This window comes from Segatella sinensis (genome assembly GCF_040095255.1).
Taxonomy (GTDB): domain Bacteria; phylum Bacteroidota; class Bacteroidia; order Bacteroidales; family Bacteroidaceae; genus Prevotella; species Prevotella sinensis.
On the sequence record NZ_JBBNGE010000025.1, the window covers coordinates 1 to 49,979 of the forward strand.

The 49,979-nt window shown below is 49.1% G+C and carries 44 protein-coding genes; 19 read left to right on the forward strand and 25 right to left on the reverse strand.

Annotated features, from left to right (window positions below):
- Positions 1 to 235: 235 nt before the first annotated feature.
- Positions 236 to 460 (reverse strand): hypothetical protein, encoded by a 225-nt coding sequence (locus tag AAAT87_RS08390; protein ID WP_487250786.1) that lies wholly within the window; start codon positions 458 to 460, stop codon positions 236 to 238.
- 634 nt (positions 461 to 1,094) lie between these two features.
- Between AAAT87_RS08390 and AAAT87_RS08395 the strand changes: the two genes are divergently transcribed.
- The gene (locus tag AAAT87_RS08395) at positions 1,095 to 3,122 is read left to right on the forward strand and encodes an alpha-amylase family glycosyl hydrolase (RefSeq protein WP_349226189.1); all 2,028 of its coding nucleotides are present in this window, start codon (positions 1,095 to 1,097) and stop codon (positions 3,120 to 3,122) included.
- Positions 3,123 to 3,442: 320 nt separating this feature from the next.
- On the opposite strand, the gene AAAT87_RS08400 is transcribed toward AAAT87_RS08395, so the two are convergent.
- Positions 3,443 to 4,333, reverse strand: coding sequence for an NAD kinase (locus AAAT87_RS08400; RefSeq protein WP_295025454.1), 891 nt, complete (start codon positions 4,331 to 4,333; stop codon positions 3,443 to 3,445).
- 87 nt (positions 4,334 to 4,420) lie between these two features.
- On the opposite strand from AAAT87_RS08400, the gene AAAT87_RS08405 reads away from it, so the two are divergent.
- The 5 genes from AAAT87_RS08405 (at position 4,421) to AAAT87_RS08425 (ending at position 9,580) form a co-directional block, all read left to right on the forward strand.
- A complete protein-coding gene (locus tag AAAT87_RS08405) occupies positions 4,421 to 4,993 on the forward strand; it encodes a DJ-1 family glyoxalase III (RefSeq protein WP_295025452.1) in 573 nt (190 codons plus the stop codon).
- Between the two features lie 19 nt (positions 4,994 to 5,012).
- Positions 5,013 to 5,684, forward strand: coding sequence for a 2-C-methyl-D-erythritol 4-phosphate cytidylyltransferase (locus AAAT87_RS08410; protein WP_117662232.1), 672 nt, complete (start codon positions 5,013 to 5,015; stop codon positions 5,682 to 5,684).
- 148 nt (positions 5,685 to 5,832) lie between these two features.
- On the forward strand, positions 5,833 to 7,929 hold the full coding sequence (gene recG, locus AAAT87_RS08415; RefSeq protein WP_349226190.1) for an ATP-dependent DNA helicase RecG: 2,097 nt from the start codon (positions 5,833 to 5,835) through the stop codon (positions 7,927 to 7,929).
- A 79-nt stretch (positions 7,930 to 8,008) separates the two neighbouring features.
- Positions 8,009 to 8,362 (forward strand): hypothetical protein, encoded by a 354-nt coding sequence (locus tag AAAT87_RS08420; protein ID WP_153097626.1) that lies wholly within the window; start codon positions 8,009 to 8,011, stop codon positions 8,360 to 8,362.
- Positions 8,363 to 8,632: 270 nt separating this feature from the next.
- Entirely contained in the window at positions 8,633 to 9,580 is a 948-nt protein-coding gene (locus AAAT87_RS08425; protein WP_089544389.1) for a M23 family metallopeptidase, read from the forward strand.
- A 99-nt stretch (positions 9,581 to 9,679) separates the two neighbouring features.
- On the opposite strand, the gene rseP is transcribed toward AAAT87_RS08425, so the two are convergent.
- From rseP to tsaB, 6 genes are all read right to left on the reverse strand, one after another.
- Positions 9,680 to 11,062 (reverse strand): RIP metalloprotease RseP, encoded by a 1,383-nt coding sequence (gene rseP, locus AAAT87_RS08430; protein WP_295024611.1) that lies wholly within the window; start codon positions 11,060 to 11,062, stop codon positions 9,680 to 9,682.
- A 75-nt stretch (positions 11,063 to 11,137) separates the two neighbouring features.
- Complete coding sequence (locus AAAT87_RS08435) at positions 11,138 to 12,301, reverse strand: 1-deoxy-D-xylulose-5-phosphate reductoisomerase (RefSeq protein ID WP_218419472.1); 1,164 nt, start codon at positions 12,299 to 12,301, stop codon at positions 11,138 to 11,140.
- Positions 12,302 to 12,384: 83 nt separating this feature from the next.
- On the reverse strand, positions 12,385 to 12,906 hold the full coding sequence (gene rimM / locus AAAT87_RS08440) for a ribosome maturation factor RimM (protein WP_117662242.1): 522 nt from the start codon (positions 12,904 to 12,906) through the stop codon (positions 12,385 to 12,387).
- A gap of 31 nt (positions 12,907 to 12,937) precedes the next feature.
- Positions 12,938 to 14,248 carry a UDP-N-acetylglucosamine 1-carboxyvinyltransferase gene (gene murA / locus AAAT87_RS08445; protein WP_296974103.1) on the reverse strand — a complete coding sequence of 437 codons (1,311 nt, stop codon included), beginning with the start codon at positions 14,246 to 14,248 and terminating at the stop codon, positions 12,938 to 12,940.
- 48 nt (positions 14,249 to 14,296) lie between these two features.
- Positions 14,297 to 14,902, reverse strand: a complete 606-nt coding sequence (locus AAAT87_RS08450) for a DUF4290 domain-containing protein (RefSeq protein ID WP_349226191.1) — start codon at positions 14,900 to 14,902, stop codon at positions 14,297 to 14,299.
- 80 nt (positions 14,903 to 14,982) lie between these two features.
- On the reverse strand, positions 14,983 to 15,675 hold the full coding sequence (gene tsaB / locus AAAT87_RS08455; protein ID WP_089544395.1) for a tRNA (adenosine(37)-N6)-threonylcarbamoyltransferase complex dimerization subunit type 1 TsaB: 693 nt from the start codon (positions 15,673 to 15,675) through the stop codon (positions 14,983 to 14,985).
- A 91-nt stretch (positions 15,676 to 15,766) separates the two neighbouring features.
- Here tsaB and AAAT87_RS08460 point away from each other — a divergent pair, with 91 nt between their 5' ends.
- From AAAT87_RS08460 to AAAT87_RS08510, 11 genes are all read left to right on the forward strand, one after another.
- Complete coding sequence (locus AAAT87_RS08460; RefSeq protein ID WP_295024608.1) at positions 15,767 to 16,645, forward strand: YicC/YloC family endoribonuclease; 879 nt, start codon at positions 15,767 to 15,769, stop codon at positions 16,643 to 16,645.
- Between the two features lie 82 nt (positions 16,646 to 16,727).
- The gene (gene gmk / locus AAAT87_RS08465; RefSeq protein WP_089544397.1) at positions 16,728 to 17,300 is read left to right on the forward strand and encodes a guanylate kinase; all 573 of its coding nucleotides are present in this window, start codon (positions 16,728 to 16,730) and stop codon (positions 17,298 to 17,300) included.
- A 5-nt stretch (positions 17,301 to 17,305) separates the two neighbouring features.
- A complete protein-coding gene (nadD, locus tag AAAT87_RS08470; RefSeq protein ID WP_298532788.1) occupies positions 17,306 to 17,884 on the forward strand; it encodes a nicotinate (nicotinamide) nucleotide adenylyltransferase in 579 nt (192 codons plus the stop codon).
- A 55-nt stretch (positions 17,885 to 17,939) separates the two neighbouring features.
- Positions 17,940 to 19,883: a phosphoethanolamine transferase family protein gene (locus tag AAAT87_RS08475; RefSeq protein WP_295024604.1), complete on the forward strand. Its 1,944-nt coding sequence runs from the start codon at positions 17,940 to 17,942 to the stop codon at positions 19,881 to 19,883.
- Positions 19,880 to 21,025, forward strand: coding sequence for an acyltransferase family protein (locus AAAT87_RS08480; RefSeq protein ID WP_298532784.1), 1,146 nt, complete (start codon positions 19,880 to 19,882; stop codon positions 21,023 to 21,025). Before AAAT87_RS08475 ends, AAAT87_RS08480 begins: the two co-directional genes overlap by 4 nt.
- A 147-nt stretch (positions 21,026 to 21,172) precedes the next feature.
- Positions 21,173 to 22,183: an acyltransferase family protein gene (locus tag AAAT87_RS08485; RefSeq protein ID WP_349226192.1), complete on the forward strand. Its 1,011-nt coding sequence runs from the start codon at positions 21,173 to 21,175 to the stop codon at positions 22,181 to 22,183.
- 35 nt (positions 22,184 to 22,218) lie between these two features.
- Positions 22,219 to 23,124, forward strand: a complete 906-nt coding sequence (locus AAAT87_RS08490) for a decaprenyl-phosphate phosphoribosyltransferase (protein WP_295024599.1) — start codon at positions 22,219 to 22,221, stop codon at positions 23,122 to 23,124.
- Between the two features lie 65 nt (positions 23,125 to 23,189).
- Complete coding sequence (locus AAAT87_RS08495) at positions 23,190 to 23,831, forward strand: HAD family hydrolase (RefSeq protein WP_349226193.1); 642 nt, start codon at positions 23,190 to 23,192, stop codon at positions 23,829 to 23,831.
- 102 nt (positions 23,832 to 23,933) lie between these two features.
- Positions 23,934 to 24,944 (forward strand): acyltransferase family protein, encoded by a 1,011-nt coding sequence (locus AAAT87_RS08500; RefSeq protein WP_296974117.1) that lies wholly within the window; start codon positions 23,934 to 23,936, stop codon positions 24,942 to 24,944.
- A gap of 86 nt (positions 24,945 to 25,030) precedes the next feature.
- Entirely contained in the window at positions 25,031 to 25,468 is a 438-nt protein-coding gene (locus AAAT87_RS08505) for a GtrA family protein (protein ID WP_153097615.1), read from the forward strand.
- 73 nt (positions 25,469 to 25,541) lie between these two features.
- Positions 25,542 to 27,050 (forward strand): DUF6080 domain-containing protein, encoded by a 1,509-nt coding sequence (locus AAAT87_RS08510; RefSeq protein WP_295025398.1) that lies wholly within the window; start codon positions 25,542 to 25,544, stop codon positions 27,048 to 27,050.
- Positions 27,051 to 27,057: 7 nt separating this feature from the next.
- Here the strand turns inward: AAAT87_RS08510 and AAAT87_RS08515 are convergent, their stop codons facing one another.
- Positions 27,058 to 28,083, reverse strand: coding sequence for a hemolysin activation protein (locus tag AAAT87_RS08515; protein WP_295025396.1), 1,026 nt, complete (start codon positions 28,081 to 28,083; stop codon positions 27,058 to 27,060).
- 319 nt (positions 28,084 to 28,402) lie between these two features.
- Between AAAT87_RS08515 and AAAT87_RS08520 the strand changes: the two genes are divergently transcribed.
- Together AAAT87_RS08520 and AAAT87_RS08525 are read left to right on the forward strand one after the other, a co-directional pair.
- Entirely contained in the window at positions 28,403 to 29,740 is a 1,338-nt protein-coding gene (locus tag AAAT87_RS08520) for a DUF6080 domain-containing protein (protein WP_349226194.1), read from the forward strand.
- Between the two features lie 48 nt (positions 29,741 to 29,788).
- The gene (locus tag AAAT87_RS08525) at positions 29,789 to 30,598 is read left to right on the forward strand and encodes a LicD family protein (protein ID WP_153090619.1); all 810 of its coding nucleotides are present in this window, start codon (positions 29,789 to 29,791) and stop codon (positions 30,596 to 30,598) included.
- A gap of 157 nt (positions 30,599 to 30,755) precedes the next feature.
- Here AAAT87_RS08525 and AAAT87_RS08530 read toward each other — a convergent pair whose 3' ends face one another.
- From AAAT87_RS08530 to AAAT87_RS08605, 16 genes are all read right to left on the reverse strand, one after another.
- A complete protein-coding gene (locus AAAT87_RS08530) occupies positions 30,756 to 31,784 on the reverse strand; it encodes an NAD-dependent epimerase/dehydratase family protein (RefSeq protein WP_153127847.1) in 1,029 nt (342 codons plus the stop codon).
- Positions 31,785 to 31,841: 57 nt separating this feature from the next.
- A complete protein-coding gene (locus tag AAAT87_RS08535) occupies positions 31,842 to 32,561 on the reverse strand; it encodes an IspD/TarI family cytidylyltransferase (RefSeq protein WP_296972080.1) in 720 nt (239 codons plus the stop codon).
- 12 nt (positions 32,562 to 32,573) lie between these two features.
- Entirely contained in the window at positions 32,574 to 33,533 is a 960-nt protein-coding gene (locus tag AAAT87_RS08540; RefSeq protein ID WP_349226195.1) for a glycosyltransferase, read from the reverse strand.
- Positions 33,534 to 33,618: 85 nt separating this feature from the next.
- Positions 33,619 to 35,064, reverse strand: coding sequence for a lipopolysaccharide biosynthesis protein (locus AAAT87_RS08545; protein ID WP_153090615.1), 1,446 nt, complete (start codon positions 35,062 to 35,064; stop codon positions 33,619 to 33,621).
- A gap of 34 nt (positions 35,065 to 35,098) precedes the next feature.
- A complete protein-coding gene (locus AAAT87_RS08550) occupies positions 35,099 to 35,875 on the reverse strand; it encodes a glycosyltransferase family 2 protein (protein WP_349226196.1) in 777 nt (258 codons plus the stop codon).
- On the reverse strand, positions 35,872 to 37,146 hold the full coding sequence (locus AAAT87_RS08555; protein WP_349226197.1) for a glycosyltransferase family 4 protein: 1,275 nt from the start codon (positions 37,144 to 37,146) through the stop codon (positions 35,872 to 35,874). The genes AAAT87_RS08550 and AAAT87_RS08555 overlap by 4 nt, the downstream gene beginning before the upstream one ends.
- Before the next feature lie 427 nt (positions 37,147 to 37,573).
- Positions 37,574 to 38,053, reverse strand: a complete 480-nt coding sequence (gene ispF / locus AAAT87_RS08560; RefSeq protein ID WP_153097606.1) for a 2-C-methyl-D-erythritol 2,4-cyclodiphosphate synthase — start codon at positions 38,051 to 38,053, stop codon at positions 37,574 to 37,576.
- Between the two features lie 88 nt (positions 38,054 to 38,141).
- Positions 38,142 to 39,332 (reverse strand): type IX secretion system outer membrane channel protein PorV, encoded by a 1,191-nt coding sequence (porV, locus tag AAAT87_RS08565; RefSeq protein ID WP_298531854.1) that lies wholly within the window; start codon positions 39,330 to 39,332, stop codon positions 38,142 to 38,144.
- A 28-nt stretch (positions 39,333 to 39,360) separates the two neighbouring features.
- Positions 39,361 to 42,975 (reverse strand): type IX secretion system sortase PorU, encoded by a 3,615-nt coding sequence (gene porU / locus AAAT87_RS08570; protein ID WP_349226198.1) that lies wholly within the window; start codon positions 42,973 to 42,975, stop codon positions 39,361 to 39,363.
- A 9-nt stretch (positions 42,976 to 42,984) separates the two neighbouring features.
- Positions 42,985 to 43,602 carry a fumarylacetoacetate hydrolase family protein gene (locus AAAT87_RS08575; protein ID WP_295024759.1) on the reverse strand — a complete coding sequence of 206 codons (618 nt, stop codon included), beginning with the start codon at positions 43,600 to 43,602 and terminating at the stop codon, positions 42,985 to 42,987.
- A 121-nt stretch (positions 43,603 to 43,723) separates the two neighbouring features.
- Positions 43,724 to 44,719, reverse strand: coding sequence for a translation elongation factor Ts (gene tsf, locus AAAT87_RS08580; protein ID WP_349226199.1), 996 nt, complete (start codon positions 44,717 to 44,719; stop codon positions 43,724 to 43,726).
- A 108-nt stretch (positions 44,720 to 44,827) separates the two neighbouring features.
- Positions 44,828 to 45,598 (reverse strand): 30S ribosomal protein S2, encoded by a 771-nt coding sequence (gene rpsB / locus AAAT87_RS08585; RefSeq protein WP_089544420.1) that lies wholly within the window; start codon positions 45,596 to 45,598, stop codon positions 44,828 to 44,830.
- A 151-nt stretch (positions 45,599 to 45,749) separates the two neighbouring features.
- Entirely contained in the window at positions 45,750 to 46,136 is a 387-nt protein-coding gene (rpsI, locus tag AAAT87_RS08590; RefSeq protein ID WP_089544421.1) for a 30S ribosomal protein S9, read from the reverse strand.
- A gap of 10 nt (positions 46,137 to 46,146) precedes the next feature.
- Entirely contained in the window at positions 46,147 to 46,608 is a 462-nt protein-coding gene (rplM, locus tag AAAT87_RS08595) for a 50S ribosomal protein L13 (protein WP_089544422.1), read from the reverse strand.
- Between the two features lie 877 nt (positions 46,609 to 47,485).
- Entirely contained in the window at positions 47,486 to 48,046 is a 561-nt protein-coding gene (locus tag AAAT87_RS08600; protein WP_296972099.1) for a DUF5675 family protein, read from the reverse strand.
- Positions 48,047 to 48,077: 31 nt separating this feature from the next.
- Positions 48,078 to 49,979 (reverse strand): hypothetical protein (locus AAAT87_RS08605; protein WP_349226200.1); only part of this gene is annotated, 1,902 nt, incomplete at its 5' end.

Here is a 49,979-nt window from a genome sequence, read left to right on the forward strand (position 1 = left end):
TTTACTGAAAGCTGCTACTAACGACTCATAAATCTACCCTTAATCGTGTATTGGATGATAGTTGCGGATTTTAGGTTAAGGAAAAAAGCATTTTCCCTTAAGGAAAAAAATAAATATCCTTAAGGGAAAATTTTCAATCTCTTCTTTCCCCATTTTCCGGGAGTTTCTCCTTAATTGTCTTTTTCCAGAATATTATTTACATAGCATAATATATGCCGGCAGAATGATGAAAGGACTATAATGTGATTCCCCCTTTCACCAGCCACTTCGCAAAGAAGCGGTCGCTTACTAAATAGCCGTTTGGGGTCTTGCTTACCAGCTGCTTATCCACCAATGCCGTCAATGCCGTCTTCACGCTGCTCATGGCAGGAAGATGGTGGGTGCTGATAAACTGCTGGCTCAATGGCGAAGATACCAGGTTACACTGCCCGACTGCTGATAGATATAAGAAAAGACGGATTCGTCTATCACCCTATGCTGGGATGATAACAGACGATTGGCAAACTTACGATAAACCGGTTCTTCGATGCAAGGCAAAGACAACACCAGCGAACTCTGGAAGAAAAGATAGAAATCATCTTTCAGTTGATGTAAGTATTTATATCCATATTTTGTCTATTGATCAGTGGGTAATCTAGAAGCGAAAAAATGACTTCAACATACATCACTCCCCTATTTTATAAATAAAAACTGCTGTTGTACAACAAAAACACCTATAGTTGTACGACTATAAAGTTACAGTTGTACGACTATATAGGCTATAGTTGTACAACCATAGAGCTATAGTCGTACAACTATAGGGGTTATAGTCGTACAACTATAGAAATCTCAAAAAACGCCCTTGAAGAGCAAAAACATAACCGTCTGATTTTCAACGTATTCACATTACACCTCATATTTTCAATATTCATAAACAAATAAGAATCAGATAAAAATACGAAAATCTCAGCAAAGGAAAGATAAAGAAAAATCATCACAGATGCAAACGTTTGCGCATTTCTTTTGCTCAATTTACACCAGTTGGAGAAACAACTCACCGATTTTCATCGTAACTTTGCAACAGTTATCAAAGCAACAACTCTAACTGAATAAATATGAAGAAAATCTACTTAACACTCGTTGCCCTACTGGCAACCATCAATATGTTCGCACAAGGTTGGCCTGCCAACTATAGCGGCGTGATGCTGCAGGGATTCTACTGGGATTCCTTCAGCGAATCCAAATGGACCAAACTCGAAGCGCAGGCTCCGGAACTGGGACAGTACTTCAACCTCGTATGGATTCCACAGAGCGCCTACTGCGGCAACAAGTCAATGGGTTACGACGACCTCTACTGGTTTTCCAACTACGAAAGTTCTTTCGGAAGTGAAAGCGAACTCCGCTCTCTCATCAAGACCTTCAAGAATAACGGCATCGGAACCATCGCCGACGTAGTAATCAACCATCGCAAGAACGTATCCACCTGGTTTGACTTCCCGGTAGAAACCTACAAGGGAGTAACCTACGAGATGAAATCTACCGATATCTGCGCCAACGATGATGGCGGTAAGACCAAGAAAGAGGCAGATAAGCAGGGCGTAAAGCTCAGCAGCAACAATGATACCGGAACAGACTGGGACGGCATGCGCGACCTCGACCACAGCAGCGAGAATGTGCAGACCATCGTAAAGGCTTATCTCGATATGCTCCTCAACGACTTCGGCTATGCCGGATTCCGCTATGATATGGTAAAGGGATACAGCGGCAAGTTTACAGGTATCTACAATACTGCTATCAAACCAACTTATTCTATCGGAGAATATTGGGATGGAAACGTATCTGTCATCAAGAACTGGCTCAACGCCACCAAGGTGAACGAAGAGATTACCAGTGCTGCCTTCGACTTCCCTATCCGCTACGTGGTGCGCGATGCCATCAATGGCAAATGGTCAAACGTAAAGACAGATGGTCTGGCCAACGATCCAGCTTACAAGCAGTATGCCATCACCTTCGTAGAGAATCATGATACAGAATACCGCTCAGCCAGCGAACAGCAGGATCCTATCCGCAAGGATACCCTGGCAGCCAATGCATACATTCTGGCATCTTGCGGTACCCCATGCGTATTCTACAAGCACTGGATTGACTGCAAGCAGGATATCAAGGCGATGATCAACGCCCGTCAGATGGCTGGCATCACCAATACCAGCAATACCACCTTCAATGCCTACAAGGGCGATGGATTTAATGGTATCTTGACCACCGGCACAAAGACTTCGCTCCTTGCCATCGTGGGCCCTAACGCCAACAAGTTTGAAGTGTCTAACGCATACGCTGAAATCCTCAACGGCTATCACTATCGCTATTTCATGTCCAAGAAGGCAAACGTGGCTTGGGTAAATCTGGCATCAGGCGAATACGAGGGTGCACAGAAGGCAAAGCTCGTGGCAGTAAGCAACGCAGACGATGCACAGTTGGTTTATACAACTGATGGTACCGAACCTACTGCCAGCAGCAAGAAGGCAAAGAGCGGCGAGGAAATCGAACTCCCTATCGGAGAGACAACGCTCAAGGTAGGTTTGCTGGTAGATGGTGCTGTTAGCAGCGTGATTACCCGTACTTATCAGATTACAAAGCCAGCTGACTTCGAACCATACGACATCACAGTATATGCCAACGCAGACCAGGTAGGATGGAAAGATGGCTTCAACTTCTGGGCTTGGTGCGAGAAACCAGATGAGAATCTGACCGCCACTAATAAATGGCCTGGCGACAAGGTTACCCAGTGCAAGGAGATTGAAGGCAAGAAATGGTATTATCAGACTTACAAGATCAAGAGCAAGGACTATAAGGTTTCATTCGTATTCAGTACAGGAACAGGAACTCCACAGACCGTAGATTTTACGGATATCAACAAGAATACCTATCTGGAGGTTCTGAATGAGAAGAATAATGAAGGTCACTATAAGATCAAGGATGTAACAGCCGATATGCCAACAACAGGCATCACCGATGCACCGGTCATCGATAAGACAACAAGTACCAACAATGCCTGGTACACCCTGGATGGAATGAAGATGAATCAGAAGCCACAGCAAACTGGCATCTATATTCATCAGGGCAAGAAGATCGTTATCAGATAAAGTCGTTCAAGACTTTGTAAAATATAAGATATAGGTTTCAAAAAGGTTTAGATTTATTTTAAAAAAGGTTTAAGATTGTTGATAAAAGATGTAGGTTCTAGTTTGAATAAGGTTTAAAGATTGTAGGGTATAGTTTTGGTTTGAATAATGTTTAAGATTGTTGATAACAAGGTTTAGATTATTTAAAAACTAGGTTTAGTTTTCAGGGTAAACATCAAAAAGAAACGCCTGGCGTAGCAATTCTGAAAAAGCTACACCAGGCGTTATTTTATATCAGCCAGCCCCGTTCCAGGCGATTCCATCGCCTGTCCAAGTCCTCCTTATCTCTGCCTCTGATCAGCTCCCCACATCAGCTTTTCTCTCAGCGTGGAGAAATATCGCTGGTTGCGCTGCTTCACAATCTTGATAGAGTGAGGCGCCTTGCGGATAATCAGGCGGGTCTGCTCGGTCATGCGTTCGCTTCTGCCATCAATCGCCACGAGATAATTATGGCTGCGGCTCTCCACATCCAGCACGATCTCTGCCGTATCATTGATTACGATAGGGCGGATGTTCAAGCTATGAGGTGCCACAGGAGTAAGACAGAGGCTGCCACTCTGCGGAATGATGATAGGTCCGCCATTAGAGAGATTATAAGCCGTAGAACCCGTAGGTGTGGTCACGATAAGACCATCCGCCTGATAGGTAACCAGAAACTCGCCATCCACCTGCGTACGGATGGATATCATCGAAGCATCATCACGTTTCAGCACGGCGATGTCATTCAGGGCAAAAGGATAGCCCGCCAGAATGCCGCCCTCTGCCTTCACCTCGATAATGGCATGCTCCTCTATCTTGCATTCGCCGGCATAGAGGCTGTCAAGCGCCGGCTCTATCTCGCCAGGCAGCACATCGGCAAGGAATCCCAATCGGCCCATATTCACGCCGAGGATAGGCGTTCCCTTGGCTCCCACACGGCTCGCCGCCTTGAGGAAGGTACCGTCACCACCCATCGAAATAACATAATCTACATCAAAATTGTAATCCTCGAATACACCTGCTGCCTGCACTTCAAGGTGCTCCACCTTGGTAAGAAAGTCGTAGAAGAGACTTTCGATATACACTTCTGCCTCTCTTTTCTCCAGATAAGAGAGGATTTGCATGATGGAAGCACTCTTCTTGGCCTGATATTCATTGCCAAATATAGCAAATTTCAAATGTTGTTGTGCCATTATTTTGTTATTTCAATTATTATTCTTACATTTGCAGTTGCAAAAATAGCATTAATTATTGAATTACGCAATAAAAAAGATAAAATTATGGCTAAGGTATATGAATTTCTTGCCAACGGCTTCGAAGAAATCGAAGGATTGGCTCCTGTTGACATCCTGCGCAGAGGTGGCGTGGATATCAAGACTGTAAGCATCACCGGAACTGAATGGGTAGAGACTTCCCACGGCATCACCATCAAGGCAGACCTCAAGTTTGAGGACATCCAGAGTTTCGAGGATGCCGATATGCTCCTCCTGCCTGGAGGAATGCCTGGCAGCAGTCATCTCAACGAGCACGAGGGTGTACGCCAGGCTCTCATCGCCCAGCACAAGGCAGGCAAGCGAATCGGTGCCATCTGCGCTGCCCCTATGATTCTGGCAAGCACCGGTATCCTGGATGGCAAGAAGGCAACCTGCTATCCAGGATTCGAGCAGTATTTCAGCGACAGCACCGAATATACCGCTACCCTCTTCCAGGAGGATGGCAACGTGATAACAGGCGAAGGTCCTGCAGCTACCCTCCCATACGCCTACAAGATATTGAGCTACTTCGCAGGCGATGGCATCACTGGCGAATTGCAGAAGGGCATGATGTACACCCACCTGATGGAAAGCAAGTAAAAGAACAAAAAAAAGAAATATGGATTATGTAATCATAGTAGCCGGAGGCAAAGGCCTCCGCATGGGAAGCGAGATTCCCAAGCAGTTTCTGCCAGTAGCAGGCAAGCCTATCCTGATGCGCACCATCGAGCGCTTCCACGAGTACAGCCCAGAGTTGAACATCATCCTGGTGCTCCCGGAAAGCCAGCAGGAATACTGGCACCAGCTCTGCCAGGAGCATCATTTCAGCATCAAGCATCAGATTGCCAATGGCGGCGATACCCGCTTCCAGTCATCCAAGAATGGACTGGCGCTGGTTCCTGATACCGAAGACGGCGTGGTAGGTTTCCACGATGGCGTGCGCCCTTTCGTATCTACAGAGGTAATCGATGAATGCTACGAAACGGCACGCGAGGAGTATGCAGCCATCCCGGTATATGCCGTTACCGATACCCTGCGCTACATCGACCAGCACGGAGGCGGAAAGAATGTACTCCGCAGCGACTACCGTGTGGTCCAGACTCCCCAGGCCTTCGACATCGGTCTAGCCAAGCAGGCATTCAACCAGGAGTACAAGGAGCAGTTCACCGATGATGCATCGGTAGTAGAGAGCCTCGGCTGCCAGGTGGCAATGGTAGATGGCAATCGTGAGAACATCAAGATTACCACCCCCTTCGATATCAAGATTGCCGAAGCCCTCCTGAATCAATAGCCCCGCAGCCCCCTGCCCGGCTGCGCCCGCCAGCGCAAGCACGCTATCAGCAAGCCAGCCCCCGCCAGCGCAGCCCCGCCATCAGCGAGCCCTACCCCCGTTCCAGGCGATTCCATCGCCTGTCCCCCATATCAAAACCATCACAAACATGAGCAGTATTCTAGATCAAGACATCCAATTCCTACCTAGCGTAGGCACCAAGACGAAAGAGATTCTGAGCAAAGAGCTCAGCATCCGCTCGTATGGTGACCTGCTGGAATACTACCCCTACAAATACGTAGATCGCTCAAAGATCTTTCATATCAGCGAGTTAACCTCAGATATGCCCTTCGTACAGCTTAAGGGAAAGATCCTGAGCTACGAGGAAGTCGATATCGGCAAGCGCAACAAGATGCTCGTGGCGCATTTCTCCGATGGCTATGGCGTGGTAGATCTGGTATGGTTCCGCAGCGCCCAGTACATCATCAAGAGCTATAAGGTAGGAACCGAATACATCGTCTTCGGTAAGCCGTCCGCCTATAACGGCAGATTCCGGTTTGCCCATCCCGACATAGATGATGCCAGCAAGCTGCAGATTTCAGAGATGGGAATGCAGCCCTTCTACGGGTTGACAGAAAATATGAAGAAGCGCGGTTATACCTCACGAAGCATCGAAAGGATAACCCGCAACCTGGTCAGCATTCTCCCTCCACTGCCCGAAACACTCCCCGACTTCATCGTCAACCGCCTGCATCTCGTATCCCGCGATGCCGCCCTCCGGATGATCCACTATCCCCATTCCCACCAGGAAATGCAGAAGGCGCAGGTAAGACTGAAGTTCGAGGAGCTGTTCTACGTGCAGCTTAATATATTAAGGTACGCAAGCGACCAGCGACGCAAATACCGCGGCTACATCTTCAACCGCATCGGAGACATCTTCAACGGTTTCTACGCCCATCATCTTCCGTTCGAACTCACGGGTGCCCAGAAACGGGTGATGCACGAGATCAGGGCAGATATGTGCAGCGGCAGGCAGATGAACCGGCTCCTTCAGGGCGACGTAGGCTCGGGCAAGACGCTCGTAGCCCTGATGACTATGCTCATCGCTCTGGACAACGGCTATCAAGCCTGTCTGATGGCACCTACCGAAATCCTCGCAGAGCAGCATCTGCAGACCATCCGCGATTTTCTGCAGGGCATGGACATCCGGGTGGAACTCCTCACCGGCATCGTCAAGGGCAAGAAACGGAAGGAGATACTCGACGGACTTGCCACCGGCGATATCCAGATACTGATAGGCACGCATGCCGTGATAGAAGACCCTGTGGCTTTCCATCGCCTTGGCGTAGCGGTAAGCGACGAGCAGCACCGGTTTGGAGTGGCGCAGAGAGCCAAGCTCTGGGCGAAGAGCGAGAATCCGCCCCATGTGCTGGTGATGACCGCCACCCCTATCCCCCGCACGCTGGCGATGACCATCTATGGCGATCTGGACGTGAGCGTAATAGACGAGTTGCCGCCTGGCAGAAAACCGATTCAGACACTGCATAAGTTTGATAATCAGCTCACCAGTCTCTATCAGAGCATCCGCCGGCAGATTAATCTGGGCAGACAGGTCTATATCGTCTTCCCGCTGATCAAGGAGAACGAAAAGATAGACCTGAAGAATCTGGAAGAAGGTTATGAGACGCTGAAGCAGGCTTTTCCGGAGTTCCGCCTGAGCAAGATTCACGGCAGGATGAAATCTGCCGAAAAAGAGGCTGAGATGGAGCAGTTTGTAAAGGGAAAGACCCAGATCCTCGTTGCCACCACCGTGATAGAGGTAGGCGTGAATGTGCCGAATGCCTCGGTGATGGTAATCCTGGATGCCCAACGCTTCGGTCTCTCGCAGCTGCATCAGCTCAGAGGACGAGTGGGACGTGGCTGCGACCAAAGCTACTGCATCCTGGTAACCGGCTACAAGCTTTCAGAAGAAACCCGCAAGCGAATAGACATCATGTGTGATACCAACGATGGATTCCGCATAGCCGAAGCCGACCTGAAGCTCCGTGGTCCGGGCGACCTGGAGGGCACCCAGCAGAGCGGAATGGCCTTCGACCTGAAAATAGCGAATATAGCCCGAGACGGCCAGCTGGTGCAGCTAGCCCGTACCGAGGCCCAGGCCATCATCGATGCCGATCCGCAATGCGAGCATCCTCTGAACTCTCTTCTCTGGAACCGCCTCCGGGAGCTCAAGAAAACCCATATCAATTGGGCAGCCATCAGCTAGCAGAAAGCCCAGCCCCCGTTCCAGGCGATTCCATCGCCTGTTCCCACTCCCCTCTTATCAAAAATAAAAAAGCAAAGAAATGGATAAAAGACGCAAACCAGCCATCCGGGAGCCTCGTCCCCACCTCACTATGGAGGAGATGAGATCCTATCTCACATCCCTAAGGGAAATAGAAAGCGTAACGGGCATCCGTTACATCAAGCTCCACGTTACAGCCAAGATGATTATAGGTATCCGCGAAGCATCGGGCAAGGAATTCACCATCAATCTTGATGATCTCTTCCGTGCCTACAACGAGTGCCTGCGCTTCACAAGTCCCGAAGTAAAAAAGTACATCTTCATGGGCCATTCACCCGCCGTGGCGCTGCTCAGAAGACTGCAAAACCGGCAACCATTTGATACAGAATCTTTCCACGAAGAAGAAAAGAAATGAAAAAATACCCTGTAAAGCCCTATTTGTCAAGAATACGAAAAAGAAGTTGCTAATAAAAGTTAAAAACAAAAAGACAGCGTTAAATATCAAGCAGATAGCGTTAACAGCCTTGGTTTTTTGGAATATTCTTGTTATATTTGCAACGTCTATATAACAAAATCACATCTTAAGGCACTTGCTTTAGTGGTTTTGGCAGGATTTTTTGCTATATTACGTTCTGCACTTATTGACACAATGGACCTAAAAAAGAAAATAGAATTTAAAAGTAGTATGAGTTTTAGAAAGCAAATAAAGAAAATTTCGGTCGTGGCGTTGTTGGCGTTAACAACTGTACCCGTTTGCGGTCAGGACTTATTAGCCAGACAAGCTCCAGTTGACCATCGAATGAAATCATTGGATACTCTCGCAGTATCGCATTATCGACTGATGGAAGATCGAGAAAACCCTTCTGCAGAACTGTATGAGGATTTCTCCAACAAGTATGCCCACAAGGCAACCACATTGCCTGAGCGCTACCGTATCGACCTCCGTCACTTCTGTATGCCAACTTCTAGTCGTGTTGTCACAAGTAACTTCGGTTACCGTGCTAGCTTTGGCCGCCAACATAAAGGTATGGACATCAAGGTTTATATTGGCGACTCAATCCACGCAGCCTTCTCAGGCAAAGTTCGCATAGTAAGATACGACCGTGGTGGTTATGGTAAGTTCATCGTAATCCGTCACAACAATGGCTTGGAGACCATCTATGGCCATCTCTCTGAGCAGCTCGTTTCAGAGAACCAGGAGGTAAGAGCCGGAGAAGTAATCGGCTTGGGTGGTAATACCGGTAGAAGTACAGGTTCTCACCTCCACTTCGAGACTCGTCTCTGCGGCGTAGCCCTGAACCCAGCCCTGTTCTTCGACTTCCGCAATCAGGACGTTACCGGTGACTTCTACAATTTCAACCGTGATACTTACGAGAGCGAGTATGCTGAGGCAAATGCAGCCCGTGGCAAGATTGGCAACGGCGGCTATACCCGAGAGCAGGTAAACGGTGGCGAAGTGGGCAGATATACCACAAGCGCATCTGGCGAGAAGCTTTACCACAAGGTAAAGGCTGGCGAGACTTTGACGAGCATTGCTGAAAAACGTGGCGTTAGCGTAGAGCAGATTTGCCGCCTCAATGGCTATCGCAAGGATAAGAAGCTGTCTCCAGGACAGATTATCCGCTACTCTTAAATTACCAGTAAGTTAATATACAAACAAAAAAAGAGATAAGCACTTCATGATGCTTATCTCTTTTTTTGTTTGTATCTATTATATATTCTCCCGCGACCATTACATCAAGCCGAAGAATCGCAATACATCGTTCAGATTCGCTACAACAAGCAGCAGCAGGAGGATTCCGAATCCCACGTACTCTGCACGCTCCATGAACTTATCGCCAGGCTTACGACCCGTAATTACCTCGTAGAGGAGGAAGAATACATGACCGCCATCCAATGCCGGGATAGGAAGGATATTCATGAATGCCAAGATAATGCTCAGGAATGCTGTCATCATCCAGAAGGCGTGCCAATCCCACATAGAAGGGAAGAGGCTACCCAGGGCTCCGAAACCGCCCAGACTCTTGGCGCCCTCCTTGGTGAATACATATTTCATATCGCCTACATAGCCCGAAAGCACATTCCAGCCATACTTCACACCAGCTGGGAAACTCTGGAAGAAGCCATAACTGATATGGGTTACCTTGTAATCGAGCATCACAGGATGATTGTAGAAGCCGAACTTCACACCCTCATCACCTGCCTGAAGCAATACGCTGTTCTTCAGGGTATCACCAGAAGCCTTCACATACTCAACACTGGCTGTGAGTGCCTTCACGCTGTCCTGATGAGAGGTAGCGGCGGTAAGCACATCGTTCACACGGCCCATCTCCAACTGGAAATCATTGAAAGACTCCACTTTCTTGCCGTTCACGGTCAGGATCTTGTCACCCTTCACCAATCCCAGTTTGCTGGCAGGCGAATCCTTCATCACACTGTCTATCTGCAATGGGATATACACCTCAACGAATCGAGGACTCTCCTTGATCATGCTCAGCATATCGAGATCGCCAGGCAGATTCAAGCTCATCGGCTTACCGCCACGAATGATATCCACACGGGTGGCTGTAGAGAGATCGCGATACATATCGCCATCATAGGTCTTGAACTCGCCCTTGTCGGTACCAACCAGGATATCATGATCCTGGAAGCCCAAAGCCTTGGCCTCTGTATTGAACTTCATTCCCTGGGTCATGTGCTTGGTAGCCACATAGTCGTCACCCCAATGGAAAAGAATCATGGAATAGATAAAGAGCGCCAGCAGAAAGTTGACCAGCACACCACCTATCATGATCAGCATTCGCTGCCACGCCGGTTTGCTTCGGAACTCGTATGGCTGCATAGGCTGCTTGAGCTGCTCGGTATCGAAACTCTCATCTATCATACCCGAAATCTTGCAATATCCGCCCAATGGCAGCCATCCCAAACCATAAGTGGTATCAGAGTTCTTTGGCTTGAACTCGAAGAGGTGGAACCATGGATCGAAGAACAGATAGAACTTCTCCACTCTTACGCCAAAGAGCTTGGAGAAGAAAAAGTGCCCGCCCTCATGGAGCAGCACCAGGATGGAAAGCGATAGCATCAACTGCAACGCTTTGATCAAAAATACTTCCATTTATTTACTTTGAACTGTGAACCTTGAACTTTGAACTTGATGATTAGTCCTATATTCTGCGTTCATTTTTAACTATTAACCATTAACTTTCATCAACTCTGTGGCAATACGGCGCGCCTCGGCATCAGTCTGCAGATAGACATCGAGATCAGGATTGCTGTCGAAAGTGGCCTTTGCCATCGTCTTCTCGATGATATCCGCCATCTGCAGGAAACCGCATTCGCCCTTGCGGAAGCCGGCATTCACAATCTCATTGGCTGCATTCACGATGCACGACATATTACCACCCTTCTTGATGGCATCAAAGGCAAGCTGCAAACACTTGAACTTCTTGTAATCAGGCTCAAAGAACTGCAAGTCTTGAGCCTTGAAGAGGTCGAGACGGTCGCCATTGAGATGCAGGCGCTGTGGGAAGGAGAAGGCATACTGGATAGGCAGACGCATATCAGGCACGCCCAACTGAGCCTTCACGGCACCATCGGCAAACTGTACGGCACTGTGTACGATGCTCTGTGGATGAATCAGCACCTGAATCTTCTCGGCAGGAACGCCGAAGAGCCACTTAGCCTCTGTCACCTCGAAACCCTTGTTCATCAGCGACGCAGAATCAATGGTAATCTTGGCGCCCATATCCCAGGTAGGATGCTTCAGCGCATCGGCAGCGGTAACCTTCTCCAGCTGCTCGTGGGTAAAGTTGCGGAAAGGACCGCCAGAGCAGGTAAGGAGGAGCTTCTCTACCTCGTTATCACCCTCGCCCACCAGACTCTGGAAGATGGCGCTGTGCTCGCTATCCACAGGAAGGATAGGCACATGGTATTCCTGGGCAAGATTGCAGATCAGCTCACCAGCCACCACCAGGGTCTCCTTGTTGGCAAGACAGATCTTCTTGCGAGCCTTGATGGCATGGATGGTTGGCTCCAGACCGGAAAAACCTACCATGGATGCAAGCACCATATCAATAGGCTCTGCCTGCACGATATCGCAGAGCGCCTGGGCACCGGCATAGACCTTGATATCAGGTTCATCACTGAGCAGATTCTTCAACTCGTCATAATGCGCCTCATTGGCAACCACTACAGCAGCAGGATGGAACTTATGCGCCTGCTCGGCAAGCTCCTTCACCCTGTTATTGGCGGTAAGGCAATATACCTCGTAAAGGTCGCTGTGCTGCTCGATGACATCCAGCGCCTGTGTGCCAATACTTCCCGTAGAACCGAGAATACATATCTGTTGTTTCATTTTATTTAGAAATTTGAACTTTGAAATTTAAGCTTTGAAATTTGGCTTGAGATTGGTAAAGCAAATAGAACTCTTCACTTAACTTACAAATCGAGCAGCCCCTCTGGGATTGCCATTCTGATTTCCTTTCTTTCAGCACTCACCTCTTCTATCAAGTCATTGCTGGCAGGAATCAGCAGGTCATCACCTTCGGGGGTTGTTACCTCGAAAAGGAGATTGAGCGTGGAATCATCTACACGATCCAGGGTTCCCACCACCTTTCCGGTTACGGCATCCACCAGCTGGAAGCCGATGATTTCTGCCCAGGTCATGTTCTCTCCATCGCTATCCGAGAGGTGGCGAGGGAAAAAGACCTCACATCCGGTATAGTTGCGCGCCTGCTCCTGCGTATCGATATCCTCGAACTTCACGAGCACATTCTCATCGTTCTTGAAGCGATACTCCTCCAGATAGAAAGGCACCAGGATGCCATCGATATCAAGAACAAGATATTCTGCATCCACACGGTCGAAGACATCATCGGTGATGGCAAAGGTTATCTCGCCCTTCACTCCATGAGGCTTGCCCAACTTACCTATCTTATATACTTCGTCACGTCTTATCATAATTTACTTGGAACTTTGAATTTTGTTACACCTAGTCGCTGACACGGGTAATCTTGGCACCCAACTGGTTCAGGCGCTGCTCGATATCCTCGTAGCCACGGTCTATCTGGGCGATATTGGCAATACGGCTGGTGCCGTTGGCGCTCATCGCAGCAATCAGCAGGGCAATACCGGCACGGATATCCGGACTCGTCATTCTGCCCGCACGCAGCTTCAGCTTGTGATCATGACCTACCACCACTGCACGGTGAGGATCGCAGAGGATGATCTGCGCACCCATATCTATCAGTTTATCCACGAAGAAGAGACGGCTCTCGAACATCTTCTGATGGAAAAGCACACTTCCGCGAGCCTGGGTTGCCACCACGAGGAGCACCGACAGGAGGTCTGGCGTAAGTCCTGGCCATGGTGCATCTGCCAGGGTCATGATGGTGCCATCAATGAACGAGTCAATCACATAGTGCTTCTGTTCCGGAATGAAGAGGTCATCGCCCTCTACCTTCACCTTCACACCGAGTCGGCGGAAGGCATCAGGAATGATACCCAGGTCCTTCACCGACACATCCTTGATACGGATGCCGGCTCCACACATGGCAGCCATACCGATGAAGGAACCCACCTCGATCATATCAGGCAGGATGCGATGCTCGGCGCCATGCAGCTTATCCACACCCACGATGGTGAGCAGATTGCTGGCAATGCCACTGATCTGGGCACCCATAGAATTGAGCAGGTGACAGAGCTGCTGGATGTATGGTTCGCAGGCTGCATTATAGATGGTGGTGGTTCCCTTGGCAAGAACCGCCGCCATGATGATGTTGGCAGTACCGGTAACCGAAGCCTCATCAAGCAGCATATAGCATCCCTTCAGCTTCTTGGCCTGTATCTGATATACATTGCGCTCCTCATCGTGTACGAAAGTTGCACCCAGGTATTTGAATCCCAGGAAGTGGGTATCAAGACGGCGGCGGCCGATCTTATCGCCACCCGGCTTGGCGATGGTAGCCTTGCCGAATCTGCCGAGCAAGGGTCCGAACATCAGTACACTGCCACGCAGCGAAGAACACTTCTTCACGAACTCCAGACTGTCGAGATAATCCAGTTTCAGCTCATCACTCTGGAAGGTATAATCATGACGGCTGTTTCGGGTTACCTTCACACCGATTTCCTGGAGCAACTTGATCAGGTTGTTCACATCCAGGATGTCCGGCACATTGGTAATGCGCACGGGTTCATCGGTAAGAATGGTGGTACAGATCACCTGCAGCGCCTCATTCTTGGCTCCCTGCGGGGTGATGGTACCTTGGAGCGGATGACCGCCCTCTATGATGAAAGACTCCATAAGCTTGTCTAATTATTATAATCTGATTATCTAAATTACAAAAAGTGATTACTTTTTCTTCTTATTATTATTGTTATTGCTGCGAGCTGGGGGCTCCTTTACTTTCTCGAAGACGAAATGCTTGAGATCGAGTTTGATCATGCCATCGGTAAATCTCGCCAGATCGGCAGCCACCTTCTGCTCATCGCAGGAACCATGGCTCCACTGCATCAGGTTGCGATGCATCTGGTTGGCTGTCAGCTTCACCAGTTCATCTCTTTCCTTGCCCGGCTCCATGTGCTTCAGCTTCTCGAAGATTTCGAAAAGCATGGCACCATAATGGCGCACAGGAATACGCAGGTTAGGATATTCCACGGTTTCGGGTTTCTTGGCTATCTTTGCAGCATTGCTTACATCGAAAGGATAATCGATGTCGAGTTGGAAATTGCTCATGATGGCGAGATGATCCCAGAGTTTCTGCTCATGGTTTTCCAAGCCTCTGTTTTCCGGAAACATGCGATCCATGATCTTGATGATAGACTCGGCACAGCGCTGGCGCTCCTTGCGGTCTTCCAACTCTACACAGTAATCCACCATCTGCTGAATCTCACGTCCGTATTCAGGCAGCACGAGCTTTTCTCGCGTTGTATTATAGTCTAATCCTATTTTATTCATATTTTCTTGCTTGTTTCTTTTATTATTCAGAGGATAACCCCACTATTCAAATCTGCGGATGCTCCCGCCATCTATCTCTCCTAGATAAGCTTCTTAGGCATCTTTGCCACGAAATCCTTGAGATAGAATGGTACGAAGTAAGCCACATCCTCAAACTTGCCCTCTACGAATCTCTTCTCGGCAAGCGGTGCCATATTCTTGGCAAGCGGCTCGATACCTTCCACGAGATGCGCATGAGGATGGTTGATGGTCTCCATACACTTGGCTGCACCGTTTCCGAAGAAATATACATGATGCCCGTCCAGATATTCCTTGTAGGTTTCGGCATCCACGATATCAGCCTGGATAGGGCGAACCACCTTCAGGGAGCGGTCGAGCACTTCGGCATACACCTCCATGCGGCGTGCGTCGAGCATAGGTACGATGAGGGCATCTTCCTGTTCAGGATGTTCGCCAAGCAATACTGGCACAGCCATCAATTCGAGGGTTGGTACTGCGATGAGCTTCACCCCACGACCATAGCAGATGCCCTTAGCCATACTCACACCGATACGCAATCCGGTATAGGAGCCAGGACCACAACTTACAGCCACAGCCTCTAATGGAAGACCATGGGAATCGAGGAAATCAAGAGCCTCATCAACAAACACACCCAACTTAACTGCATGGTTAGGACCCGTGTGATCTTCCTGGTTGAAAATCACCTGTCCACTATCACTAATTGCCACTGAGCACACGTCCGTACTCGTCTCAATATTCAAAATACACGACATAATTAAAAAATATATTCTTAAATAAGTTGCAAATATACGCATTTTCTCGCTTTTTTTTGTACTTTTGCAGAAATTTAACGTGAAAGATTATATGATACAGTCAATGACAGGCTTCGGAAAAGCTACCGCGGCCTACAAAACAAAGAAGATTAATGTAGAGATAAAGTCATTAAACAGCAAGAATCTTGACCTCTCTACACGTATCGCCCCTCTCTACAGAGAGAAGGAGATGGAGATTCGTCAGTATATAGCTAAGAGCCTGGAAAGAGGCAAGATTGACTTCTCCATCTGGATTGAGAAGGATGCAGCTACAGATGCTACACCCATCAACAGTGCGCTTGTTCAGAATTATTATCAGCAGATCAAGAAAATATCTGCTGAAACAGGTATTCCTGAGCCTACCGATTGGTACAGCACCTTGTTGCGTCTTCCTGATGTAACAACCAAAACTGATGTGGAAGAATTGACCGACGAGGAGTGGGCAGTGGCAAAAAATGCAATTTGCGAGGCTATCGGCCATCTGAGCGACTTCCGCAAGCAGGAAGGAGCTGCCCTGCAGAAGAAATTCACCGAGAAAGTGGATAATATCCAGGCTCTCCTTGCCAGCATTGAACTATACGAGAAGGCACGCGTGGAGAAGATCCGCCAGAACATCGTAAACGGTCTGCAGCAGATTCCGAATGTGGATTATGACAAGAACCGTCTGGAGCAGGAGCTCATCTACTACATCGAGAAGCTCGACATCAGCGAGGAGAAGCAGCGCCTTGCCAACCACCTGAAGTATTTCCGCGAGACCATGAATGAGGAAGGTCATGGTGTGGGCAAGAAGCTCGGATTCATCGCCCAGGAAATGGGTCGCGAAATCAACACCACCGGTTCAAAGAGCAATCAGGCTGAAATGCAGAACATCGTGGTGAAGATGAAGGATGAGTTGGAACAGATTAAGGAACAAGTGCTGAATGCTCTCTAAAGGAAACTGCTCCTCCAAAGAGCCCCCGTTCCAGACGATTCCATCGCCTGGCAAAAGAATATATATAAAAAAGAAAAGGAAAATGAAGAACGGATTATTGATTTTCAGCGCCCCATCGGGCAGCGGCAAGAGTACCATCGTCAACTGGCTGATGAAAGAGCACCCAGAGTTGAAGTTGGCTTTCTCTATCAGTTGTACCTCTCGTGCCCCTCGCGGCACAGAGCAGAATGGAGTAGAGTATTTCTTCCTGTCTCCAGAGGAATTCAAGTCCAAGATTGAGGCTGATGAGTTCCTGGAGTATGAGGAAGTTTACCAGGATAGATTCTACGGCACCTTGAAGTCGCAGGTAGAAAACCAGCTTGCCAAGGGCGAGTCGGTAATTTTCGACGTAGATGTAAAGGGTGGCGTCAATATCAAGAAGTTCTATGGCGAACGTGCACTGAGCATCTTCGTGCAACCTCCTTCGGTAGAGGAACTGCGCCGCCGTCTGGTAGGCCGCAACACAGATGCCCCTGAGGTAATCGAGCAGCGCCTTGCCAAGGCTAGCTACGAGTTGACCTTCGCTCCTCAGTTCGACCACGTAGTCGTAAACGATGACCTGGAAAAAGCTCAGCAGGAGGTTTATCAGCTAGTAAAAGACTTTTTGAGCGAATAATAGAAATGAAAAAGGTAGGAATCTTCGGAGGCAGCTTCAACCCCATCCATACCGGCCACATCGCATTGGCGAAAAGCCTCTGCGAGAAAGCGGGGCTGGATGAAGTGTGGTTCATGGTCTCCCCCATGAACCCATTCAAAAAAGCTGCTACCGACCTGCTCGATGACCACCTACGCCTGGAGATGGTAGAAAAGGCTCTGGAGAATGAACCCCAGCTGAAGGCATGCGACTATGAGTTTCGCCTGCCCAAGCCTTCCTATACCTGGCACACTCTGCAGGCCATCAGCAAGGATTATCCAGAATGTGAGTTTACATTATTAATAGGCGGCGACAACTGGGCAGCATTCGACAAGTGGTACCATCACGACGATATCCTTGTCCACTACCCTATCGTAGTCTATCCCCGCCAAGGCTCCTGCATAGGCGAAGTGCCTGCCGGCGTGACCATCGTAGAAACCCCGCTGCTCAACATCAGCAGCACGGAGATACGCGAATGCATCAAGACCGGAAACAGCATCGAAGGTATGGTTCCCGAATGCATCGAGAACCTCGCCATCAAAAACTATCAGGCGCTCTTAGTCTAAAAGAGTGCCAAAACATCAATTCTCTAAAAATAGCAAACATCATCAATAGAAAGCTATGAGTTGGAAAGAAATCATCAAGAACTGTCTTAGTCTGGCATCAGCCCCTATCAGGCGCAATGCCAACTTCTTTGTGTCCATGTACATCCTGGGCATGGTAAGTTCACTCATTACGATTCCGAAGAACGGAACGCTCTACGAGAACATGTTCCTGGAGCTGTTCCTGGACCTCTATATCGTGAGCGCCATCCTCGCCGTCTTCCCGAAGAAGGTGCGCAGGGGACTGCGTGCCATATTATATATTATATTATATGTCACGGCTGCCGCCGATACCTACTGCTTCGTAAATTTCGGTTCCACACTCAATCCTTCTATGCTGATGCTGGTGGGAGAGACCAACAGTTCCGAGGCAAGCAGCTTCCTCTCTGCCCTCATCTCTGTCGAAGTGCTCTTCAGCAGCGTAGGCTGGATTCTGCTCCTGGCGCTCCTGCAGATACTCATCGTCATCTTCCGGAAACGACTCATCAAGATCTACGTCTTCCTCGTTACCATACTCGAATTGGCATCGCTCAAGAAACGACTGATGGCGATTCTGCGAATGACGGCAGCCATGCCAGCCACCTTCGGCATCCTCTGCCTGGCTATCCTCATCACTTCCATCTGCACCTCCTGGCACAACAAGGAGGCTTACCATAAGCTGATGTCGGGAAGAACCATCGGAGAGGTGGAGCACACCCTTACAGAGAAAGATCATGCCGTACTCTATCTGCCAATCTACCGACTCCACTTCAGCATCTATGCCAACCAGCTGGCAGCGCATCAGATTACCCAACTGATTCATGCAGCCCACGAGGTGAAGGTAGATAGCTGCAGCTTCCGCTCGCCAAACATCGTGCTGATCATCGGCGAAAGCTACGGTCGCCATCATTCACAGCAATATGGCTACTTCATGAAAACCACCCCAAACCAATCGGCGCTGGAGAAATCGAAGAAACTCACCAAGTTTACAGATGTCGTGACCTGCTGGAACCTCACCAGCTTCGTATTCAAGCACATGCTCTCTACCTATGTGGTAGGCGACAAGGGAGAATGGTGCGACTATCCGCTCTTCCCGGAGGTATTCCGCAAGGCAGGATACAACGTAACCTTCATCACCAACGAATTCCTGCCTCAGGCTAAGGAGGCGGTATATGACTTCAGCGGCGGCTTCTTCCTGAACAATCCGGAACTGAGCAAGCTGCAGTTCGACCACAGAAACACCCAGCTGCATGCACTGGACGATGGATTGCTGAAAGATTATGATGACAGTCTGAAACAATACAAGACCGACCATAATCTCACCATTTTCCATCTGATGGGTCAGCACGTGAACTACAAGCTGCGCTATCGCCAGAGCCAGGCTAAGTTCTGGGCAAGCAGCTACGAAGACAAGCGCCCAGAGCTGACCGATGCCCAGCGCAAGGTATTGAGTCATTACGACAACGCCACCCTCTACAACGACTCCATCGTGGCAGAGATCGTGAAACGATTCCAGAAGGAAGATGCCATCATCATCTATGTGCCCGACCATGGCGAGGAGTGCTACGAGGAAAACCGTGGCTTCATCTGCCGCAACCACTCCGCCAACATCGACTGGAAGCTGGCACATTATGAGTTTGAGATTCCTTTCTGGATCTACTGCTCAAAGAAATACATCCAGAAACACCGCGCCATCTACCGGCAGATACGTGCCGCCAAGGACAAGCGGATGATGACGGATGCCCTGCCGCACCTGCTGCTGTATCTTGCCGGCATAGAGACTCCGACCTACAAGGAGGAGAACAATATCCTGAGTCCGAAATACAACGAGATGCGCCCCCGCATCCTGAAGAACTCTGCCGACTACGACAAGCTGAGGGATGAATATCTCAAGACGCAGGTCAAGCAGGAAGAAAAGAAGCAAGACAAGAAAAAAGATAAGAAACAAGGTAAGAAACAAACAAAGAAAGGAGCCAGGAAATGAATCAGAACATACTTTCCAGAAGTGCATGCAATGCATTGAGAGGACTTGCCATCATCGGCATCTTCCTACACAACTATTGCCATTGGCTAGGTCCGATCGTCAAGGAGAATGAATATCAGTTCTTCCAGCACAACGCCGACTGGCTGCTGCAGGTGATGGCGAATCCCGACATCAACCTGCCTGTCCATCTGCTGTCGTTCTTCGGTCATTACGGAGTGCCCGTATTCCTCTTCCTGAGTGCATACGGACTGGTGATGAAGTATGAAGCCAAGCCTCATCTTTCTGCCGACCAGCAGGCTCAGATGTACAACATTTCGGGCAGGAAGCAATCCTGGAGCATCAGCTGGCGCGAGCCTCTGCGCTTCATCCGCTATCACTATCTGAAGCTCTTCAAGATGATGTTCGTGGGTTTCATAGCTTTCACGATGATAGACTACATCACTCCGGGTCCACGCCATTACGAGGTGCTGGGCATCGTATCGATGCTGGGTATGTTTAACAATGTATTGCCCAACCCCGACAACATCATCTGGCCAGGACCTTACTGGTTTTTCGGTCTGATGCTGCAGCTTTACATCGTATATCGACTGCTGCTCTATCGCCGCCACTGGGGATGGACGGTAGGATTGATGCTTCTCAGCATCGGCATCCAGTTGCTGCTGGGCTTTGACAATCCCGAGAGCGAGGCGATGAACCGCTACCGCTATAATTTCATGGGCGGTATGCTGCCATTCGGTCTGGGCATTCTCTACGCCCGCTATGGCGAGAAGATTCTGATGACCTTCCATTCGCCTGTTACCAATATCTTCGGCTGCGTATTCTGCATCTCGCTGATCTACAGTCTGAGTCTCAATATGATAGGATGGACCTTCGTACCATTCTTCATCTGTCTGCTCTGTGTGCTTGTAGCCGATCTGCTACAGGAGGTAAGTTGGCTGTCGGGCATCTACAAGGTGCTGGAATGGATGGGCGTCATCTCAGCCGCCCTCTTCGTCACCCATCCTATCACCCGCAAGATATTCATCCCTATCAGCCGTCATGGAGACATCTATGCCGGACTGCTGCTCTACATCATTGCCAGCATCGGCATCGCCTGGCTCTTTACACAGCTGATGAAGAAGATACCCAACCCGAAGAGCTAAAAGCTTTCAATTCAGAAAGAGAAGGGCAAAGGCAGAAGCAGGAGCAGAAGCAAGAGCAGAAGCAGGAGCAAGAGAGCCTACCCCCGTTCCAGGCGATTCCATCGCCTGTTCCCCCCTACCAAAGTTTAAACAAAAAAGATATATCAGATGAAGTGGAAGATAAAAGACATAGAACTGGCGAATATCAGTAGATATCGCGGTGAATTGATGGGAGCCGCCATGCTCTTCATCATTCTCTTTCATGTAGCACTGCCTAGAGAGAACGCTTTCTTCGGATTGCGCCGCATGGGCAATGTAGGAGTAGATATGTTTCTATTTCTCAGCGGCATCGGCCTGTGGTTTTCCTGGATGAAGAATCCTTCTGCCAAGCATTTCTTCATCCGCCGTTACCTGCGTATCTACCCGGCGTGGCTTATCATCGCCTGTCTCTACTACATCCCCCGATTCCAGGGAGGAGACCTCGAGGCGTGGATCAACCTGATAGGCGAGATTACCATCAACTGGAATTTCTGGCGATACGACGAGCTTACCTTCTGGTACATCCCAGCCACCATGATGCTCTATCACTTCGCCCCAGCCTATATGGAACTCATCAAGCGCCACCCCATCTACAAATGGCTGCCGGTGGTGATGATCATGTGGTGCATTCTGGTGCAATACGTCACACCGATTCATCAGGCTGTAGGCCATCTGGAAATCTTCTGGAGCCGAGTACCTATCTTCTTCATCGGCATCAATATGGGTGAGATGGTTCGCCAGAAGCAGACGCTTGATGGTGCCAGCATCTGGATGATATGGCTGATGTTCCTGATGACGCTGCTCGCAAGCATCTTCCTGGAACAGGAGAAGCACGGCATGTTTCCGCTCTTCCTGGAGCGCATGCTCTACATCCCGCTAACCATCACGAGCATCCTGCTTCTGAACCGCATCTTCCGCCGTACCCCAGGATGGTTTAACCGCAGCTTCATGCTGGTAGGAGCATTGAGCCTGGAATGCTATCTCATCCACATCCACTTCGTGCTCCATTATATCGAGCCTCATCACTTGGGATACTGGCCTACCTTCATCCTCTGCGTTGTCATCACCCTGCCACTCTCCTGGATATTGAGTAAGATTGCAGAATGGATTTCCAAGGAATTATCTCAGATTATTAAATAAAAAGAATCATCTTAGATTAAATAAAAGAAGTTTTTATGAACGAGAATGAAATAAAAGATAACCGGGGCTTCGCTGCCTTGATGCGCCTGATCCGCCCGAAGCAGTGGATCAAGAATATGTTTATCTTCGTGCCCCTCTTCTTTGGTGGTGCCCTGTTTCATACAGATGCCCTGCTGGCGGGTCTGATTGCTTTCTTTGCCTACAGCTTTGCCGCATCGAGCATCTATTGCTTCAACGATATCCATGATGTGGAGGCAGACCGCCGCCACTCGGTGAAGTGTCACCGCCCTATCGCATCAGGAGCCGTAAGCATCAGGCAAGCCTACGCTTTGATGTTTCTGATGCTCATCCTCTCGATGGGAGTATGCAGTCTGCTCGATTCGTGGGAGACGATGGGAATCATCGCCTTCTATTGGGTCATGAACCTCTGCTATTGCGCCAAGCTCAAGCAGTATGCCATCATCGATGTGTGCATCGTGGCATTCGGATTTGTGCTCCGCTTGCTGGCGGGTGGTGTCGCTACGCACATCATACTCAGTAAATGGATAGTGCTGATGACCTTCCTCATCACCCTCTTCATGAGTTTTGCCAAGCGCCGCGATGACGTGCTGCGAATGGAAAAGACAGGCGAGGCACCACGCAAGAATACGAGCCGATACAACCTCACCTTCATCAATCAGGCTATCACCATCACGGCATCAGTTACCCTGGTTTGCTACATCATGTACACGGTGAGCCCTGAAGTAATAGAGAATTTCCATACCGAATACCTCTATCTTACCAGCGTATTTGTATTGGTAGGTTTGCTGAGATACATCCAGATTGCAGTGGTTGACCAGAAAAGTGGCGACCCTACGAAGATTATTCTGCGAGACCGAATTACCCAGTTTATCGTTCTCGCCTGGTTACTCTCCTTCCTCTTCCTTATCTACATAGAATAAGGAGAAGATATCTTTATTAAGAGGATATCTTTATTAAAGAGAACAACTTAAACACAAAAGAAGAAATGAAGAAGAAATTATACTGTTTCGATTTCGACGGAACACTGACAACGAGTGATACCCTGCTCGAATTCATCAAGTATGCCAAAGGCAGAGGCCGCTTTCTGATGGCTTTCCTGATGTACAGCCCACTGCTGGTATTGATGAAACTGCACCTGTATCCCAACTGGAAGGCGAAGCAGCAGATCTTCGCCCACCTCTTTGCAGGCATGCGCATCGAAAAATTTGATGTTCTCTGCCGTGGGTTTGCAGAAGAAAACCAGCATCTGCTCCGTCCTAAGGGCATCACCCTGGTACATGAAGCATTGGTAGCTGGAGCTCAGGTCTTCATCGTAAGTGCCAGCATCGACAACTGGGTACGCCCCTTCTTTGATATCCGCAATCTGAAAGGCGTTCAGGTGCTTGGTACACAGATAGAAGTAGAAGACGGCAAGCTGACGGGACGCTTCAAGAGCAACAACTGCTATGGAGCAGAGAAAGTATGCCGAATCACGGAAGCTCTTTCTGCATCCCGAACAGCAGATACCGGAGACAGAACTTTTCCCGACCGCTCTCTCTATGAGATAGAAGCCTTCGGCGACAGCCGTGGCGACAAGGAGATGCTTGTCTTCGCCGACAAGGGGCACTACAAGCCTTTCAGAGAATAAACCATCCAGGGAATAAATCTTTCAGAGAATAATCACTCCCGGAAGAAGTCTTCCAGAAAGATAAGTCACGGATATAGATACATATAAATCAAAAGGAATCAGATGAAAAGAAATACCGATCTCGATTTCATTCGAGCCATCCTCATTGTCCTCATGATATTGATTCATATCGTGAGCTTCGGCAACGCATATCCTCATCTCAAGGCAGGCATCCTATCCTTTATGATGCCTACCTTCCTCATCATCACGGGCTATCTCGTGAACATCGAGAAGACCGGCAGGCAGATGGGAAACTATCTGAAATGTCTCGCCCTACCTTATGTCATTATGGTGACTGGATTCTCGGTGCTCTCCTATTATATGCCGGTGAGAGATGGCATCACTGAGCTCTCCCTCTCCCAGATAGGCGAGAAGATTTTCATCACTTCCATCGGTCCCTATTGGTTTATCCAGACTATGATTATCTGCGGAGCACTCTATTACTTCTGCTTCAGCGGAAGGAATTGGAATGATTTACGCAGGAATTATACGAAAAGAGATACCTATGCCAGCCTTTTCGTCTTCGCAGTTACGCTGCTCCTGATATCAGAAACTCCAGCTCTATCGGCAAGTGCAGCTGCCTATTACTTCATCGGCGTGGTCATCCGACAGAGTAAAACGGAGTGGAGCAAGCTGTTCCGCCACGAGTTTTTCGCCATCTTCCTATGGATTTATCTGCTCAACCACGATGACTGGTACGACTGGGGAAGTCTGGCTATCGTCTTCTCCTGCTGGTGCTGCATCAGCACTTTGCTGTTCCTGCAACATCTGCTCGATGCCCCAGAACGCTTCAAGGACATCAGTCCGAAGATAGGAAAAGTGGCAAAGGTGACCAACAGAATCAAGGCCACCTTATTATATATAGGGCGCAATACGCTGCCCATCTATCTCTTCCACCCCATCTTTACAATGGCTGCGAAGTTCTATCATCCCCTCTTCAGCTGGGATCCGAGCGAGATCTCGTTTGCAGCCGTCACCATCATCCTTGCCATTACAGGCAGCCTGCTCATTGCCAAGATGATGGAGAAGACCAAACTGGCTTATCTCTTTGGAAAAGGGAAACTATTAAGATAAATCCAGGCAGATTAATATTTTGTAGAAAGAATATTTGCTAGAAACAGGAAAAAGGCGTATTTTTGCACGCCGTAAAAGATAAAACAATGAATATCAAAAACAAGATTAATAATATGGATGATGCCAGACGGGAGAAGCTGGGCGAAGTCATCAGATTCGGAATCGTAGGCGGACTGGCTACGGTGCTGCAATATGTCATCTATCTGGCGATGATGCCGGTGCTGAACCATTTCATTCCACAAATGGGTGATCACAGTCTGGCTACCACAGCCAACACCATCGCCTACATTGTGAGCTTCATCTTCAATTTCATCGCCAGCACCCGATACACCTTCAAGGTGAAGGCAAACGCCAAGCGAGGTGCCGGCTTCACCCTCTCACATGTGGTAAACTATACGATGCAAACCGTCTGCCTCAACCTCTTTGTTGGTCTGGGGCTCGCCAAACAGTGGGCGATGATTCCTACCCTCTGCATCTGCATCCCCGTTAATTTCCTATTAGTAAGATTCTTCCTGAAGAAATAAAAGAATCTCCGAAACCCCGAAAAAGAAAGACAAAGAGATGATTCCTCTCAAAACTTGAAAGAAATAGATAGTTATGAAAAAGATATTCGATATTTTCACGATCAAGAAAGAAGAAAGATGGCTCGCCCTGGGCATTTTTCTGGCGCTTGCCGTTCTGAATGGTGTAGTGATAGCCCGCTATGCCAGTCATTTCACCCTCATCACGGATGATTATTACAAGAATTTCATCCGCCACTTCTGCGTATCGGGCTTCGATCCGCTTACCTACTGGGTATTGAGCGACTGGAATGCAGCATACAATGTATATCGCCATCCGCTGCTCGCCTTCTATATGTATATTCCTTACCTCATCAATATGGGGCTGATGAAACTCACAGGCTACAACTGTGCCCTTTTCATCGCGGTAGTCATCCAGATATTCTGCGGATTCTATGCCACCCTCTTCCTGAAGAGAATCTTCCGGGAGGTGATGGATCTCGACAAGACGGCATCTCATATCCTCACCCTGCTGTTCTTCTCCTTCGGATATGTGATGGTTACCTGCATCGTGCCCGACCATTTCGTCATCTCCATGATGCTGCTCATCCTGGCGCTCTACGTATCCGGTCTCAGAATGAAACATCACCATCCGCTCAAGATATGGCAGAGCGTGGTATATTTCATCCTTACAGCCGGCACATCGCTCAATAACGGATTGAAGATTTTCTTTTCTGCATTTTTCGTAAACGGAAAGGGATTCTTCCGCCCTAAGCATCTTCTCCTGGCAGTCATTCTGCCAGCAGCCCTGCTGTGGGGATTCTGCAGATGGGAATACCGCGTCTTCGTATGGCCTAACGAGATGGCACGCAAGGAACTGAAAGCCAAGAAAGCGGCTGAGAAGAAAGCCAGACAGGAACGTATGGCACAGATCAAGCATACCCGTGATTCGCTGACAAACGACTCCATCAAAAGAGGCTTGAAGATTATCTCTGCTCAGGAGATAGCCCAGAAAGCCAAGAACGACAGCATTCGGAAGGCAAAGGAACTGGCTAAGAAAGAAGCCAAAAAGAAAAGGGGTCCTAAGCAAGGTGCCCCTATCATGAAAGGTGAATTCATGAACTGGACGGATGCCACAAGCTCCCGCACACAGTCGATCATAGAAAATCTGATGGGCGAATCTATCCAGCTGCATCAGGATTATGTGCTGGAAGATGAATTGCGCCATCGCCCGATGTTCGTGAAATACCGATACGCCATCAATTATGTGGTAGAGGCAGTCATCATGCTGCTGTTTGTTGCCGGCATCTGGGCGGGCAGAAAGAGCAAGTATCTCTGGCTGGTGATGTCGTATTTCGGTCTAGATATGATGCTGCATATCGGACTCGGCTTCGGTCTCAACGAGGTATATATCATGGCGGGGCACTGGATATACGCCATTCCGATAGCCATCGGTTTCCTTCTGAAGCAAAAACGACAGCAGCCAAACCAAGAGCTGCAACCCCGACAGCTGCTCTACAGCCGTTGCCTAAAAGGCGTATTGCTCGTCCTGGGTCTGGCACTGCTGATATACAATGGTATTCTGATTATCGGATATTTCTGCTAGGAAGAGATCAAGCATGCTTATCTCTTCCTAGCATCTTTCGACATCTGCGAGCCATCGCCTTGAAGATGCTGGAGAAATTACCATATCTCAGATTCAGAAAGAGCTCTTCCAGGGAGCGCGACATCTTGATGAATGGGTGGCCCCAGGCATTGATTCTGTACACCCGCTCCTTGAAATCTACGTTTTCCACCACATATTTAGGATGTTTCAGCGGAAACTCCAGTTCATGGCGCTTCATTGTGAAGATTCTGCGATAAGCCTTCGGAGTCGTCTTCATGCTGCCCGAGAAATGGGTAGAGTCATCAGAGAGACCCAGATTATTGATCAGATTCCTGCATGGCATGATGGCAAGACTGGAATTCAGCAGCATCGAAGCCCAGAAGATGCTTTCATAAAACTCCTTTCCACTATGGGCATGATCCCTGCACATCGGGATAAAGTCCTTACGGAGCCCACGCTGGCGAACTACCGATTCCAACTGTCGCATCGCCTGCTTATCGCGCAGAAAGGCATAGTCACCCTCCCATTTGTCCACCACACGGCGCCACGATGCCCATCCCCAGATAGAGAAGATTGAAGTAAAGAAATAGCTGTCCTCGCAGTCGGGGGTCACCTCATCTTCATTGAATCCGGCAATCATGGCAATACGTTCATCGTGCTCATAGCGGTCGAGCATCTCCTTGCAGAAAGGGAAGAAAGATTGGGAAGGTACATCGTCATCTTCCAGCACGATACACTTATCCACAATCGAGAAAGCCCATTTCTGTGAGAGATACTCAGATGGATCGCATCCCTGGTTCTTGGTCTGATAAGATCTGTGCACCTCACACTCCCAATCAATATTCTCATCTGATGCTATCTGCCGGCATGCCTCGATACCCGGCACATCCCGCTCACCTCTTGCTCCATCCTGATAGAGGAACAACTGGGCAGGACGAGCCTTCTTCACCTCGTCAAACACTTTCTGGAAATTGTCGGGACGATTGAAGAAAAGCATCAATACGGCGACATCAATCTTAGCTGGCTGTTTCATATATATTACTTATTTACATCATTAGCTAACTCAAAATACCATACTGAACTTTCACAAGTGGTTTAAGAACGGGCTGAAGGCCCAAAAGCTCCTAGCCCAGGGCAACACCCTGGGTATAAACAGCAATCAGCAAGGCGCCCTGTAAGGGCGTGTGGAGCTTACTAGCAAATTCAGTACTATACCTCTGCAAAGATAACCCAAAAAGCAGACAATGCCAAATAAACCGCCACAAAAAAACAGCCGGAATGAAATATTTCCTCATTTTTCTTCCCACAATCAATTTTTTACACTAACTTTGCAGCCAAATAAGAATAAAACGATGAAGAATATTTTTAAAATCAAGAAAGAAGAAAGGATTCTTGCACTTGTTTCGATGCTGGTATTCGCCAGCTTGAATACCGTGCTGATCCATTCCTATCCTACAAGCTTTTTCAAGGCTGGCAAACTGGGATTTTGGAGTATTTTCTACAAGCATTTCACGGTATCCGGTTTCGATGCCTACTCGTATATCTTTCTTTCCAACGAAAAGATATACTTTGAGTTGTCACGCCATCCGCTCTTTGGCGCCCTACTCTATCCCGGAGCCTGTCTCAACGACTGGCTGATGGGCTGGACTCATCACAACTGTGCCACCTTCATCATGGCAGTGATGCTCGTCATCAGCGCCACTTTCTCTGCCGTATTCTTCTTCCGCATCTGCCGGGAGCTCATCCAGCTATGCCGGTTGGATGCCTACATTCTCACGGCATTCTTTTTCTCCTTTGCCTCCATCATGCTCACCACGATGGTACCCGATCATTTCTGCTTTTCCATGCTCTGTCTGCTGGTCAGCATCTATATGGTGGGAACTTGTATGGCGCAGGGCAAACAGCTCAAGGCATGGCAGGCTAGTCTGCTGTTCCTTACCACGGCAGGAGTATCGCTGAGCAATGGCGTAAAGACCGGCATCATGTCGCTTTTCTGTAATGGCAGAAAGGTATTCTCCCCCCGATTCTTTGCCATCGCCTTCATCCTCCCGCTCCTCATCATGGGCGGCAGCTTTTACTATCAGAACGAATACATCGTCAAGCCTCAGCAGGAAAAAGGCAAGGAGATAGAAAGAAAGCTGATGCCGAAAAGACCCGATATTGCCCAGAAGAATGCCGTTCACGATGCGTGGATGGATGCTCATCGAGGCAAATCGGTATCCGATATGCCATTTCTGAAATGGACCGATGTTTCTACCCCACGAATGGAATCCATCGTAGAAAACCTCTTTGGAGAAGGCATCCAGTTGCATCAGAAGGAACTGCTCAAAGACCTGAGCGTATCGCGCCCAACCTTTATCCGATACGATTGGACCATCAGCTACCTCTTCGAAGCATTCGTTTTCCTGCTCTTTGCAGCCGGTGTTTTCTACAGCAGACACTCCCGTCTGATGTGGATGTGCCTGAGCTGTGCGGCATTCGATGCCTTCCTTCACCTGGTGCTCGGTTTCGGACTCAACGAGGTATATATCATGGCAGCCCACTGGATGTTCGTCATCCCATTCACCATGGGTTATGCATTCAGAGAGGCTCAACCCAAACTGGCTAATGCGATGAGAGGAGTCACTCTCTTCCTCGCCATCTACTTCTGGGCATACAATGCCACATTAATCATTACGCATTTCTTATAATCCGGGGAGAGATCCCATACGGGTCTTCCCGATAAAAATATAAAGAATATGGACTTTTACAAAGAAATCAAAGAATATAGCCAGCAGAATCTGCGGGCATGCCAACTCAAACAGCTGGCTATTCTGGAAGAAATAGACAAAATCTGCAAGCGCCACAAGATAGAATACTGGCTGGATGGCGGCACCCTGCTCGGAGCCGTACGCCATGGCGGTTTCATACCTTGGGATGACGATATCGATATCGGTATGTCGCTGGAAGATGAAAAACGATTCGAGGAGATTGCCCCTAAGGAACTGCCCGACTGGCTCTATCTGCAGACCCCCAAATCGGATCCGGGAAGCAAGGAGCCTATCACGAAGATCCGCGACTGCAACTCTCTCTATATCGAACAGGGCGACGATTTCTGCCAGCCTTATGTAAAGGGAATCTTTGTGGATATCTTCCCTTTTGTGGATTATCCAGACATTCCCCGTTCGTGGATCAAGACCTTGACAAAGGGTATCTCCAAGAGTTATTCTATCCTGAACCACCGACACACTTACTCTCTGCGTTCCTTTGCTGAGTTCTTCTATTTCGGAGGCAAGTATTGTCTGTGCAGTGCATTATGGAAGGTAGTAGGCTTGTTCGGAAAGAAGACCCGTTATTCTGATGTTCCTTTCCTGAATGGCCGAGGCATCTCATTCGACAAGAAGGCAGTCAAGCCTTTGGGTACCATCAAGTTTGAGGGCAAGGAATTCCCTGCACCATGCAATCCCGATTCCTACCTCACCGACCTCTATGGTGATTATATGAAGATTCCACCAGTAGAAAAGCGCGAGTTTCATTCGATATTCATCCTGCCGGAACTAAGGGGTTAAAGGAGTTAAGACGTATGTCTTGTTGTTAAAAAACTACACTAAAAGACCAGAAGCAGCACGCCTGAAAGGGCGAAACTCCTTGCCCAGGGCGTGCTGCTTCTCGTTCTCTGGGCCTCAGCCCGTTCTTAAGCCACATGCAAAAAACTCAATCTATCATTTACAGCAAAACCTGGATGGTATGAGCCAGACCATCCTTTAATAATGTAATCGGCTTCCAGCCCAGAGCTTCCAACTTATCCGTAGCAAAAACAGCCTTGGTAATAGGAGTGGTATTGCCATGACTGGCATCATCGGGAATATCAAAGACCACCTTTCTGCCAGCCAGATCAGCAACAGTTTCTGCCAAGGTTCTGATGCTTACATTCGACTCCTCATTGGCTATATTATATGCCTCGCCGTTCCCGCCCTTCAGCAGGATACAAAGCAGCGCCATCGCACAATCCACCACATAAGTCCACGAACGGAACGCCTCCCCCTTACTCTTCAGTACGATATCCTCGCCACGCAATACATTGCGGATAAACTGGGCATAAACACGATTATCGTTCTCTGTAAAGAACGGACCGTAGATATGACTCGGACGGGCGATGGACACCTCAATGCCATACTGATGAGCATAGCAGATACAAAGCGTCTCGGAAGCACGTTTTGCCGAAGGATAGCACGCCCTCACCGTAGTAGGATCAATATACCCGCTATAGCTTTCTTCAAAGACACGACCGTCGCCCTCGCCATAGACTTCTCCGGAAGATACATAGACCAATTTCTTCAAGCCGTGCTGCAGTCCAAAGCGCAGCAGATTATCCACGCCGAAGATATTAGACTTCATCACTCCCACAGGATCCTCGCTATAAAGCTGTGGACAGGCACCGCCAGCAGCATCCACGATATAATCGAAAGAGATATCCACCGACAAGGGAGCCGTAACATCAAAAGGAAGAAAATGATAATGTCCGGAATCAAGATACGCCGAAAAGCGCCTGTTAGCCCGCTCTTCGTTACGACCCGCAGCATAAACCTGATAATCCAGTCCCTCATGCTGCATCAGCATATCAACCAGACAGCCACCAATCAATCCAGTAGCGCCCAGCACCAGGATATTCTTGCCCGAAAGCTGCTGCCATGGCAGCTCAAACGCAGCCAAAGCCGCCTTTACATCTTCATTATATAGATTTGTCTGTTTCATCCTACTATCTATTTCCTTCTATTATCTATTTCAACTTATATCGGCAGAGCCTATTATCTATTTCAGCCACTCATCCTTGGTGGTATGCTTCAATGCCTTAAACAGCTCCACATCCTCCGTCTGGGTAAGCTTCAATCCGTTTTTCTCGGATCCCATCACCAGGTGCTGGTTATCCACTCCCAGCTCAGCCATCAAGGTACAGGATGCCACTGTTCCGTCAATACCCTTGGCATCAGCCTCGGCGTGCGCCTTCAGCAAAGTGCTGAGAGGATAGGTATGGGGAGTCTGGGTGCGAACCAGCCGCTCGCGTGGGATGTCGATATTCTTCACACAGTCATCCACCTTCTGCATGATAGCCTCCTTGCAGATCATACCCGTAATGGCATAACCATACTTTCTGCACTTCTCGATATTCTCGGTAATGATTCGCTCTGCCACCAGCGGGCGCACACCATCGTGTACCAATATGATATCATCCTCTGCACATCCGGCATCGCGCAAGCCCCACAAACCATTGCGGATGGAGTGCTGATTGCTGTCACCACCCTCGAAGATCCACTTCAGCTTGGTGATGTTAAACTGGTTGGCATACGCCTGCAGTACCACTTCCCACCCCTTGAGGCACACCACGCAGATGGCGTCTATCTGAGGATGGCTCTGGAAAGCCTGCATGGTATAGATGATAACAGGTATGTTATCAATCGTCATAAATTGCTTTGGGATATCCTGTCCCATACGGTTACCAACACCGCCTGCAGTCAATAATGCAATATTCATAAAGTTCGTATTTTAAGATTGTCTATTATATTGAATGTTATTATATGAGAAGATCAACGGATAGCAGAAGGCACGTATCTTTGCCATCAAGCCACGCTGATGCTTGCTGTAGTATATCTTGTCACCATGCTTCAGACAGAGGAAGCAGAGGCAGAAGAGTGCCAGCAGATTGTGATGCAGCATATAATAGCTCATGCGATGTGCCAGCGCAAACTTCGGCTCCCGGGTATGCTCATATATATAGGTATAGAGCATCTGCCAGTTGGGCTGCTGCTGCAATCTGCGATAATTGGCGATACCATAGAGGTAAGGCTGATAGGTAGGGCGGGCATCTACCTTCTTGCCTGCCTGCTTCAGTTCCTCATGACAGGCAGAAGCCAGATTCGTGCGATGCCAGTTCAGTGGTTCATCTACCATCACGATACCACCGTGCAACTGGGCGCAGATGGCAAGACTCCAATCGTACATGATATTCGGCAGCCAGTATTCACTTGTCTGGATAAACTCCCGGCGGAGCAGCATGGTATGTCCGGCAAATCCACAGAAGAGCAGCGCCTCCAGGCTGTACTGAGGATTCACAAGATGCGTATGCTCCCTGTCGGCACCACGCAGATGGGTAGAAAAACAGATGTCATGATTGCCGATGGCAGCCACCTGCTTCTCTATCTTGGTAGGAAACCAGACATCATCCTGATCGCTGAAAGCCACAAAATCGCCCGTTGCCTTCATCGCAGCCGACTTGAAGTTCTGATTGAATCCCAGATTGCTGGCATTGCGCGAGAAATGTATGATAGGAAACTTCTCGGCATAGGATGTGCAAATCGCCACCGTATCATCCGTAGAACCATCATCCTGGATGATGATCTCCTTCAGGGGATAGGTCTGCGAGAGTATGGAATCCAACTGCTCCCTGATATATTCGGCACCATTGTAGGTGCCCATGATGATTGAAACTGTCTTATTTGTATTCATCCTTCATTCTGATTTATTCAGCTTATCGCTGATTTTTCAGTTTATCCCTACTTTTTTCAGCTTTATTCATATGAACCCATCAAGGTTACTTCTTTCCCATTTTCTTCTTCACGAAAGCCATACACTCCTTCAGAATGGCGGCACCGGCAATACGCATCACCAGATAGTACAGCACAACAGCCATCAGAATGCGGCAAAGCAGGAGCAGCCACAGATTGTGGATAGACTGCGTGGCGAAATAGGTAGCCGTCATCACCGCCAGGGCAGCCAGCGCAAACGGCAGGATATCCTTCAGGAACATCCATACCCGATAGCCTATCAGGCGACGGGAGAAATACTGCCATACGAACAGCCAGATGATGTTCAGCAGCACGTAGGCGATGACCATCGTGCGGATGCCCCAATGCCATATCAGAATCATCGTCAGAATCTGAACCACACCCAGGGCAAAGGTCACCCCAAAATAAGTACCCGACTTGCCGTTGCTCACCACCAGACTCGACATGAGCTGGCTCATCGGAATGATGGCACCACTCACGCAGAGAATCTGCAGCAGGAAGGCACTAGCCAGCCATTTTTCGGTGATAGCCAGGACGATAAACTCCCTAGCCACCATTCCAAATCCCAGCATCAGCGGGAAGGAGATGAATGACGTGAAACGGATCAGCTTGCGCAAGGCTTCCAACTGGCGTCCCGGCTGCTCACGAAGATCTACCAGCACAGGCTGAGCCACCGAATCCACCATTCCCTGTATCACGCTGTAAGCCTTGAAGTTCCACTGCGAAGCCTGGTTGTAATTACCCGTATCATGCGCCGTGAAGTAATGACCCAGCAGGATATTCAGCACATTGTTGTTGATATGCGTGGTGATGGTGGAAGCCAGCAGTTTGCAGCTGAACTTGAACATCCTGCGGATAGGTTCGAAATCGAACCGCAGACTCGGGCGCCACGGAGAATAATGCCAGAACAGCGCCGTATTCACGATGCTGTAAACGATGGTCTGGGTAGCCAAAGCCCAATAAGACATGCCGCAAAACGCCATGATCACTCCTACCACACTCGAAAAGAGCGTGGCGATGATGCCCGACTGCGCCCTCTGCTTCACCATCATGTGCTTGAAGAGATAAGCCGACTGAGCCGTACAGAGGCTGGAGAATAACAGCGACAGGAATGCATACCGGCAAAGAGGAACCAGTGCCGGAGTATGATAATAGCCCGCTATCAGAGGGGCACAGAGAAAAAGTACCAGGTATAGAAAACCACCTACAGAGATATTAAACCAGAATACGGAGTTATAGTCATTATCTGTAGGTTCCTTGATATTCGTGATAGCCGTGATGAAGCCCGAATTCTGCAAGGCATTGGCTATCAGAGAAAAAACAGTAATCATGGCGATCATACCATAATCGCTTGGCGACAACAGTCTGCCCAGGACGATGCCGAATACCAGTCCGATAACCTGCATCGCCCCATTGTTCATGGCTCCCCAGAAGAGGCCCTTTGCTGTTTTTTCCTTTAATGTTTCTGCCATTTAAATTTATTTTTTCTTGCTAAAACCATGCGAACTAGCGCTTGAAGAAACTCCTCACCACAAACCAGGTATGCACCAGAACCGTGGTGACAATGCCATAGTTGCTGCGCATCACCTCGAAACGCTCCTTGAGCGAAGCCTTGTGGTTCTGCACCGACATGCCGCCATCCAGATAGTTGGTGATGACTGCATGCACATTGCGCAACGGAAGATGACGCTGCTGAGCCGCCTTCATGATGCGGATGCACCAATCCACATCTGCCGAAAGGCGATAGTGAAGATTATAATGGATTTGGCGGGCGATATCCGTGCGGGCATAAAACGACTGATGACAGACGAGCATTCCCCACTTGAACGAGCGCCAGTTCAGCTTCTTGGGAGGCGAAAGACGGCGATGGTGCAGGAACCTTCCCTCGTCGTTCACGATATCGGTATCTCCATAAAGCACGCCCGGCAGGTTCTCGCCCTCGCCTACGCATCCCTCCACATACTCCAAGGTATCGTCAGAAGGAAACACGTCTCCCGCATTCAGAAACACGAGATAGTCGCCCGTGGCACGGTCGATGCCCTTGTTCATGGCGTCATAGAGTCCCTTGTCGGGTTCCGAATACACCACGATTTCGTGGGCATTCTCTCCAGCCTTTGCCCTGTTCTGGTATGCCCGAACCATTGCCAGGGTCTTGTCCTTCGAAACACCATCTATGATCAGGTGCTCGATGTTGCAGTAAGTCTGCTTATTGACACTATCCAATGTACGCTGCAACACACGCTCAGCATTGTAGGTACAGGTTACGACGGTAAACTTAATCATATCCGGTAGTTTTTAAAGGCCATCGCCTGATTATACACCTCAACATATTTCAGCGCCACCGCATGCTGCGAATAGTTATGCATCACCTTCTGCAGGCACGCCTTCTTCAGATTCTCACGGTCGGCTTCTTCCAGCACCCAGTGGATTCCAGCCGCCAGATCCCTGGCATCGCGATAGTTTGCCACATATCCGTTCTTCTGATGATCGATCATCTCCGGTATGCCGCCCACCTTGAATCCTACGCTCGGCACGCCGCAAGCCATCGCCTCCATGATAGTATTCGGCAGATTCTCCGACAGGGAAGGAAGCACGAAGACATCGGCAGCATTGTAAATATCCGCGATGCGCTTGTCATCACTCACATAACCGAGCGAAACGATCGGGAACGAAAGCTTACCTTCGAACTCCTCGCTGTGTCCACCCAGTATTGCCACGCAGGTGTTCTCCCTCATCTCGGGATGCTGCTCAGCCATCAGCCGGCACGCCTCTATCAGATAATCCATGCCCTTATAGGGATTGGTGGCTCTCTGGGCGATGAAGAGGATGATGCGCTTGTCCTTCGGCAGCTGCGTGCGCAGACGGGATTCCAGCTTGTCCTGCGGACAATAGACATGGGTATCTATCGGATTGGGAATCGTCTCGATGCGATGACCCGCCAGGAGTCCGCTCAACCGGGCTTCTGCTGCCAGCCATCTGCTGCAGGTAACAAAGGAAAGAGCCCCACTGTTATACACCTTCTGCTTCTTCTTCCATATCTTAGCCGACAGATCGTTCTTCCCCCCGTTTCCCGGCAGATACTTGCAGTTGCCGCAGCCATTGTTGTAATGATGGCAACCCAGGGTAAGATGACAGATGGATGAAGCCGGCCAGATGTCGTGCATGGTCCATACCACCGGTTTTCCGCTGCTGATAATCTTCCGGATGGTCTTCAGCGAAAGCATGCCCTGGTTGACCCAGTGCAGATGGATGATGTCAGCCTCCTTGAACTCCGGCAGGGAAGTGATGTCGTATCCCGCATTAGCGATATCGAGTGCAAAGAGATTCTTCTTGGAAAAATGAAGACGGCAGAAGATGCACCAGCGCTCCCACAGGAAATTCCACTGCATCCTGAACGAGCGTGGCAAACCTACCACGGTAATATCATCGGTCACCTTGTCGCGCACCAGCATCTTAGCCTTAATACCATTGTTGTTAAGGGCATCCATCAGGCGGTTGGCAGCCACGGCAGCTCCACCCGCCTTCTCACTTGTATTTACTATGAGTACTCTCATGATTATCCTTTTAATTCTGCTTGCAAAGATAATGTAAAAATTTGAGTTGGCGAAGAAAAAGGAAGACTTTTCTGAGATAATAGAGAATGTTTTTTATGAAATGACGAGAATGGATATAATAAAACATGCCACAACTCTCAACGAGCTGTGGCATGCACTATGTTTAACTTAAAAATTCTAATCAAAATAGTCTCACGACCTTCTCAATTATCTGTTAAACAATCTACCTTAAAACCTAATAACTAAAAACCTAAATCTATTACTACTAACCTAAACAATCTATTAACCTTTTGACGCTGCAAAGGTAGTACTTTTTCTACGAATCTCCAAATAATCCGGCAAAAAAAGTGTTATTTTTGAGATTTCTTGATATAAATCAACGAGTTATTAGAAATTTCGTCAAAAATTAACGAGATTTTAACTCTCATTAAGCTTTTACTATCAATACTGTAGCGTAAGCCGAGATTCCTTCCATTCTTCCGGTAAAGCCCAACTTCTCTGTGGTTGTAGCCTTGATGGAGATCTGGTCTTCCTCTACACCCATCACTTTTGCCAGGCATTCCTTCATGGCAGGAACATGCGGATTGAGCTTCGGACGCTCAGCACAGACCGTTGCATCGATGTTGCCCAGGGTATATCCCTTGGTGGCAATCAGGTCCATCGTCTTCTTGAGCAGAATCTTGGAATCCACATTGAGGGTCTCTGCTGCCGTATCAGGGAAATGATAACCGATATCACGCATATTGGCTGCACCCAGCAGGGCATCACAAATGGCGTGAATCAACACGTCGGCATCACTATGGCCGAGCAAACCCAACTCATAATCTATCTTGATACCACCCAGCCACAAGTCACGGTTCTCTACCAGCTTGTGAACATCGTATCCAAATCCTACACGAATATTCATAATCTATTATTGATGATTAAAGTTATTAATATATTTATATTCTCTATTAATTCTCTTCCTGCAAGGCTCTTCATCCCTTATCGCCTGCCTATCGCTTGAACAGGTCTTTCAATCCGTCCATATCGAACGCCAGCGTAAAGCGCAGGGTCTGGTCGAGCGGATTGCTCTTGGCGGTGGCTACCACATAGGAAGCATCGAGCGAGAAGACATTCATCTTGAAGCCGGCTCCCACCGTGAAGTACTTGCGGTTGCCCTTGCTCTGGCTCTCGTGATGATAACCGGCACGCAGGGCAAACTTGTCATTATATACATACTCGGCACCTACGCCATAGTTGATTTCCTCCAGCTCTTCCTTGAATCCGCCTGGGGCATCGCTGAAGCTCTTGAAGATGCCGCTGATGCCCGAAATATCGTTGTATTCGCGATGCACACGGTCTTCATACTCCGAGTTGTCCTCTCCCTCCTTCTGAGCTGGAACCGTAGGCACGAGATACTTGTTGGCATCTGCGGCGATGGTAAAGCGGTTGTACTCGTCGATAGGAATCATCAGAGAGGCACCCAGACGCAGATTGGTAGGCAGGAACTCGCCATACTCCTGACCGCTGAAGGTAATCTTGCTGCCGATATTCGAAATGTTCAGACCTACGCCCAACTGGCACTCACGCGGTCCGATGTTGACATAGTTCTGATAATAGGCTGCGATATCCGCCGCAAAAGCCGAGGCTGGCGAATTTTCCTCCTGATAGTCGAAGCGCAGGTCGGAATAGATCCAGCGGATGGCTGCCGCCAGGGAAAATTTCTCGCTGAGCATCAGAGAGTAAGCCACATCAATCGACATCTCATAGGGATTGATGGTCATCGCATTGTCGTTTTCTTCCGGATTAGAAAGAAAGACCTCACCCATGTTGAAGTAACGGAGCGAAGCAGATACGGCACTGTAATCGCCTATGCGGTAATAGCCCGAGAGATAGGCGAGATTCATGTCGTTGACCAGCGAGCGGAGCCATGGAGTGAAGTTCAGCGCCACGCCCGCCCTGGAGATGTTGAAGGGATACTTTGCCGGATTCCAGTACTGCGAGTTGACATCCGGATCGGTTGCCGCACCCACATCACCCAGACCTCCGCCGCGGGCATCGGGCGCTATGGTCTGGGAGATGACGGCATAGTTTACCGGATTGAAAAGACTCTCCTTGGTGTCTCCCTCTCCGTTCTGCGCCGATGCCGTCAGCGCCCATACCGAGAGGAAACCGGTTGCGAATATCTTGACGATTCTATTCATACTACATGATTTTATATGATGATATTTTCTATTTTATAATGATCAGTTTCCGGGTCTTGGAGGCATAGCTGCTGCCATCCGATGAAACCTTGACCCGATACAGATAGATGCCCGTACCCAGAGGGCGACCGCCATCTACCGATAGATCCCACTTCACGGTATAGACCTCCGAAGCCGGCACTCCGCTCTCAGCATGGCGCCAGAGCTGTCTGCCCGAAGTATCATAGAGTTCGATTACCACATCCATCCGGCTCTCCGTCCTGTCGTGAGAAACGATGAAGGTGGTGGTGCTGCGGGCAGGATTCTCCGTCACGCCCACATCGAAGAGCGATGGAGCCAGACCGCTTACCACATTGAAGTGGAGGGTGGTGGTAGAACTGTTGTTCTGGATATCCCACGCCGTGAAGGTAAGCTGATGCCTGCCTGCCGGGAGTTCCGGAATACTGTAGCAGGTGGAACCGCTGGTATAGGTTCCGAAATCATACGAGAAATAACCGTTGAGATTGTAGGTCTTCGACTGATCTCCGTCTATCACCAGCTTCAGGTCATGGCCGAGTCCGCTTCCTGCGGCATTGATTCCGTCCTTGTCTGATATCCTTGCCACGAAATAAGGGGTGGTATTCACATTGCCGCCATCCACGAAGGTAGGCGAATTCAGATAGCAGAATACCGACGGACCGATGGAGTCGTTTTCTGCCACCACGCTGCCGCCCACCTTGAACCGTGCGCTTTCTCCATTCGCCCGCAGCCCCTTGTCGTTGCTGACGGCATAGAGATTCATCAGTCCGGTATCACCCGAATAATTGATATCCTTAGGTACGGCAAAGCTGAAGGCGAACTTTCCGCCGGATACGCTGTCAGCACCCTGATAGAGCGTCTTCTGCCGGTCGTAATACTGGAAGGCTGTGGAGGCTCCGTCGGCTGTGGCATCATTCAGCTTGCAGGTAACCAGTTCCCTGGAATCCCTTACCGTAGCCGTCACTACCCCCTGGAAATCCACATCCGTCTCCACATGTCCCGCAATCCTGGCTATATCTCCGGCTCTCAGCAGCGGAACCGTATCGGTGCGCTGGCAGGAGATGCCGTTGATGGAATCCACCACTACCTTCATCATCGGCAGGTTGAGCGAGAGGGCAGGATCTCCGAGCAGGGCATACTGCAGATGGTTTTCCGAGCGGTCTATCTCGCCCGCCATCACATTGCCCAGCATCACGTCGTTCTGTGCCAGCCGGTGTGCCTCGCCTATCGCAAGCGGCTTGCCGTCTTCCCGGCTCAGCACCCTGCGCAGGAAGGCGCGGTTCATATACTTGTTCTGCTGGGCAAACACGGTACGCGTGGTACCATAGAATGCCACAGCTCCACCTTTTTCATTCAGCAGGGCAGCCTCGCCGATGGTAGATTTCGTACCGTCATAGGGCATGATGTCGCAGGATGCCGTCACCCACAGCGGCAGGTTTTCGTTTCTGAACGATTCGAAATCCGTAATCTTGAGCACGTTTTCATGCGAAATCTGGGTCTCGCTTCCATGTCCGGCATAATCCATCACCAGGGCACCATTAGCCTGCTGCTGCCTGATGATACGGGAGACTTCGGGATAGGTATTTCCCGTTGAGGAGGTCTGGCGGGTGTAGGCATCCCACATCACCTTTCTGATGAGATAGCCCGGATAGAGCGAGGCGATATCGTCTGCCACCTCGTTGGCATCCGCCATGTGGAGATTCTCGTTGCCGTCATCGCCCATGAACATCAGGGTGTTCTGCCAGGCTCCGGCATTGGCGTTCTTCTTGTAGCTGATGGTCTTGTCCACCAGTATCCTGGCTTCCTGCGCCGTGGTCACCGGGAATCGTCCTACCGCCACATCCTGCAGTTCGGTTTTCGGATCGGCTCCCTTTCCTTCGCCGATGATTCCCAGCCAGCTGTCGCTCACGTAGCAGGTGGTCTTGCTGAACGAGTCATCGCTCTCATGACAGAGCAGGTAATCATCCGGATTCAGCAGCCTGCAATCTGCCGTGAGCATCCGGTTGTCCCATACGCAGTCGCCGAAGAGCAGGAGATACTTAGGCATGTCAGCAGCCGTAGCCGCCCTGTCGCTCAGCATCCGCAGATAGCGGCGGTAGGCATTGGCATCGGGGGTACCGCTGGAGAATTCATTATAGAGCTCATCGGCGGGCACGATGTTCACGCGCAGCCCGTCGTGGGTTTCGTGGAATTCCTTGAGCCTCTGTGCCTGCTTGAGCAGTTTCTGCGAGGTTGGGATGATGATCACCATATCAGCAGCCCCGTCGGCATGGTGATCCTGCAGTGTGATGCCATACACATACTCGGCTGCAGGAATCTGGCTTCCGAAACCGGCAAAGGGCGCAGGCTGCTCCCAGGTTACGGCTACATAATCCAGATGAACTGGTCCACCGCTGAGTGGCTGTATCTCGATGGTATCCTTCTCCCTGAAATCCTGAAGCGGATAGGTGGCGCTCCTTTCCACGCCTACCGTATAGGTACTGCTGCTGGTATTGACAGGCAATTGGAGGCTCATGGTTCCCAGTTCCTGCTGGTTCTTCCTGATCTGCACCTGGGTGTTGGTACCGGCGGTAACAGCCACCACCAGCTTTCCCCGGCTGCATCCAGTAGGATTGGTGATGACCACCTTCTGGGTATCGCCCACCTTGACGGCTGTAGGATGGAAGAGATTCCTTCCACCCTGCATCCAGCTGAACCCATCTACTTCATAAAGAGAATGATAATCTTCCGGCATCGGATGGCAGGAAGATACGAAAGAGGCTGAATCTGCCCAGAGACTCGGCGCCTCATCGCTCTGGGTGATGAAATAATAACCATAGTCTGAATAGGGATTGCGGGTGCGCACCGTAGCCGTAGGGCTGCTCCAGCTCACTGCACCGCGGGCATAGAAATAATGTCTGCCATCCACCACATACTGCGGCACCTCCTTCAGGTCGTCAGTCTCCCGAATATCCTGGGCATAGAGCGCTTCGTTCTGGAGATTTCCTCCATAACCGTAGATCTTCACCTTGCTGATATCCGAAAAACCGGCACGGCGCACCACGTCGGCAGTCAACTGATGAATACCCGTTTCGCTCACCCTGATCTTTGCCCATTTTCCGCTTGCCAGCACAGAATGGTCGGCATAGGCGAGAGAAGAATCCTCCCCGCCGCGGGTCTGCAGCCGGGCTTCCTGCTGCGAACGTGTCAGCAGATGCGACTGGCTCTGCGAACGCGCCAGCGGCTTCGCCTGGATATCGAGCATGAAGCTCACCAGCGCCTGGTATCTGTGCTCCCTGAAAACGAGAGGAGAAAAGGAAATCACCAGCAAGCCTTGTTTCCGGCATTCGGTTACCTGCTGGCAGATGGACACCTGCTCGGGAAGAGCAGCGCCCGAAAGCCGGTTGTAATGAGAAATATCGGTAGCAGGCATATCCACATACTCCGGATATTTCACTGTTACCGTATAGATAGAATCCTGATAATCACCCTGCAAAGGCAAAGAATATACGAATTGAGGCAATATGGAGTCCACCTTCACCTCCTGCGAGGTAAGGTTGAAGAATCTCTGTGCAGCAGCAGGCAGCGCCATCAGCACCAGCACTGCCACGATACAGAGGTATTGCCATATTCTACTCTTATTCATATATTCTTTCTATTTACACATAAAGTCGAGCACCTTTCTATCTTCAAGATAGCCCTCCAGATGGTCGTCGATCTTCACCGGACCGCATCCCGTAGGACAACCCGTATAGAGCAGGTCTCCAGTCTTGAGCGTAAAATACTGGCTGATGTAGGAGATGATTTCATCCACCTTGTAGAGCATATCGCTCGAACAGCCTTCCTGCACATTCTCGCCGTTGATGTTGAGATGGAAGTGGATAGCCTGGATGTCACGGAACTTCTGGATATCCACCCATTCGCCGATGGCGGCAGAACCGTCGAATCCCTTGGCAAGCTCCCAAGGCTGTCCAGCCTCTCTCAGCTTCCTCTGCATCTCGCGGGCGGTAAAGTCGATGCCCACGGTCACCGCATCATAATAGCGGTGAGCGAAACGCTGCGGAATGGTCTTGCCCAACTTGCAGATGCGCACCACCAGTTCGGTCTCATACTCTATTCTTCCCAGATGATCCGGGATGAAGAAAGGCTTGCCGTTGTTGAGCAGCGCAGAATCAGCCTTGGTAAAAATAACAGGACGCTCTGGTTTAGATAACGTTCCATGCAGCGATTTATTGTGTTCGGTATAGTTCATACCGATAGCAAATATCTTCATAACCCCAAAAATATATATAAAAAGAAATGGGAGTTAGAAGCAAAGCAATGCTTTAACTCCATAACTCCCGGATATTCTAATTTAACTATAAGTCAAATTAATGCTTGCTTTCGAGTAATGATTACTCAGCAGCAAGAGTAAAACGCTGGTAAGCAACAATCTTGAGATCCTTGCTCTGAGAAGCGAGGTACTGGGCAACTGTCTGCTTGTCACCATCACCGAACTGGAACTCCTGGTCAACGAGGCAGTTCTCCTTGAAGAACTTAGCCAGACGACCGTTAGCGATGTTCTGGATCATAGTTGGGTTCAAAGAAGCAGCCTTCTCCTCACCTACAGTCTTCTTGATGTTGCGAGCCTCCTCAGCCTGCTCAGGAGTCAACCAACCCTTCTTGGTGTTGCTCTCGATGTGATCCTCAGAGTCAACGTGAGCTGGGTTGATGCCAGCCTTCTTCAAAGCAGCGTTCACAGCCTTCTCTACGAGCTCCTCCTTTGTCTTGGCAACAGCAACCTCGAGCTCAGTCTTCTTTGTCTCCTCAGAAACAGAAGACTCGTCGAGAGCTACAGGGCGCATAGCAGCTACCTGCATAGCTATCTTGTGACCAGCCTCCGCGTTGTTCTCGTTGAGCTGAACCATAGTACAGAGAGTGTGCTTGTTCATGTGGTCGTAAACCTCGATGTTGTCACCCTCGAGAACGCAGTAGCCGTCGAGCTCCATCTTCTCACCGGTGATACCAGAGCGCTGTGTAACAGCAGACTGAGCATCAGACTCGCCAACCTTCAAAGCCTTCACCTCGTCGAGAGTGTGAGCCTTTGCTGCGATAGCAGCGTCGAGGATGTCAGATGTCAACTTGATGAAGTCAGCACCGTTAGCTACGAAGTCAGTCTCACACTTCAGAGCGATGATAGCAGCGAAATCGTTAACCTTCTTAACGAGAACGCAACCGTTAGAAGTCTCACGGTCAGAACGCTTTGCAGCGATAGCGAGACCACGCTCACGGAGCAACTCCTTTGCCTTATCGAAATCACCTTCAGCCTCTGTGAGTGCCTTCTTAACGTCAGCAAGACCAGCACCAGTCATAGCGCGAAGTTTCTTGATATCTTCAATTGAAACAGCCATAATATTTTTCTAATATTAAAAGTTAATAATAATCTTTGCTTGAAAAGAACTAAAGCCATCGAATCATAAAACAGAATCAATGGCTCCAGTATATTTTTGTTTGCCTAATTACTCAGCCTCGTCCTTGCGGGCAGCCTTCTTCTTAGGCTGATCCTTCTGCTCTGCAGCAGCCTTGTCGTCAGCCTTCTCAGCCTTACGCTCCTCAAGACCCTCAGCGATAGCACCGCAAACTGCAGAGAGGATAGCCTCTACTGAGTCCTTAGCGTCATCGTTAGCTGGGATAACGTAGTCGATATTCTTTGGATCTGAGTTGGTATCTACGATACCGAACACAGGGATACCAAGACGGTTAGCCTCCTTAACAGCGATGTGCTCCTTCATTACGTCAACTACGAAGAGTGCGCTTGGGAGACGTGTCAAGTCAGCGATAGAACCGAGGTTCTTCTCCAACTTAGCACGCTGGCGGCTGATCTGCAGCAACTCGCGCTTTGAGAGGTTAGAGAATGTACCATCGTTCAACAGCTTGTCGATGTTTGTCATTTTCTTAACTGCCTTACGGATTGTAGGGAAGTTGGTAAGCATACCACCAGCCCAACGCTCGTTTACGTATGGCATATTGATAGAAGCTGCCTTCTCGGCAACTGCATCCTTAGCTTGTTTTTTAGTAGCGACAAACAGGATCTTCTTACCTGTCTTGGCGATTTCCTTGAGGGCCTCAGCAGCCTCGTCAACCTTAGCAACAGTCTTGTTGAGGTCGATAATATGAATACCGTTACGCTCCATGAAGATGTAAGGAGCCATTGCTGGATTCCACTTGCGACGGAGGTGTCCGAAGTGGCAACCTGCCTGAAGTAACTGGTCAAAATTTGTTCTTGACATTGTCTTTTCTTGTTTAAATGTTGTTTACTTTCTTTTGAATTCTAGCTAGAATCAGTCGATGAGTAGTCCCCGATTAATGGAATCTCACCGATTTAGATACTAAACTTTTTAGTTCAGCTATAATAATCTGAATATATATATATGTATAAGATTAACGCTTGCTGAACTGGAAGCGACGACGAGCCTTTGGCTGACCTGGCTTCTTACGCTCTACAGCACGTGAGTCACGTGTCATGAAGCCTGCATCCTTCAATGCCTTCTTATCGTTAGCGTCGATCTTAACGAGCGCGCGAGCGATAGCGAGGCGGAGAGCCTGGCTCTGACCGGTGAAACCACCACCGTCGAGGTTTGCCTTAATATCATACTTACCCTCAGCCTCGAGCAACTGCAATGGCTGCTTTACTACATAGCGAAGGATTGCTGATGGGAAATATGTCTCAATATCTTTCTTGTTGATTGTGATCTTACCTGTACCCTCTGAGAGGTATACGCGAGCTACAGCGCTCTTACGGCGACCAATTGCATTAATTACTTCCATTCTACCTTAATTATTTATACTGGTTAATATCAATTGCCTTTGGCTGCTGAGCCTCATGCTTGTGCTCTGTGCCATCGTAAATGAAGAGGTTGTCCATCAAAGAGCGACCGAGAGGGCCCTTTGGTAACATACCCTTAACTGCGTGACGGAGGATCTTGTCCATTCCATCAGGACGCTTGCGCAACTCAGCTGGAGTATTGAAGCGCTGACCACCAGGGTAACCAGTGTAACGTGTGTAAACCTTATCAGTCTCCTTCTTGCCAGAGAATACAGCCTTAGCTGCGTTGATAATGATTACGTTGTCACCACAATCTACGTGTGGAGTGAAAGTTGGCTTGTACTTACCACGAAGCAACTTAGCTACCTTTGAGCAAAGGCGACCTACTACCTGGTCTGTTGCATCGATTACAACCCACTCTTTCTTAGCTGTCTCCTTATTAACAGAGATAGTCTTGAAACTTAATGTGTCCATTTTAAAATTTAAATTTACTACTAAAAAACGTTTTAATCTTTTCTTACTCACTTAATTTCGGATAGGTGATTCACTAACCGCAAATCCCGGCCACAGGATGTGCTATTAACACACCATACCCAGGGGACTCTAAGTGTATCCCCGAAATAATCGGACTGCAAAATTACACATTTTTATTTGATTATGTGTAAGTTACGAGCCGTAGTCCTTATCTTTTATAATTATTTAACTTAGTTTGTCTTGTTTTGTTATTTTCATCCGTTTTTATGGCTTTTTGCATTTCCCAAGCATCTCCTATATTATCAAGCTTCTTCTGTATATATCAAGCTTCTTCTATATATAATTAAGGTGTAAGGTTCGCAGTGAGCCCCACACGCCCTGAAAGGGCAGAAGCTCCTAGCCCAGGGCATCGCCCTGGGTTATTACGGACGTAAACCTGTCGCCCTGAAAGGGCAAAAGCTTTCAGACACAGGCATAAAAACAGCAATGGGATTTCGATACCCCTATCGAAACCCCATTGTTATTCTTGTATAAGTAAAAGATGATGAAAGCGTTTCACAACGCCGTTTTATTTTTTCTGATGCAAAGGTACAACAAAAACCGTTTGCTAGGGGGTATTTTTTAGCATATATAGGGGTAAAATCTGTTTTTTCAGCATATATCAAGCTAAAATTACCCCCCCCTAAACGATTTTTACCACTTAACTCATCTTTTTTCAAGGTCAAAATCTAAGGAAAATGAACTTAAATATACGATTACTACCATACCAATGAAACTTTTCCGGGGATAGGAATGAAACTATCCCCGGCTACCAATGAAACTATTCCCGGGAATATCTATGAAACGATCCAGGAATATCTATGAAACGATCCCTTCATCAGATGACGGTAATCCAGATACCTTCCCCTTGATTCTCCGCTGCCATAATGCGATTCATCAAACGATGGAGCCAGATACGGGAGTTCACCACCATGCCCTTTACCCGGTTCTCGCCCACCAGAATGCAGCCCTGGGTATCATCGGGATAGTTGCCGGCATGGATGCGGATGCCCTCGAAACCGGGAACACCCTGCACATACGGAAGCCACTTCTTGAATCGGCGCGACTTGGTGATAAGCACACGATACGAACCCTCGGGGATGGCGGTATGGCCTGGAATCTTTCTCGCCACCTTGCCGCTCTCTCGGCTGAAACGGGCGTTCTCCTCCTCCGGCTTCAGCTCCACGCCCTTCAGATTACGCCACGTTGGCTCCAGGGTGTCACAGAAGTAGCTCTCCTTAGACAACTTCTCCAAATCAAAACTATGCACGAAACTGCGCTTGTCACCGGCAGTCTTGCCGGAAAGAACCTTGCGCTTCACATCACCATCAGCCAACAGATAAAGTCGGCCGATGGTATAAGTATTCTTCTTAGCTATACGCTCTAAAACGATTTCCATAAGTAAATCAAATTAATTTAAAGTTTAGAAATTAAGATAATTCCTGCCCATCACATCTGTATTTCAGCTTCGTAAAACTGTGATAACTGTTACTGTGATAGTTCTCGCTGCCACGTTTCACGTATTTTCTATACACCCAGGTAGAAAGCAGATGCGCCGTACCCTCTTCCGAGAGTCCCAGGGCAGCACGAGCCTCTACCACCTGCTGCTCGGTAAACGTATCCGGCAACGACTGGAGGAGATTGGAAGGACCACGCTTGTTGGAATGCTCGCCCACATGGTTCGCCTTCTGGATGTCCTCCTCGAAGAAACGCATCTTGCACCACAGGTCGTAGCGCTCACTCCAGCGGATGAAATCTTCTATTTCCGGCTCCCATCTGCAGCCGTTGGCAACATAGAGCACGCACGCCTTCAGATAGGCTATCACGTTGGCACGGAACGTGAAGTTCTCGTAGATTCTGTTCTGGGTAACCTGCGAAAAATCCGCATTCTCCTCACTCAGAATCTCAGCCAGGCGGTAAGCCTCGGGGCAATCTATCAAGCCGGTAGCCATACAGAGGTTCTCGATATAGGGCTTCAGCTCCTTGCGGAACTGATCGTCGTAGGTGCCATACACCGGAATCTTATCGCCGATTTCTCTTTCGGGAATGGTACAGAAGTTGATTCGGCTCAGCGGACCGTCGGTCAGCACCTTGGAGAAATAACGCTGTCCCTTCTGGATGGTGGTAGAGGCATTCCAGTTGAAACGGACGGTTACTCGCTCGGTGACACTTTGGGTTCCCACTCGTGTTTGTCCATATTGATTACCTGGGTCAAAGGCGAGGCACATGATACGGAAATGCTGGTTGCCGATACCTTTCAGGGCATCAAACTGGTCAATCTCGTTGAGCGAAGTATAGAGGAAGTGGCCTTTGGCTTCTGCCGTACGCATCACGAAGGCAGGGTTGGTCATATCCGCATCTATCTCCTGTATAATGAGATTATCCGGTCTCTTTCGCTTATCCTTGTTGGCACCCTTACGCATCATCTCCTCTTTCCATTCCTTCTCACGCTTCAGGTTTTCCTGGTCACGCTTACGGATATCCTCCATAATCATCGAAATCGGCATCTGCACACAACTTTTACCTGCACCTGTGCCTGCAAGGAGGCAGGTCATCAGGGTGGCTTCGTGCTCCACGTTGTCGATATATCTGAATCTCGTATTCCAGAGATGGGTAGCCAGCGGAGGGAAAATGGCATGTGCCACAGCCGGCTGATAAATCTCCGGAGTCTTCGAGATCAGCAGTTTCACCAGCTTCGGCAGCTTCTTGGGCATAGGAGGTGGAGGCGGATAAGAGGCGCTACTACTTTGAACATTGAGATTTGAACCCGCCAGGCGTCCCGGGAATTTGTAATCCCCGGCAAGCAAGCTATAACCATTTTGTCCAGCAAGAAAGTTCCCCGCCAGGTGTCCCGGGGATTTGCAATCCCCGGCAAGCAAGCTCTTAGCAGCCTGTTCCGCCAAGGCATTCACGCGGATCACATCCCTAGAAAAAGGCTTGGAGCTGTCCCCATATTTCGCATAGAAATCGTGAATCAGCTGATGGCAGTCATTCTCCTGATAATAGCTCGGCATCCTCTTCGCCACCACCTTCATCAGTTCCTCCTCGCTCATCACACGAGAAGCGCCAGCACTCATAATAGCGAGCAGGGAGGAGTGTCTTGACCCGACGGTATCAATATTCATCCCCTTCAGTCCTGCGGTTTCCTGAAAGAGGTCGAAGGCTATGAGATTCTTGGCATCAGCAATCCCTACTCCGCAGGCATTTTCTGCAGCTTGCCCTGCTGCATCAGCTTGGGCTGCCAGTCCGCCAGCATTCTGAGAACCTCCAGTATGGCTGATATAATCATCATCAGCACGATGGCTATTACCAGGTTGGGCAGGCTGAATAGC

What these genes read in the sequence shown, in the direction of transcription:
- AAAT87_RS08550 (WP_349226196.1), bottom strand. Translation starts at nt 35,875, where the DNA reads ATGATTAAGTTTACCGTCGTAACCTGTACCTACAATGCTGAGCGTGTG.
- rpsB (WP_089544420.1), bottom strand. Translation starts at nt 45,598, where the DNA reads ATGTCAAGAACAAATTTTGACCAGTTACTTCAGGCAGGTTGCCACTTC.
- AAAT87_RS08460 (WP_295024608.1), top strand. Translation starts at nt 15,767, where the DNA reads ATGATACAGTCAATGACAGGCTTCGGAAAAGCTACCGCGGCCTACAAA.
- AAAT87_RS08525 (WP_153090619.1), top strand. Translation starts at nt 29,789, where the DNA reads ATGGACTTTTACAAAGAAATCAAAGAATATAGCCAGCAGAATCTGCGG.
- rseP (WP_295024611.1), bottom strand. Translation starts at nt 11,062, where the DNA reads ATGGAAGTATTTTTGATCAAAGCGTTGCAGTTGATGCTATCGCTTTCC.
- AAAT87_RS08545 (WP_153090615.1), bottom strand. Translation starts at nt 35,064, where the DNA reads ATGGCAGAAACATTAAAGGAAAAAACAGCAAAGGGCCTCTTCTGGGGA.
- AAAT87_RS08450 (WP_349226191.1), bottom strand. Translation starts at nt 14,902, where the DNA reads ATGAATAAAATAGGATTAGACTATAATACAACGCGAGAAAAGCTCGTG.
- AAAT87_RS08535 (WP_296972080.1), bottom strand. Translation starts at nt 32,561, where the DNA reads ATGAATATTGCATTATTGACTGCAGGCGGTGTTGGTAACCGTATGGGA.
- recG (WP_349226190.1), top strand. Translation starts at nt 5,833, where the DNA reads ATGAGCAGTATTCTAGATCAAGACATCCAATTCCTACCTAGCGTAGGC.
- AAAT87_RS08530 (WP_153127847.1), bottom strand. Translation starts at nt 31,784, where the DNA reads ATGAAACAGACAAATCTATATAATGAAGATGTAAAGGCGGCTTTGGCT.
- AAAT87_RS08410 (WP_117662232.1), top strand. Translation starts at nt 5,013, where the DNA reads ATGGATTATGTAATCATAGTAGCCGGAGGCAAAGGCCTCCGCATGGGA.
- AAAT87_RS08600 (WP_296972099.1), bottom strand. Translation starts at nt 48,046, where the DNA reads ATGGAAATCGTTTTAGAGCGTATAGCTAAGAAGAATACTTATACCATC.
- tsf (WP_349226199.1), bottom strand. Translation starts at nt 44,719, where the DNA reads ATGGCTGTTTCAATTGAAGATATCAAGAAACTTCGCGCTATGACTGGT.
- AAAT87_RS08495 (WP_349226193.1), top strand. Translation starts at nt 23,190, where the DNA reads ATGAAGAAGAAATTATACTGTTTCGATTTCGACGGAACACTGACAACG.
- AAAT87_RS08540 (WP_349226195.1), bottom strand. Translation starts at nt 33,533, where the DNA reads ATGAATACAAATAAGACAGTTTCAATCATCATGGGCACCTACAATGGT.
- murA (WP_296974103.1), bottom strand. Translation starts at nt 14,248, where the DNA reads ATGGAGTCTTTCATCATAGAGGGCGGTCATCCGCTCCAAGGTACCATC.
- AAAT87_RS08500 (WP_296974117.1), top strand. Translation starts at nt 23,934, where the DNA reads ATGAAAAGAAATACCGATCTCGATTTCATTCGAGCCATCCTCATTGTC.
- AAAT87_RS08480 (WP_298532784.1), top strand. Translation starts at nt 19,880, where the DNA reads ATGAATCAGAACATACTTTCCAGAAGTGCATGCAATGCATTGAGAGGA.
- porV (WP_298531854.1), bottom strand. Translation starts at nt 39,332, where the DNA reads ATGAATAGAATCGTCAAGATATTCGCAACCGGTTTCCTCTCGGTATGG.
- AAAT87_RS08505 (WP_153097615.1), top strand. Translation starts at nt 25,031, where the DNA reads ATGAATATCAAAAACAAGATTAATAATATGGATGATGCCAGACGGGAG.
- tsaB (WP_089544395.1), bottom strand. Translation starts at nt 15,675, where the DNA reads ATGTCGTGTATTTTGAATATTGAGACGAGTACGGACGTGTGCTCAGTG.
- nadD (WP_298532788.1), top strand. Translation starts at nt 17,306, where the DNA reads ATGAAAAAGGTAGGAATCTTCGGAGGCAGCTTCAACCCCATCCATACC.
- rimM (WP_117662242.1), bottom strand. Translation starts at nt 12,906, where the DNA reads ATGATAAGACGTGACGAAGTATATAAGATAGGTAAGTTGGGCAAGCCT.
- AAAT87_RS08395 (WP_349226189.1), top strand. Translation starts at nt 1,095, where the DNA reads ATGAAGAAAATCTACTTAACACTCGTTGCCCTACTGGCAACCATCAAT.
- ispF (WP_153097606.1), bottom strand. Translation starts at nt 38,053, where the DNA reads ATGAATATTCGTGTAGGATTTGGATACGATGTTCACAAGCTGGTAGAG.
- AAAT87_RS08405 (WP_295025452.1), top strand. Translation starts at nt 4,421, where the DNA reads ATGGCTAAGGTATATGAATTTCTTGCCAACGGCTTCGAAGAAATCGAA.
- gmk (WP_089544397.1), top strand. Translation starts at nt 16,728, where the DNA reads ATGAAGAACGGATTATTGATTTTCAGCGCCCCATCGGGCAGCGGCAAG.
- rplM (WP_089544422.1), bottom strand. Translation starts at nt 46,608, where the DNA reads ATGGACACATTAAGTTTCAAGACTATCTCTGTTAATAAGGAGACAGCT.
- AAAT87_RS08510 (WP_295025398.1), top strand. Translation starts at nt 25,542, where the DNA reads ATGAAAAAGATATTCGATATTTTCACGATCAAGAAAGAAGAAAGATGG.
- AAAT87_RS08575 (WP_295024759.1), bottom strand. Translation starts at nt 43,602, where the DNA reads ATGAAGATATTTGCTATCGGTATGAACTATACCGAACACAATAAATCG.
- AAAT87_RS08490 (WP_295024599.1), top strand. Translation starts at nt 22,219, where the DNA reads ATGAACGAGAATGAAATAAAAGATAACCGGGGCTTCGCTGCCTTGATG.
- AAAT87_RS08555 (WP_349226197.1), bottom strand. Translation starts at nt 37,146, where the DNA reads ATGAGAGTACTCATAGTAAATACAAGTGAGAAGGCGGGTGGAGCTGCC.
- rpsI (WP_089544421.1), bottom strand. Translation starts at nt 46,136, where the DNA reads ATGGAAGTAATTAATGCAATTGGTCGCCGTAAGAGCGCTGTAGCTCGC.
- AAAT87_RS08520 (WP_349226194.1), top strand. Translation starts at nt 28,403, where the DNA reads ATGAAGAATATTTTTAAAATCAAGAAAGAAGAAAGGATTCTTGCACTT.
- porU (WP_349226198.1), bottom strand. Translation starts at nt 42,975, where the DNA reads ATGAATAAGAGTAGAATATGGCAATACCTCTGTATCGTGGCAGTGCTG.
- AAAT87_RS08515 (WP_295025396.1), bottom strand. Translation starts at nt 28,083, where the DNA reads ATGAAACAGCCAGCTAAGATTGATGTCGCCGTATTGATGCTTTTCTTC.
- AAAT87_RS08475 (WP_295024604.1), top strand. Translation starts at nt 17,940, where the DNA reads ATGAGTTGGAAAGAAATCATCAAGAACTGTCTTAGTCTGGCATCAGCC.
- AAAT87_RS08485 (WP_349226192.1), top strand. Translation starts at nt 21,173, where the DNA reads ATGAAGTGGAAGATAAAAGACATAGAACTGGCGAATATCAGTAGATAT.
- AAAT87_RS08400 (WP_295025454.1), bottom strand. Translation starts at nt 4,333, where the DNA reads ATGGCACAACAACATTTGAAATTTGCTATATTTGGCAATGAATATCAG.
- AAAT87_RS08435 (WP_218419472.1), bottom strand. Translation starts at nt 12,301, where the DNA reads ATGAAACAACAGATATGTATTCTCGGTTCTACGGGAAGTATTGGCACA.
- AAAT87_RS08420 (WP_153097626.1), top strand. Translation starts at nt 8,009, where the DNA reads ATGGATAAAAGACGCAAACCAGCCATCCGGGAGCCTCGTCCCCACCTC.
- AAAT87_RS08425 (WP_089544389.1), top strand. Translation starts at nt 8,633, where the DNA reads ATGAGTTTTAGAAAGCAAATAAAGAAAATTTCGGTCGTGGCGTTGTTG.